Here is a 50,924-nt window from a genome sequence, read left to right as displayed (position 1 = left end):
GAAAGCCCATTGACTGAATGTGTTTTGCATTTGAGAACAGCTTAACACAAAGCCCATAACAAAATCCATCGGAGAAATCTTCTTTGCACTGCGCTGAAGAAAACCACTGCTCCGAGCTATAGTATCAATGGTTGATCCATTAAAAAAAATATCAAATCTTTTTTTTATTTTAGAGTTGAAAAAGCGGCTTGTAGACATTGTCAAATGTGTTTAGAACTACAAGTTGCTTTTTCCTTTTTAAATAATAATCACAGACTTTTCAACCTTTGTCAATATCATTAACTTGACGCTAATGCGAAAAGTTGGGACAGGCTGACGTTCCTCCTCGCAATGACGAATTAAACCCCTTAAAGTATTATACTTTCAACTGCTTTACCTAACGCCTCGTCTTTCAGGTTGGGCATACTTAGACCTTCGGCTCTGAAAACCGAAACATCTACCATACCCAAAAAGCCAAGTACCGATCTAAGGTAGGATTCGGTAAAGTCGTAAGCCTTCATCGGCCCCTCAGAATATACTCCGCCAGAAGAAATAGCCAGATAAACTTTTTTGTTCTTAACTAAACCTTCAGGTCCATTTTCTGAATAATTGAAAGTTTGTCCTGCACGCGCAATATGATCTATCCACGCCTTTAATGTAGAGTGAATACCAAAATTGTACATCGGAACGCCAATTACAATGGCATCTGCATTTTTAAGTTCGGTAATGGCTTCGTTAGAATGTTTTACTGCTTCTGCTAGTTCAGGCGTATAATTTTCGAGTGGCGTAAAGAAAGAATTAATATGCACCTCCTCCAAATGTGGAAATGGAGAATCGGTTAAGTTGTGCGTAACTAAACTACTGCCTGGATTAGCAGCCTGTAATTTTTCTACAATGGCTTTTCCCAATTTAATGCTGAAAGATGCTTCGCCCCTTGGGCTTGATATAAGATGTAATATTTTCATTTTTTGCCTTTTTATGTCTGGCAAAATTATAGATATGAAGTATCAAAAAGCTATTACTATACCATAGGATAGTGCTATCCTTTAGTATAGCAACTACTTCATCTTCATAAGAAAGTACAATCAAATAAACACTTCTAAGCCCGCAGATTTAAATGGTCCATGAAAATCAACCAGTGGAATTTACACCAATTTAATAAACCGCTTTAGTTAGCTGAAGTTATATACTGCTTTTGATTTAACAACAAGTTTTTTAATTGATTATAATTTACATCCTGAATATTGATTTTATGATCGATGGCCAAAGATGCAGCAGTAGCAGCTGATTCGCCCAGAATCATAAATACAGGCTCCATCCGAACAGATCCGTAAGCAATATGAGATGATGACAAACAAACCGGAACCAACAAATTGTTGCATTCGGTTTTCTTGGGTACGATAGCCTGATAGGAAATGCTGTAAGGTCTTGGTGCTTTAACGCCGATATCACCCTCATTTTGCACATAACCTTCGGGCGTAACATAACGTTGTACGTTATGAGAATCTAAGGCGTAAGACCCCATTCCTATTGGATTAGGAACTTCTTTTTTACCCAAAACTTCATTCTCCGTCATCACAAAATCTCCTATCATTCTCCTCGCCTCCCGTACATAAAGCTGATATGGCCAGTTTCCGTTATCCTTGAATTCATCTTTTGCCAAACCCCATTTTTTAACCTGCTGCTGAATTTTCTCGGGTATTCTTGGATCGTTGGCCATAAAGTACATTAATCCTTTTTGATAATTTTCGTGAGCTTCGATAATTTCTCTCCGTTTTGTGTAGTCTGCTTCGGGATAAGCATAATTCATTCCAATAAAATCGGTGCTAAACGGTCCGTGGTTATTGGTATCTGTTTTATGGTTCGGAATAGGATCGTATTTATTAAAAAGTTCATTCCAACCAGTGCTAAATACCCTTAACAGCAATTCGTAATCCATGGCATTGTAGCGGTCTGGTTTTGGAAATTCAATTTTGTTTTCTGGCTGATCAGTCAGGCACATCCGGTAACAATAGGCCTGCACTTTATGGTCTGCCGTTCCATTCGGCCCGGGTTGATCAGTAGAAATACCCGGTAACAGGCCGCTTGTTTTATCTCCGGGAATTTGATAAGGATCGATATTATTTTTAAAATAATGCCCATGCTGAAAAACCAGCGTCTGTACCCCATTCCACTTTTCGTTATAGGCATGGTTTGCTTCCCTGCCAATATGATAACTTACTTTAGCTGCAGCCATTAAATCGCCTTCATAAGTAGCATCGATATATATTTTTGCATTAAAAATTTTGCCAGATAAGGTTTTGATACTGATAATCTTACCATCTTTCATCTTTACTCCATGTTTTCGCTCCAGCCATTCATCACGGTAAATTTTTAATTGATTTTCTTTGACAAAATCTTCCATAACCTGTTCAGCAACATGAGGTTCAAAAATCCACATGGTACGGTCCGTTCCATCAATAGCAGGTGTCCCTTGTCCTTTGTTACCGTATTCTTCTTTTTTCTGCCATTTCCATGTGCTAGCTTGCTGATAATGCTGATAAACCTTCTGATAAAATGTTCTGGCGAGGCCTCCAATTACAGATTTATCTCCCGTATCGGTAAAGCCCAGCCCTGAAGATGATAAACCACCAAGATGGCGGTCGGGTGAAACTACAATAACGCTTTTACCCATTTTGGCAGCTTGTACGGCAGCAATTATACCGGCCGATGTTCCGCCATAGATTACGATATCTGCCTGATGGTGTTCTGCTCTTGGCTTAGCATAAACCGTAAAAAAGATTGAACTCAAGGCTAAAAAGCATACGAAAATTTTCTTGGTAGATATGAGGAGTGTCTGCAAAGAAAACCTACAACATTTACTATAATTTTTTACATATTGGGTTTCACTTTCTTGTTGTGAAAGGACGAAAAATCCTACATCTGAAAAACATTTTATTGGAAACATATATTGGTCAGGTTTAAACAAATATATTAATTATTTAAACTTACAAATCCAATAAATCGTTTTATAAGAATATAAAAGCAAGGTTACCATGCCAAATAACTTAAAGTTATTATTTAGCTAAGGCTTTAATCTGTTTTAAATGCTTTTGTAAAGTTGGTAAATATTTATTTGCATACGCTTTAACCTCAAGATCAGCAGACTGTGATGCTTTTTCGAATAAAAAAACCGCGTTTTGATGGTCAACAACCATCATTTCGACATAAGCTTTATCAAATGAAGCCCCGCTTAAATTATTTAATTTTTCAATCGCATTGGTCACGTCAGCTTCAGTAGCATCATTCGCGTTTTTTTTCGCCAGACCAGTATTACCTGCCTCACCTCCGGCATTTTTGGTTCGCGAGGTATCTTTCATATTTTCAGGTGATGAATCCACCCTGCCATCTGGTCGTAATTCACCTTCTGGCCTACTCATTGGCAAATTTACTTTTTTAAGTTTAGCCAATGACCTTAATTCTTCATTGGCCTTGGTATGATCATCAACCATCATCTGGCCAAATGCCTTTATCTTTTGATCTGTTGCTTTCTCTGCTGCAAGTTTCCCAGTCGATACCTCTTTCATTCCTGCAATAGCTGCCTGTTGCAAAAATTGCGCAGTGGTTAAGCTATCTTGTTGATTAATGTAATCAAATGATCCTGCGTAATGCCAGTCAGCTTTTGCAACAGCATTAAATGAAGTAGCTGAAATAATCATTCCCACTACTGCTATTTTCCTGGTATTGAAATGGTTTTTCATTATTAAGTAATTAAGGTAAATGCATTAATAAAACCCCGTTAACATTTAAAAAGTTTGAACAAATCATATCCATCTTTTAAAAACCTTACAACACCAGTGGTTTAAGATTTTAATTTTCTCTAAACTTAATCTGATTTGAATCTGTTCTACTATAAAAGACTTTTACTATGGAAAATCAAGAAAACAATCAACCTGAAGAAGAAATTCAGAATATCGAACAGTTCCAGATCAACCGTTCGGAAGGAAATGCAGCCGATGGTCATGCTGCTCCTGAGCCAACCGAAGATGAGGGATATACGCCGGACGAAGTACCTTTTGCGGATGGAGAGGGAACACAATTAAATGAAGAAATTGAAAGCCCGGAAGACGAAGAAGATGAGGATGACGAAACAGAAACAGATGACTATAACGAATCGGATATAGAAGAATTGAATAAAGATCCGAATGCATACGATGATGAAGACAGCGAAATGTTATAAGCCAATTTATTTCGGTTATAAAAATGCCAGATCAGCAATTATCTGGCATTTTTATTTAAACAAAGAAGAGCCACAATATTTGCAAAACAAGGCATCGTTATCATGCCCTTCCCTACTACAGCTCGGACAAGATTCTGGTAATTCTTTTTTCTGCCTGGCCGCAACAGCAATATCATGGGTAATGATCCCGGTGGGCACAGCAATAATAGCATAACCGATCAGCATCACTACAGAGGCCACAAACTTACCCAGTGGTGTGATGGGTGAAATATCGCCATAACCAACGGTTGTTATGGTAACGATGGCCCAATAAATACTTTCGGGGATATTCGAAAATCCATTTTCACGCTTTTCTACCAAATACATAATAGAGCCAAGAATTACGGTGATGGTTAAAACGGTTAACAGGAATATGCTGATTTTCCTCACACTATTTTTCAGTGCCTGGGTTAAAAAATTAATCTCTGTTAAAAAATGCCCGAGTTTGAATATCCTGAAAACACGAAGTAGCCTTAGTGCCCTAAAAACCAGTAAAGATTGTGCGCCAATAAAAAAGATACTCAGGTAAGAAGGTAACAATGCAATCAGATCAATAATACCTAATGGACTGATTACATAACTGATCGGTTTTCTGATACTCACCAATCTTAAAATGTATTCGACAGTGAAAAGCGCAGCGAAAATCCATTCCATAATATTAAACAGTTTGCCGTATTGCTGATGGATACCAACAACGCTATCAAGCATTACCACAATGATACTCGAAAATATGGCAATCAATAAACCAACATCAAATACTTTACCTGCAGGTGTATTCGATTCGTAAATAACTTCATGAAGCTTAAAACGCCAATCTTTAGGTGGATCTGATGCCATGGAAATGGTTTAAATTTCATTAAAGGTAAAGAAATTAACCGTTTACCACTTCTCCACCGTTTACATGGATTACCTGTCCGGTGATAAATGAAGCATCGTCTGATGCCAGAAATACATAAGATGGCCCAAGTTCTGAGGGTTGACCAGCCCTTTCCATGGCCGTTTCAGATCCAAATGACTTAATCTTTTTTTCATCAAAAGTAGATACAATAAGTGGTGTCCACACAGGTCCGGGTGCCACCGCATTTACACGAATCCCTGTTTTGGCTAAATTTGTAGCGAGCGAACGGGTAAAAGATGTTATTGCGCCTTTAGTTGAAGAATAATCGATCAGGTTTGGCGAAGAGCGATAAGCCGTTACCGAGGTGGTATTGATAATGGTATCACCTGCATGAAAATATTCCAATACCTCGTGCGCAAAGTAAAAATAGCCAAATATGTTGGTACGGAAGGTATCGTTTAACTGTTTATCGTCGATCTTTTTTGGATCTTTCTGCGGAACCTGCATGCCGGCATTATTTACCAAAATATTGATCTTTCCAAACTTTTTAACCGTTGTTTCGACAGCTTTTTTACAAAATGCAGGCTTTTTAACATCTCCTTTAATCAACAAACAATTTTTACCTTCAGCTTCAACCATTTTCTGGGTTTCTTTTGCATCAACATCTTCGTCCAGATAAACAATAGCTACGTTGGCACCTTCCCTTGCAAAATGAACCGCTACCGAACGCCCAATGCCACTATCCCCACCAGTAATCAGTGCAACCTTATCATTCAGTTTCCCTGCCCCCTTATAGTTTGCTTTAATTACTTCAGGTCTTGGATCCATCTTCGCCTCTATCCCTGGTTGTTTGTTCTGTTTAGCAGGTATTTTTTGAGTTTTCATCGTTTCTTTTGTCAAATTAAGTTTCACAACACTGCCAATTAAACAAGAATAGCATCTTCAAAGTTTTAAGAAACTCAACCTTCTCCGTTAAAACTTAAACCAATTTAACTTAATATTTTGCTCATATTCGACCATTTTACAAGGATATACCTCACTAAATTAGCCCATTATATACTAACCAAAAGAAACCGAAAAATGAGAAAAACAATTTTATCAGCTTTGTTCATACTGGGCTTAACCTTACCTGGCTTTGCTCAAAAAAGATTGGGCAATGAAACAGCTGCCCAAAAAACCAAAAGAATGGAATGGTGGACGGATGCCCGCTTCGGCATGTTTATCCATTGGGGCCTGTATGCATTACCAGCCCGTCATGAGTGGGTAAGAAATTACGAACACATTACCAACGAAAACTATCAGAAATACTTTGACCAGTTTAATCCTGATTTATTTAACCCAAAAAAATGGGCCAGAGAAGCTAAAGAAGCAGGTATGAAATATGCCGTATTAACCACCAAACACCATGAAGGCTTTACTTTATTTGATAGTAAATTCACTGATTATAAGGCAACCAATACACAAGCCAAAAGAGATTTGGTTAAAGAATTTGTTGAGGCTTTCCGTGCCGAGGGTATAAAAGTAGGCTTTTATTATTCGCTGATTGATTGGCACCACCCCGATTTTCCTGTTGACAAGCATCACCCCTTAAGGCCCAACAATGATAATGAAGATGAATATACAGCGCTGAACAAGAACCGGGATATAGCCAAATACCGCAAGTACCTATACGATCAGGTAACCGAATTACTTACTAAATACGGCAAAATCGACATTCTTTGGGCAGATTTCTCTTATCCGGGCAAACATGGTAAAGGTCGTGATGATTGGGGCTCGGTAGCACTACTTAAGCAGATCAGAAAACTGCAGCCACAAATTATTGTAGATAACCGTTTGGATCTTAATGATTACGAAGATGGTACAGATTTCGAAACACCTGAACAGGTTAGTCCAAAGGAATTAGAAAAATACCGTGGCAAAGTTTGGGAAACCTGCCAAACCTTTTCAGGCTCGTGGGGATATCACCGTGATGAAAACACCTGGAAAAGCAACAGGAAGTTATTAGATCTGTTGATTACTTCAGTAGCCAATGGAGGAAATTTATTGTTAAATGTTGGGCCCACTGCGCGTGGTGAGTTTGATAACAGAGCAAACATTGCTTTAGATAGCCTAGGCCTTTGGATGCACGCCAATTCGAAATCTATTTACCACTGTACTTTTGCGCCAACCGAATTTAAAGCGCCTGAGGGAGTAAAACTCACTTACAATAACGACACCAAAAAACTGTATGTGCATTTGTTTGAATATCCAAATACAGGCTACATTACGCTGGACGGATATAAAGACAAGGCAAAATATGCGCAGTTTTTACATGACAACTCTGAAATACAGATTGATGCTCAAAAATCGACTGGGAATAGTTTGGTATTAAAACTACCGAAGAAAAAACCCGACTTCGAAATCCCTGTAATCGAATTGACCTTAAATTAATCTACCCATATTAATTATTGGCCTGCAAGTTAAACCTTGCGGGCTATTTTATTGATAACATTCAGACAGTTAATCTATTTGGCTGACCATTAAGATTTAAGGGAGTTAAGATTTTAGTTATCGCGTATGCAATCAACCGTGAATCTATAAACTATTAATCAATGCAGTAATGATCAAGGACAAATGAACTAATGGACCCTTCTACGCTGATAAAAGTTCTCCTTGATTTAAATTCGCATAAGCTTTAGCCTGCACTACATTACCTATAATAATAATAGCAGGGTAAGTTAAGCCCGCTTGTTCAGCAGATTCCTGTAAATTTCGCACTGAACATACCACTTGTTTTTGATTGGGCAAGGTAGCATGCTGAATAACTGCCGCAGGCATATCACCTAAACCTGCATCACAATAAGCTTTAGAGATTTCGCCAACTTTTTTCATACCCATATATATAACAACTGTAGCCGAGCTTTTCATGGCACACTTTAAATCATTGGTTAAACTTCCGTCCTTCTTGGTTCCGGTAAGGATCCAAACACTTTCACTAATGCCACGGTGTGTTAAAGGAACATCAATAAAACCTGCGCCCTGCATACTACTTATACCTGGAATGTAATGACATTTGATGCCTCTAGCCTCCGCATAAATCAATTCTTCGAAGCCTCTGCCAAAAATAAAGGGATCTCCACCCTTTAAACGCACCACAACTTGATAATTTTGGGCATTTTCGACAATTAATTCGTTTATTTTCTCTTGTGGCGTGTATTTTCCATAAGGTTGCTTACCAACATAGATCATTTTACAATTTTTCGGCGCAATTTCTAGCAATTTTTCATTACTTAAGTTATCATATAAAATAACTTCTGCTCTTTTTAGCACATTAAAAGCTTTCATAGTGATCAATTCAGGATCTCCAGGACCTCCACCCATTATAAAAAGTCCAAAATCGTTAGTTTTTTGATTCATAATTTTAATGATTTAACTATTTAAACATAAAAGTGATGAAAATTTATTAAAAAATTAAATTTTTTATGATAAAAATCACACAACAACAACTTTTAATTGAATTATAACCTATATTTGAATATCAAAAATCATATAAATATTAAAACATGTATTTTTGAATCGATTATTACCAACAAAAAACAACAAAACAAATAATCCGAAACAAAAAACAACAAACAAAAACCAACAAAACATAAAATACCTTTAAGATTTATGAAAGAACCACAAATAATCGTAATAGGAAATGGAATGGTGGGATATAAATTCTGCGAAAAGCTAAGATCAAAAACCTCTTCTTTTAATCTTATCGTTTTTGGCGAAGAACCCCGCAGAGCATATGACCGTGTTCATTTAAGTGAATATTTTAACGGAAAAACTGCTGATGATCTTTCTCTTTCTACTGAAAACTGGTATCAAGAGCAAAATATTACCCTTTTCCTAAATAATCCAATCGTTAAAATAGATCGCGAACTTCAAAAAGTTTACACCGCCATTGGACTTGATTATCATTACGATATTCTTGTTTTTGCAACCGGCTCGGGCGCTTTCGTTCCCAATATCCCTGGCATCGAGAAAGAAGGTGTTTTTGTTTACCGTACCATTGAAGATCTTGACCTGATTAGCGGTTATGCCAAAAAAGCCAAAACAGCTTCGGTTATCGGCGGTGGCTTACTGGGATTGGAAGCCGCTAAGGCATTGATAGATCTGGGTATCGAAAGAACGAGCATTATCGAATTTGCACCGCGTTTAATGCCAAGACAAATTGATACTGCAGGTAGCGATATGCTTAAATCTAAACTCGCAGATCTTGGTTTACAGATCCACTTAAATAAAAACACTACAAGTATTGAAGGCGATGGCCGTATTACCGCATTAAAATTTAGCGATGATACGGCTTTAGATGTAGATATGCTGGTTATATCTGCTGGTATAAAACCACGTGATGAACTGGCAAAGGCCTGCGGTATCGAGGTTGGTCCGCGTGGCGGAATTGTTGTTGATCAAAAAATGCAGACCAACGATCCAGCTATTTTTGCCATCGGCGAATGCGCTTTGTACGATGGAATGATTTATGGATTAATTGCTCCTGGTTACGAAATGGCCGAAGTATTGGCTACAAACCTTTGCGAAGGTGATAAAACCTTCACAGGGTTTGATATGAGTACTAAACTGAAGCTGATCGGTATCGATGTGGCCAGTTTTGGTGATAATTTCATTACCGAACCCGATTGCCGCACCATCATCTTCGAAAACAAACACAAAGGCGTTTATAAAAGAATAAATGTTAGTAATGACGGGCAATACCTTTTAGGAGGTATATTAATTGGAGATGCAACAGCTTACAACCTGCTGTTGCAGACCTCTAATAACCGGATTGTATTACCAGAAAACCCCGAAGAACTTATTCTGGGTGCACGCGGAGGAAGCGAACCTGCTGGCGGAGCCGGAATTACAGGTTTACCAGACGGTGCATTGATCTGCAGCTGTGAGGGTGTTAGCAAGGGTGATATCTGTTCTGCAGTTGCTGATGGCTCTTGCGAAAACATCGACGATCTTAAAAAATGCACCAAAGCAGGCACAGGTTGCGGCGGCTGTTTACCAATGGTTAAAGACTTGATGACTTACACCTTAAAATCACAAGGTAAGTATATAAAAAATGTAATATGCGAACACTTTAACTATAGCAGACAAGAACTTTTTGACCTTATCCATATCCACGAACTAAAAAGTTATGATGAAGTATTGGATGCTTTAGGCAAAAATGACGGTTGTGAGGTATGTAAGCCATTAGTGTCATCACTCCTAGCTAGCCTTTGGAACGAAATGATCCTTAAAAAAGGAAATGATGTAGCCCAAGATAGTAACGACCGTTTTCTGGCCAACATTCAAAAAGGCGGCTCATACTCAGTGGTACCAAGGGTTCCGGGTGGCGAAATTACACCCGATAAATTGATAGTAATTGGCGAAGTAGCTAAAAAATATAACCTCTACACCAAAATTACCGGAGGTCAGCGTATTGATCTGTTTGGCGCACACCTTAACGACCTTCCTATTATCTGGGAGGAATTAATTGCGGCAGGTTTTGAAAGTGGACATGCATACGGAAAAGGATTAAGAACAGTTAAAAGCTGTGTAGGCAGTACCTGGTGCAGATTTGGCTTGCATGACAGTGTAAGTTTTGCTATCCGGATCGAAGAAAGATACAGAGGTATCCGCGCACCGCACAAGTTCAAATCAGCTGTAAGTGGCTGTATCAGAGAATGTGCAGAAGCACAGAGTAAAGACTTCGGCATTATTGCTACCGAAAAAGGCTGGAACCTGTATGTATGTGGTAATGGAGGTAGCAAACCGCAACATGCCCTTTTACTGGCAACAGACTTAGATAGTGAAACCTGTATTAAGTACATCGATAGATTTTTGATGTTTTACATCCGCACTGCCGATCCGCTTACCAGAACAGCAACCTGGCTGAACAAAATGGAAGGTGGAATAGATTACCTGCGGAATGTAATCATTAACGATAGTTTAGGAATGGCCGCCCAATGGGAAAACGAAATTGAAAACTTAATTGCCTCTTACAAATGTGAATGGAAGGAAGCTGTAGAAAATCCTGCGATCAGAAAACGTTTCTCTCATTTTGTAAATGCACCAGAAGACAAAGATCCAACTATAGAATTTGTTGAGATGCGCGGACAAAAAAGAACCGCCGAATGGAAAACAGTTTAATAAATAATCTTTACAAACCTTATAAAACCCAAAAATTATGACTGAACAATCAAATTGGCTAGCAGCCTGCCGAGTCGAGGATGCCATTGAGAACGGTGGCGTTTGCGTAAAACATGGTGAAGATCAGATTGCACTTTTCTATTTCACCAGAAGAAATGAGTGGTACGCCACACAAAATGAATGTCCGCATAAAAAGCAGATGGCATTAAGCCGTGGAATGATTGGATCTACTACCGATGAACCTAAGGTAGCCTGCCCTTTCCACAAAAAAACATTCTCATTGAGCACTGGCGAATGTTTAAGCGGCGATGAATGCGCAATAAAAACCTATCCTGTAAAGATAGAAAACGGAACTGTTTACATTGGTACAACGCCAAAATCTTAACCTGACCCAGTAAGATTTAAACTTTTTCTGATTAAAAAATTTAACCCAAACCAAACCGACATGAAGATTCCTAATTATGTAGCCGCAACAGGCTGCCTTGCACTTACCTTGTTCTTTTTTTCAGCTAAATCGCAAACTAAAGCCGTTTTATTCGATGGTACTATCGTTGCCGGATATGTTGATCATGGTGCTTTTATAAACTGCACAGGTCCTAGCATTAAATTCAGCAAAAAACCTTACACCGTTTTATTGGGATTGTTACCCAGTTTAAGAATCAAAGAAGATAAAGTTGCCGCCGGAGCGCCAAAAAATGCAGCCCTCACGCCTAACCTTGGTTTTGGCTTAACAACGGTATTTCGCCATGTAGCCCTACAGGTACCGCTATACTACAACCCTAAAACCGCAGTTAAAAATGGCGAGTGGAATGTTGGCGTAGGCTTAGGCTATAAATTTTAAAAGAACCATTTATTTATTTACGCTTAAACAGACCGTTATGACACTAAACTCCATTACTAAACCGCTAGATAAATTAAATATATTTTCGCTCAAAGGTGTTCAGATGAAAACCTTTCACATCACCTGGCTAACTTTCTTCTTTTGCTTTTTTGCCTGGTTCGGCATGGCCCCCTTAATGAAAATTGCAAGAGAGCAATTACACCTTACCAAAGATCAGGTGGGCAACATTCAGATTGCATCTGTATCAGCCACCATAATTGCCCGTTTACTGATCGGACGACTAATTGATAAATTTGGCCCCAAACTCATTTACACCTGGCTTTTGGTACTGTGTGCCATTCCCGTTTTATTGATCGGAACCAGTAATTCTTATACCTCCTTTTTGCTTTTCCGCTTAGCCATTGGCGTAATCGGAGCATCGTTTGTAATTACCCAATTCCACACCTCCATTATGTTTGCTCCGAACATTAAAGGAACCGCAAATGCAACAGCAGGTGGCTTTGGCAATGCAGGTGGTGGTGCGGCCAATTTATTTATGCCATTAATTGCCTCTGGCATTACCGCTCTGGGCTTTTGTAGCACTGAAGACAGCTGGCGTTACGCTATGATTTTCCCTGGTGTAATGCTTTTAGTATGTGCATTTTTATATCACCGTTATACTTTGGATAGCCCACAGGGAGATTTTAAGGATTTAAAAGACGAAAACATAAAAAGCACCAAAAACACATTTTTAATCGCCGCAAAGGATTACCGTACCTGGATTTTAACCATTGCCTACGCTGCCTGTTTTGGTGTAGAAATAACGGTTGATAACTTCGCACCGATCTTTTTTACCGATTCATTCGGCGCAACAATTGCCATAGCCGGAATGGTTGCAGGTATTTTTGGCTGGATCAATGTTTTTGCCAGACCATTGGGTGGAATTGTTGCTGATAAAATCGGCAAAACCTGGGGATTTGATGGCAAAACACTTTTACTTGCACTATTGCTTTTGATAGAAGGAATCGGCCTGATCTGGTTCGCAAAATCGGGAAATATCGGAATGGCCATTTTTATGATGTTCGTTTTCGGTTTAAGTTTAAAAATGGCCAACGGAGCAACGTACAGCCTTGTTCCTTTCATTAATCCACTTGCAGTTGGTAGTGTAGCAGGTATTGTAGGTGCTGGTGGAAATATCGGTGCCATGCTTATCGCATTTATGTTTAAAGCCAAAGCTGGTCATGCGACTAAAAATGTAATCGAAAATGGGCATACTATTCAAAAAGACCTGATCGATTATACCAGTGCATTTACTTTTCTCGGTTTTATTATTCTCGGAATTGGCATTGCTGTATTTATTTTCAGAACCATTATGGCACAGAAAAGTGCAGAAATAGAAGATCTTGTACTTACACCGAGCAAATAGTTACACCAAAAGTAAAAATCTACCTACAATACCGTTGATCATTTGAAAGAAGAAAAGAACATATCGCTAAATAATACAACAACATGCTGCTATTGCGGGGTGGGTTGTGGTATTGTGGTAAATAAAGATATCCATGAGCGGATAACAGTTGAAGGAGACAAAAACCACCCTGTAAACAAAGGTATGTTGTGCAGTAAAGGTATGAATCTTCATTACACGGCGAATGACAAAAGCGACAGGCTGCTTTACCCCGAAATGCGCTATAACAAAAACATGCCCCTCCAAAGGGTAAGCTGGGATACTGCACTAGAAAGAACAGCAGCCGTTTTTAAAGCACTGATTAAAAAACATGGCCCCGATAGCGTAGCTTTTTATGCAAGCGGACAGTGTTTAACGGAAGAATATTATGTAGTAAACAAATTGATTAAAGGTTTTATCGGTAGCAATAATATCGATACCAACAGCCGCTTATGTATGAGCAGTGCGGTTGTTGGTTATAAAATGAGCTTAGGTGAAGATACTGTGCCCATTAGTTACGATGATATTGAAATTGCCGATTGTATTTTTGTTGCGGGTGCAAATCCAGCATGGTGCCATCCTATCCTTTGGCGCCGTGTTGAAGCCGCAAGGCAAAAAAATCCAGACCTAAAGATCATTGTCAGTGATCCGCGAAAAACGCAGACCTGCTCGCTTGCCGATGTTCATCTACAGCTCAATCCAGGCACTGATATTACCCTTCACCACGCCATTGGCAGATGTTTAATTGAAAATGGAAAAATCGACGCTGATTTTATCATCAACAGCACCAACGGCTATGAAAAATACCAAGCTACCGTTTTCGAAACCTCACTGGCCGAAGCAGCAGTTATTTGCGGCATCAAAGAAAGTGATATCCGTTTGGCTGCATCTTACATCGGCAATGCAAAAGGTTTCATCAGCATGTGGACCATGGGGCTTAACCAAAGTGTGGTGGGTACCAACAAAAACCTTTCATTAATTAACCTAAACCTGATTACCGGCCATATTGGCAAACCCGGAAGCGGACCTTTTTCACTTACCGGGCAACCAAATGCCATGGGCGGACGAGAAGTTGGTGGTTTAAGCAATTTATTGCCAGCACATCGAGTTTTAGCCAACGAAAGTCACCGGAATGAGGTCGAAAAATTTTGGCAGATCCCATTGGGTACCATTCAATCCAAACCGGGCTTAACTGCAACCGAAATGTTCGATGAACTGAATACTGGAAAACTCAAAGCGGTATGGATTTTATGCACCAATCCATTGATCAGCCTGCCAGATGTTCGTGTAGCCGAAGAAGGATTAAAGAAAGCAAGATTTGTAGTTGTTCAGGACATTAGCAACAAAGTAGAAACTTTAAAATACGCTGATGTGGTTTTACCTGCAGCTGCCTGGGTAGAAAAAGAGGGCACCATGACCAATGCAGGCCGCTATATTTCTTATCTCAGTAAAGTAACCGAAGCACCTGGAGAAGCCTTAGCAGATTCGGAAATTATCTGCAGGTTTGCAAAAAAAATGGGCTATCACGGTTTTGATTTCAAAGGTGCTTCCGAAATATACAACGAGCATGCAGCACTTACCGAAGGTACCAACATTGATATCAGCGGACTTAATTATGAAATTTTAAAAGAAAAAAGAGCCGTTCAATGGCCTTATCCGAAGCAAGAAAAAGCATTTGGAACAGCCAGGTTATTTACCGATCACCAGTTTTACACACCAGATAAAAAAGCCAATATTTTATCATTTGATGATCAAAACCAATCGGAAGCTTTAACACCAGAACGTCCATTGATTTTAACCACCGGAAGAATCAGAGATCAATGGCATACCCGAAGCAAAACAGGCAAGGTAAATAAACTGAACCAACATATTAGTGAATCTTTTTTAGAGATCAACCCAATTGATGCTGAAGTTCGGAACATTAAAGACAATGATATTATCGAGATTTCCAGTTTACGTGGAAATGTTCGTGTAAAGGCAAAATTTTCGGAAGATATTAAACCCGGAGTGGTTTTTATGCCTATGCACTGGGGCAAAATCTTAAAAAGTGATCTAAACCGGGTGAATAACCTAACCAATAACCTGGTTGACCCACTAAGCAAAGAACCCGATTTTAAATTTAGTGCTGTAGAAGTAAAATTATATCAAAAAGCCCGACAAAAGATCATTGTTATTGGTGCGGGCGCTGGTGCCTGTGGTTTTGTTAAAAGTTACAGGGCTTTAAATACCGAAGATGATATTGAGATCTTTAGCAAAGAGAATTTCCCTTTTTACAACAGGGTACTTCTCCCCGATTATATTATTGGCACTTTACCATGGCATAACCTCATTAAAATGAGCGATAGTGAGGAAACCGATTATAGAATTAAGCTGCACCGTGGACTAGGTATCGAAAAGATCAACAAAGAAAATAAAACCGTTATCGATAGTAATGGAGAAACCCACCGTTACGATGTTCTGCTCCTGGCAACCGGAAGCAGGGCTTTTGTGCTTAAAGATATCCCGAAACTAAACGGTATATTTACCATGCGCAGCCGTAACGATGCCGACAGTTTTAAAAAACATGTGGATACTACAAATGGAAAAGTAGTGATTGTTGGCGGTGGTTTATTGGGAATCGAATTGGCTACATCTTTGGCCGAAACAGGATCAAAAGTGACCATTATCCAACGGATATCGAGATTAATGGGTCGCCAGTTGGATGCATTAGGCAGTCAATTACTACATGAAGAACTGATCAGCAAAGGCATTGAGGTTTTTTACAATGATGAAGTAGACCGGATTATCGGAGAAAAAAGCATTTCGGGCATCCGTTTAAAAAGTGGTTTATTGATCGATTGTGAATCTTTAGTAATTGCCATAGGTACTGTTCCGAATACTGAACTGATTAAAGAAGCAGGCATAGAATGTAAAAGAGGTGTTGTGGTTGATGAATACCTGAGAACCACCGAAAAACACATTTATGCCATTGGCGAAATTGCCGAATTTAAAGGTCAGATGTACGGCATTACCGCAGCAGCAGAGCAACAGGCCGAAATAGTGGCGAGATTTCTTTGCGGAGATATTGCTAAATTTTATCAGGGCAGCCTGCTCATGAATATCCTTAAAATGCACAGTTTAGAGCTCTGCTCTTTAGGCTTGGCCGAAATACCAAACAATGACCCCACTTACGAGGAAATTGTTTTTATTGATAAAGCCAAACGCTACTATAAAAAATGTATTGTACACAACGATAAATTGGTTGGGGCCATATTAATTGGCGATAAAAGTGAGTTTTTGGAGTTCCGCAACCTGATCGAAAATAAAATGGAGTTGAGTGAAAAACGGCTTCAATTGTTAAGGAGTGGCAAAATAGCAGAACCTATTATCGGCAAAACCGTATGTAGCTGCAACAATGTGGGCGAAGGCAACCTGATCAACAAAATTAAAGATGGCTGTAAAGATCATTTGCAGCTTTGCCAGTTAACTGGCGCTGGAATGGGTTGTGGCAGTTGCAGGCCCGAGGTAAAAGCCATATTAGATTCTTTTGTAAATGTATTAAAAACGGAACCTAAACCTGCTTTAGCAGAATAATGATAAGTTTTGGTGGTCAGGTCATCCTGAGAAATAAGTTTTGGAAAAACATTGGAGTTGAGGTGACAGGGTGTGGCTTATCGTCATTCCCAACTTGATTGGGAACCACGGAGTGCTCATGAATGCCTCTGAATAAAAGGAAAACTTATGAATAATCGTAATGCCTCGATAGGTTTTGTAGGTTGCATTAAGATTCCCGCCTGCGCGGGAATGACGACAGATTGCTAAGGAATATTTAAAATTAAACAAAGTGATGAAAGTAAAACTTGGTCCTTCAGAATTTAAAAACCTAAAAGGGATTGAATATTTTAAGTTCGAAGAAGATTTTATTGAAGAAAATGTGCGTTGCATCCCGATGATCGTACGTTTTAAGATGGATGCCGCAGGAATAAAACTAAAATTGGCAGAATGGAGCAAATTTCATCCATCAGAAAGAATCCAACTGGCCTTATTACCGGTTTCAACTCAGGAACAAACAGATAAGTACCATCAATTTCTGATTGGCTTAATTACAAAATATACCGGAAACCAAGCCACAACACTGGCTATTGATCCACTGCCCGACTGGGGAAACCTACATCAAATCCCAACGATGTTAAAAGAAAAGGCGACAGAATTAGCTTTACAGCTTTCCATAAACCAGTGGCGAAAACTCACTAATATCCAAAGGTTCGCGCTTTTAAAATTATGCAGACCAGGGCACGAAAACAAAAATTTCCCAAAGGCTGTAGTTGAATTTGGACTTCTAAATAGCTAAACCATGTATCAAACCATCATCATTAACTTTCCAGGCGGAATCATATCACCGGGCAACCTGTATAACATTCTGGTTGCGGCAACAAAAGCGCGGATCCAATATGTTCGTTTTGGCCTCCGCCAGCAGTTATTGATTGATACTACAACCTACAATATTGCCATATTTACGGGCGAAATGGATAAACTTGGGATCGATTATGAAGTAGACACCAATAATTTCCCGAATATTATCAGTTCTTATCCTGCTGAGGAGATTTTTATCCGCAAAACCTGGCTTACTGAAGGGGTGTACAAAGATGTTTTAGACGACATCGATTTTAAACCTTCAGTAAAGGTAAATATCTGCGATAGCGACCAAAGTTTTACCCCCATGTTAACGGGTAACATCAACTGGATTGCCTCTTCACAATCCGAACATTATTGGCATTTGATTATCCGCTTTCCAAAAACCAATGTAACTTATGAGTGGAATCAGCTTTGTTATACCAACCATATTGCGCAGGTTACCAAAGCGCTGGAGGGTATTATCAAAAACAATCAGTCACAGTTTGTAGATAATCCACAAGCCAATGGTGAAGCGCTCTTTGCACTTTTAGATCAGGACAATTTTATTCTTAAACAAGCAGAAAGCACCGTATCCCTATCTTCATTTAACCTACCTTATTACGAAGGCTTAAACCGGTATAACAACAAATATTGGTTGGGCATTTACAGGCGCGATGAATTGTTCAGCATTCCATTTTTAAAGAAACTCTGTCAGCTTTGTTTAGATACCAAACTCGGTCAGTTGTGCTGTACATCATGGAAAACAATTATTATAAAAGGAATTGATGAAAAAGACAAAAACCTCTGGAATGGCTTGCTCGAAGAATTTGAGATCAATATGCGGCATGCGGCCAACGAACTTAACTTTCAGGTAGAAGATAATTGTAACGAAGGTTTAGCATTAAAAAATTTCCTTGTTAAACATTTAAGCATTGATGATACCAGGACGTTTGGAATCTGCTTTGGCATTAAAACGCGTAAAAAAAGTGAAGTTTTTAGTAGTATCCTGATCCAAAAACGTCACCTCATTAATTTACTGGGCATAAAACTGTTACCCGTTTACGATATCCTTTGTGCTAAGGATTTTAATCCCAACGAGCGTACCGGCGAAATTTTTAGCAGGAGTAATCCTAGCTTTTTATTACCGGAACAAGTAAGACGTTCGATATTTAAATTTTACAAATACCGTTTAAATGCGATTAAAACAGGTAATCAAAAACAGAGCTTTCAAACTGAAGAAGCGATAAAAAAAGACGGCGAGTTTTTATACCAGTGCAACAATTGTTTAACAGTATATAACGAACGCATTGGCGAAATTGAAAACAACATTAACCCAGGTACGGCATTTAAAGATTTACCCGAAGGTTACTGTTGTGTGCTTTGTGAAGGAGAGAAAGAGAATTTTACTAAGATTGATCAATCAGTATTACAGCTTTTGTAAATCAATAGAAATCTATTATAGATCTCTCTTGAAAGTTCGCGACTATGCTTCAGGAAATGATGCTAATCACTTATAAGCCGTTTATTTCTGCATGGGAGTTAAAGTTACTGAAATAACGATAATCCTGGTCCTCAATGGCAATTTCGCAAACTCGCAAATTACTTAAAACGTACTTCATGCTGTGTTTGGCCAAACCATTGGTTTGAAGCAGGTGTACAATTTTTTTCAAACCTTCAACTTTATAAATACCGCACAATGGTTCTTGCTGACCATCTTTGGTAAAAATATAAGCCTCGAAAGCATCATCAGCTTTAACTGAATAAATTAGCTTTTCCAACAATCTGATTTCCATCAACAACATATCGCAAGCCAATAAAAACAAATCTTCTTCTGGATTTGATAAGTAAGCAGAAAGCACCCCCAATAATGGTCCTCTAACATCAAGTGAGGGATCGTCTACAATTAACTGTTTATTCCCAAAATAACCTGCATAGGTTTCTTGCTGCAATGGATTAACTGAAAACTTTACCTGGAGATTAAGCGAGTTTAACTTATCGAACGCTACCTGCGCCCATAGTTTATCCTGATGGCTGAGTAAGCCTTTATCGGTGCCCATACGCAAGCTCTGTCCACCACATAAAACGATTCCCAACATATAATTTTAATTTATTTGCTACTCAAGTCTGTTTATTTGCTACTCAAGTCTGTCAATCCAGCTTCGTTTAAAATACCAATTTGCTTTCCTTTTACAATTATTAACTTTTCTGCTAACAGCTCGTTCATGGTCCTAAAAACGGTTTCGTAAGTGGCACCGGTAAAAGCAGCCAGATCCTGACGGCTAAGTGCTAAATTTAAAAATCCTTCGTCATCTAATCCAAACTGATCTCTCAATCCTAAAATAGCCACGGCAAGCCTTCCTTTAACCGACATTAAAGCTAAATTACGCATTTTCTTTTCTGAAGCATGTAATTCATCGGCATAAAACATCAACAAACCATAGGCAAATTCCTGGTTTACTTTTATGGTGGTTTTAAAAAAATCGATATCTACAAAACAAAGTTTGGTGGTTTCTAAAGCAGTTGCAGATATTGGATAGGTAGAAATACTGCTGCTGATTCCCCTATGTCCAATTATGGCTCCATCGTTTGCAAAACGTAAAATCAACTCTTTGTCGCCCCATTGTTTATGTACTTTTACGTTACCCGAAGTAACAAAATAAACACCACTAACCTGATCGCCCTCTTTGATAATTACTTCCCCTTTTTTAGCGATAAAATTTCGTTTATGGCTCTCGATAGCTGGATGCCATTCTTTTAAAGTGAGCTGGCACATAAAACAGGTTTTAAGATCGCAATTATTATTTTTCTTCATATTTTATTGGGGATGTTGGGTAAAAATAGCAAATCATTGCACAATTATTGGGTATTGTAAACAAATTCGGTGATTCTTCACTATTGTTGAAAATTTTATAAGAATAAAACTCATTGAAAGAGAACACTTAGCATTTTTTACAGGCATTCTTATTGCAAAGAAGTTTAAAGATATGCCATCAAATCATAATTTTGTGTTATGGCAAATACAAACGTTAGAAAATCAATCCAGAATAAGATCGAATCATTAGGTAAGGAAATCGAAAGCTTACAGGCAGAACTTAAAAGATGGGAAAAAATTGCAGCTGATTATGAAACCAACTCAGAAAGTATTGATTTGATTTTATCGATACAATTACCTGAAAAACCAGAACCAAAAACTAAAAAGGTAAAATTGTAAGGTATTAAAATATGAAAACCCAGACAATGTCCGGGTTTTCAATTAATCATATCTTGAATATTAATCCTGTTCTATAACTTCCACTTTTTTTATTGGAATTTTAGCTCTTGGCTTAAAACCAGCAGGCTTATTATTACCTTCTGTTAAAATGGGCACTTTCTTAACGGCTTTTTTCTTGAATTTTCGACCATACCAGATCAGAAAGCCGGTTATAGGTAAACTTGCGCCTATTAGTGACGCCAAAAAAGCCATCACTTTACCTGGGAAACCCAAAATACTCCCCACATGGATATCGTAATTCATTTTGCGAAGTTTACCGCCAAAACCAGCTTCTTCGTAAGCAATAGCATAAACACCTTCGCGTTTAAATTCTTTTAAAGTATGCTGATCGAAGGTATAGCCCTGGTTATTGTAAAACTGACCTGTATTGGGATAAACTGTAATGTTGATCGTGGCCTTTGCTTTTGAAGTATCGGGAAAATTATAGTAAAAGCCCTGCGATTTTGGATGGCGGCTAATTACTTTTTGCCAGGCCAGATCCATTGCTTTTTGAGGCGTGTAGAATTTTCCAACAGCTAAAGAATCTGATTCCAGACGTTGGAAATCACCTAATTTATTACCTCCAGAAGTTACCCAATATAAACCTTCGCTGTACCATTTAATGCCATAAACCATTCCGGTTAAAGCAATAAAAAGCAAAAAAATTAAAGAATAAAAGCCAAGTACATTGTGAAAATCGAGGTTTACCCTTTTAAATGAGGCGCCCCATTTAATTTTGAAACTCTTATCGCGTGTAGATCTGTTCCATTTTTTTGGATACCACCATATTAATCCTGTAATTAACAAAACAACAAATATCATGGTTCCGTAGTTTACAATTGGTCTTCCGATGACATAAGGTAACCACAAGAAACGGTGACCGTTGAGGATAAACCTAAAAAAATCGACCTCTCCTTTTTTATGTACCACTTTGCTGATTACCTCTCCTGTATAAGGATTAATTTTTAAACTGGTTCCTCCTCCGCGTCGTCCTTCATCCTTTTTTCCCCTTAAATTTAAACTGATTGCCCTTCCCTGCTGGTATTGTGCATACGAAGGAATCTTTTCAGGGTAAAGCTTAAACGCAATGGCACTCAGTTGCGATGGTGTAATCACAGGTTTATCCTGCTTTTCAATTTTGGTTTCAGGTTCCAACAAACCTGTAATTTCTTCATTAAAAACCCAGATACAGCCCGTTATGCAAACGATAAGAACAATGACACCCGATATTAGGCCAAGCCAGAGGTGAAGCCATTTATTGATTCTGTTAAATAGCGAATCTTTATTTTTTTTCTTTGCTGGAATAGTTTTGTTTACCGTTGCCATTGTTCTGTTTTGCCTAGTTTTTGGAGTGAGAATTTTGTTGTTATTTTAAATGCTGAACAGCAGTAATTACTCCGCCTTCTACTTTTAAGCCTCTTGTAGCCGTTGCTGTAGCAGCATCAATTTTATACACATAGCTTGTACCATCACTTAAATTGAAGCCGAGGTAAGCCAACTTTCCATCTTTTGGCGTATAGTTATTGGTGGTGATGCTAGAGATAGCAGTTTCGGCAGGAAGCCCGGTAACTTTTTTGAAGGTTTTATCAACTACATTTAATACACCTATGGTTTTACCTACTGTGTAAGCGCCTTTGTTGGCTTTTAGTATTGCATTTACAATAAAATTATTACCACCGATATAAATCCAATTGGTAATTACATAGCCACCAGATACAGATTCAAAATCAAGAAAATAAGTTAAATCGAATTCTGTTGTGCCTGCTTTGATTTTGGTAATTGCTGAAGGTTTGGTAGAGGTTATTTTCGAATCTGTAAGCACGTCAGTAGTTTCAGTATTATCGTCAACAGCCACAGAGCTCGAAAATGCATAAACATCTCCATTTTCTACTACGCCCAATCCATCAGTAAAATATCTTCCTATAAAACTTGTGCGGTCATCTTTAATCACTTTCTCTAATTTCATCTCCGGATAAGAATAAACGGCTATCCAGGCGGTATTAGGGTATTTTGTCCAGAACCTGCTGCCGTTGATACAGAAAAACGGCGCATATACTTTATTTCCTACCTGTTTAATCCAGCTAAAGTGCGCGATTTCTCCATTGTTTGCAGGAGCTGTGGCATCTAATGTTCCTTCTCCAGAGATTAAAAGGCTATTGGTATTTACTTTATACCAGCTTGCTGTTGGAGCGGCTAGATTTCTTGGGATTTTAATCAATAACAGATCGTCGTTAACTGGCGCAAAAGCCTGAACGGTTTCAGTCTGAAAATTAGAAACCTTATTTAGTTTACCGGCTAAAATATTGTAGGTAGTTACCGCACCTGGATTTCCCTGCCCGTAAAGCATGCTGAAAAACTTATTGTTGTGCGTAACATAATAGCGGTAAGTTCCATCTTGTTCTACTCCGTTTCCAGCGGTAGAGATTGTGCCTTTATCCAGATCACTGGCAGTAAGCAAATAATCGGCAACACCTGTAGAAGCTACTGGTGTAACGGCGAGGATAAAGTTTCCTGGATTTTCCGGAACACTTTCGCCTTCTTCTTTTTTTGAACACGAGGTAAGTACTGCAGCGAATGCTAAAGCTATAAACGCTTTGGTAAAGTTTGTTTTCATATTACTTTTTTATGTATTAATTATTGATTTTAATTGATGAAATATCTCAGGTTTAGATAGAAAGCCCTACCTGGTTTTTGAAGGCTAAAATTATCGAAGAGGTCGGCATTGGTGATATTTTTGGCTTCCAATCCAATATTGTAGCGACCTTGCATTAAGCTGTACACTAAGTTTAAATCGTGGTTGAATTGTTGTGGAATCACTTTTTTATCGCCAACTGCGCCCTGACTCGGCCAGTACAGCCAAAATGCATGCACATATAACAAGTTGTAACCAATAGATAGATTATTGCCTTTACGGCCTACATCTTTTAAAGAAACCGAAACATCTCCATTGCCATACAGGTATGGAATGTTGGGCATCTGATCCAGGTACACATTGCTGACATTGGTGAATTTTTCGCCCGTACTTGGATTAACTTCGTATTTCTGAAGGTTTTTAAGGTTCTGGTAAGTAACTGTTGTACCAATACTTAACCAGTTTTTATATGAATACCTGATTTCGGCATCACCACCTATTGTTCTTACCCCATCGCGGTTATCGGCAACAAGTTTCGATTGATTTTGGTTCAATCTGTTATAGATAAAATTGGTTGCATTACGGTAAATACCATTAGCCGTAAAAGAGAAATTATGCTCCCTGTTTATAGAGAAACCGTAGCTAAGGCCTAAATTAAAATTGTCGCTTTTTTCGGGTTTTAAACTTGGGTTGGCATCCTGGTTTTCTACATCACCAAAAATCTCCTGAGCCTCAGGCATCCGGTTGGTAAGCTCGTAGGAAGCTTTTAACTGCGTGTTCCGGTTAATAAAATAAGTAGCTGCAGCGCCGTAGCCCAGCCTATCGATACTATTTTTACCAGCAGTGCTGCCACTTCCGTTAACATTGCCCTGATTGATATATTTCCCGAAAACTGTTGCGCTCCATCGATCTTTTACATCGAAATTATAACCTAGCCCAAGAACATTTTTATTGGTTTTCTTTGGCCTTTCGTAATCTGCATTGGTAGGATTTAATTCATCACTACCTTTTCTGTTAAAAGTAGTAAATACATTACTTACCGCTACCGATTGATTGTCGTCTATTTTGTAGTTCAACATGGTTGTTGCCAAGCCATTGTTGTTTTTGTATTTGTACAAACTCCTGGAGCGTTCACCATTTGTTCCATTCGGTTTACTGTTTCCGTACCAGTCGTACCTAACATTTAAAGTATCTATATTCTGCTCATTACCTAAATTGTAGTTGGCATTAATGGTTACATCTAAACCTTTGATCAGGTTTTCTTTCTTGTATTTTAAGCTAGGCATTAAGATGTTACCCCTTCGGTGCCAGCCTCCGAAAACCGAAACCATCCTGGCGCCGGTTTGTATTTCTTTATAATTCTGACCAACGGTAATCCCAAACAACAGTTTATCCGCATAACTTTTATCCACCACGCCCACATTAGCGATTAAAGTTTCGTTGTGATATTTATCGTTAAACCTCCTTAAAGATGCCATGGGCGCATAAGCTCCGGTATAAATATCAGAGGCTTCTACATTTACCTTATAATCGTTATCTGAATAATTCTGGAAGGCATTTAATTGAAAAGTTAAGCCGTTGGTTGAAGTAACTGCCGAGTTGATTACGCTTCTGTGTGTATTAAATGATCCAAATGAATAGGAAGCATCAACATAATTGCGGTAACGATCGCCGGTTACAATGTTAATGGCACCACCTAAAGCATCAGATCCCAACCACATCGGCACTACACCTTTATACACTTCGATTCTATCGGCAATATTGATGGGAATGTTGTTGATCTGGAAAGATGATCCAAAATTATCCATTGGGATACCATCAATAAAATACCTCACATGGTTACCAGAAAAACCATTTAGTGAAAGGTTAAAGTTTGATCCAGCCCCACCCGATTCTCTTACACGAATACCCGCTACCCGATCTAAAGCACCAGAAATATCGAGTGTAGTGTTATAAAGTTTTTTGGCATCAACAGAAGTTACGTTAAAAGCTTGCCGGTTAACTTCCTGATTGGCCGTTCTCCCAATTACATTAACGGTTTCCATCTGTTCAGAAGATTCTGACAAACTAAAATTGAAAGTACCGAACTGACCATCAGCTAAATCGATCTCTTTTTTCTGTGTTTTAAAACCAATTGCAGATACCTGTATGGTGTATTTACCCATAGGAATATTTGAGAGTTTAAAATTTCCACTTGGGTCTGTTAATGTACCGTAATTGGTTTTGTGGATTTTAATGGTAGCCCCGGGAAGTGGATTTCCATCATTGGATTTGATTTGTCCTGAGATGCTCGACAATCGATTTTGGGCAGAAGTAAAAATTACACAGGCACATAACATGCCCAATAGCAAAATTTTCTTAATTTGCATGGCTTTTAATGGAGATTAAAGGTGAGCCGGATTTCCGGTTTAGCCACACGGGTCCGAACCGTGTGGCATTTTTGTTTTCGGCAAATATAGCCTCTATTTAGATCAAGTCCAAATAAGAATTATTAAATTTTAAACCTTGTTCAGCACTTTTACTACAAAAATCAGCTTACTCAACTGAGCATCTGCCATTTACGGACATCAGATTATTTTAAAAGCTTAAAACCCTTTTAGTTTAAAACATGTTTATGTAGATACAACTAAAAACAAAGCATATGAAAAAGTTAATTTATGTATTCGCCATTTCTGCATTGGTATTTCAGGCCTGCAATGGGGGAAACAAGGATGCCAAAGAAAGTGCCGATAGTTTAAACGTGGCTAAAGACAGTTCAACCAATGCTGTTGCCACCGGAGGAATTGCAGTAGATGAAGCTGATGCGAAGTTTACTACACAGGCAGCGGTTGGTGGTATGGCTGAAGTAGAACTAGGAAAACTGGCCCTCGAAAAAAGCAGTAATCCGCAGGTTAAAGAATTTGCAACCATGATGGTAAAAGACCACGGCATGGCAAACACCGAATTAATGGCCATTGCGAAACAAAAAAACATTACACTGCCAAGCACTGTAGACGATGAGCACAAGAAAAAAATGGATGACCTGAGCAAAAAATCAGGTGCAGATTTTGACAAAGCTTATGTTGATGCCATGGTGAGTGGGCATAAATCTACACTAAAATTAATGGAAGATGAATTAAGGGATGCTAAAGATGCAGATCTTAAGGCATTTGCGACTAAAACCGCACCAATAGTTCAAAGCCATTTGGTGATGATCAACAAAATTAACGATAGCATGAAATAATGCGGTTTAGCGTATTAAATTTCTTAGATAAAGAGATTTAATACGCTACTTTTTTTAGTCACTTCTGACCTTATTCTTAATTACCGGATTTATTTTCTCGAAGGTTATGATTAAAGCTCCGGCGGGGTATGCCAATCGATAAAGGCTTTCCTACTTAACATTTTCAGGTATGGATAATTTCCATTTAATTGTTTACGCTGTTTTAGCTCATATAAAAAATGCCCGCCTAAGTCTACAATAATTTTTGCGGTAGCTAAATACCATACACTATGTGGCTGTTTCCAACAAAAAGAATAAAGGTTTGAGGTGAATTTAATGCCCTGAAGTTCAGGATGGTAAAAATTAAGTATTTTTGGATCGGGCAGCCCCTGCATCACCTCTGATTTCCTGACCATCGAAAGGTGATCGGAATGGCAAAACTCGTAATCCTTTAGCTTTGGGTCATCTACATCAGGCAAATGTTTCAATATTTTAAATCCTTTAAATTTTTTGCCATTCAGTACCCATATTAAATTTGGATAAAATGCCTCCCTGCTATTAAGCTCGGCCAATGCGATCGGAGAATTTTGAAACTCAATAGTATAGCCGGATGGGGTAAATACATCAGCGCGGTGAATATCTGTATTTGCTGCATCATAAAAAGCAACTTCTCTAAATGATGGCGGGAAAGCCAGTTTCCAATCTCGGTGCCATGCGGTCTCCTTTCGGCAATATTCTTTTTTAAGTGAAGAAATATCCTGAATCATATCTGAAGGGAGGATATCTTTTTTCATTTCACTATAGTTCATTCTCTTTCAATGTGATTAGAACACTAAAACAATTAATTAGGGAAAACAAATTTAAACTAAAATTTTTAGCACATACAATTTTTAAAAATAATTATGATTGAGCATTAGACAGATACCACCTGTCAAAAAAAATAATTCCATCTGCTCAAAATAGAATGATAACTTTGCAGTATGACCATCCAAGAAATACAGCAGCTAGAAGATTTTTTTACCCAGGCAGGAAAGCAAGAGGTTCCAATTTATCTGAATCAGGCTACCGTAATTACCGATTATGGCCATTTTCTGGAAAGTCATTTTATGCCTTTAAAGCTTAATCCTGATGCAAAAGTGAACCTACCACTTATACACAGGCTAAAAATGTTAAAGTTATTGATTGAATCAAATGCGTAACCACTATTCAGTTTAGTTGTTACAGCTCCAATATTGGTAAGAAGGGGCCAATTTGAATCGCAACACTGTTAAAGTTATTGATTGAATCAAATGCGTAACCACTATTCAGTTTAGTTGTTACAGCTCCAATATTGGTAAGAAGGGGCCAATTTGAATCGCAACACAAGTAATCGAAACACTTACTATCGATTAAACTGGTCTTTCGACAGGCTATCATTGACAGAATCCAATAGAATAGTCGTCATGCCCGCGCAGGCGGGAATCTTAAAGCGCTTGCATTTACGATTATTCATAAGTTTTCCTTTTTTCAGAGGCATTCATGAGCACTCCGTGGTTCCCAATCAAGTTGGGAATGACGAACCGCCAAAATAGGTTATCCAACTCCTTTGTTTTCGGTTAAATACTAACTATTTATGTTTATGACTGTTGGAATAGCTGACTCCGGTTTTTTAATCAGGCAATTAAAAACTTAACCTCTTTTAGTTTTTAAAATAGATATTTCCAACTATATTGGGCGTGATTGGTTATTTCTATACATTGATCCTTATTTATGACTAAAAATATATTCATTGCTTCGGCCGAGCCCTATACCGGAAAATCAGTAATTGCTTTCGGAATGATCAATATGTTATTGGCAAAAACGCAAAAAGTAGGTTATTTTAAACCCATTATTGCGCAAGACGATCAGAATAAAAAAGATGAACATGTAGAAGCCATGTTGGATTATTTCTCACTGCCTGTTAAATATGAGGATGCTTTTGCCTTTACCCGGCAAGAAATGCTGCATCAAGCAGAAGATAGTGGAGCAATTATCAATACCATTATCAGTAAATATAAAAAACTGGAAGATAATTACGATTTCACGGTAATTGAAGGCAGCGATTTTTTAGGCGAAGGCATGGCATTTGAGTTCGAATCGAATGCCTTAATGGCTAAAAACTTGGGAGCACCTGTTTTAATAGTGGTATCGGGAAAGAACAAAACAGCAAGTCAGCTTTTTAAATCGGCCATCAACATTTACCGTAACTTCCTGCTGCGAGATGTACAGGTATTAGGCGTAGTGGCCAATATGGTGAATCCAGAGGAGGCAGACCGCATTAAACAAGCTTTAACCAATCAATTGCCTGCCGAATTACTTATTGCCGTTATTCCAACTGAAACAGGCTTGCAAAGTCCAACAATGAAAGAAATTACATTGGCACTAGGTGGTGAGGTTCTTTTTGGATCTGAATTATTGGATAACCAGGTTGATAATTTTGTGACAGGCGCCATGATGCTTCCTAATTTTTTAAGGCACATAAAAGATAACCTGCTGATTGTTACCCCCGGCGATCGTGGCGATATTATTATTGGCGCACTTCAGGCCAACTTATCAGCCAATTACCCAAAAATTGCAGGCATTGTTTTAACCGCAGGCAGTTTACCAGACGAACCGATTATTAAATTGATTGAAGGTTTACAAACCATTATTCCAATAATAGCGGTTAAAAAGGGAACTTTCGAAACCACTACAACCATTGGTAGTATCCACTCCAAAATTACAATCGAAAACAAAAAGAAAATTGCAGTCGCAATAGAGCTTTTCGAAAAATATGTTGACATTAAAGCACTTGATGATAAAATCATCACATTCAGCTATCAGGGAATTACCCCGCACATGTTTCAGTACCAACTGGTTAAATGGGCCAAACGCGATAAAAAACATATTGTTTTACCAGAAGGAAACGACGAACGCATTTTAAAAGCAGTAGAGAAACTCATCACCCAGGACATTGTAGACATCACACTCTTGGGCGATCCGACCGAAATTACCAACACGATTAAAAGACTTGGATTAAATCTGGATCCCAACACTTTAAAAATACATAACCCAGGCCAATCGGCTCATTATAACGATTATGTAGACACTTTGCACGAACTACGCAAAGCCAAGAATGTAAATCTCGAAATGGCCAGGGATATGATGACCGATGTTTCTTATTTTGGAACCATGATGGTTTATAAAGGTGATGCCGATGGGATGGTTTCGGGTGCAGTTCATACCACTCAGCACACCATCAGGCCTGCTTTACAGTTTGTTAAAACCAAGCCGGGTGTATCGGTGGTTTCATCCATTTTCTTTATGTGCTTGCCAGAGCGTGTGGCCATATTTGGCGATTGCGCAGTTAACCCCAATCCTACTGCCCAGCAATTAGCGGAAATTGCAATTTCCTCTGCAGAAAGCAGTGCTAAATTTGGCATTGAGCCGCGCATTGCTATGTTATCTTATTCTTCTGGGACATCAGGAGAAGGTGAAGATGTAGAACGCGTAAGAGAAGCTACCGCAATAGTGAAAGCAAAACATCCGGAATTAAAAATAGAAGGGCCGATACAGTATGATGCCGCAGTAGACCCACTTGTAGGTAAACAAAAACTACCGGGATCTGAGGTGGCAGGTAGAGCAAGTGTATTGATCTTCCCCGATCTAAATACCGGAAATAACACCTATAAAGCGGTACAGCGCGAAACCGGTGCACTGGCTATCGGCCCAATGTTGCAGGGCTTAAATAAACCAATAAACGATTTAAGCCGTGGTTGTACTGTAGATGATATTTTTAATACCGTTGTAATTACAGCAATCCAATGTCAAGATATTTAACATGAACATTTTAGTAATCAACTCAGGAAGCAGTTCCTTAAAATACCAGCTTTTTAACATGCCAGAAAAAGCGCCAATTTGCAGTGGTCTGGTAGAGCGTATTGGCATTGAAGGCTCGTTTATTAAGCATACAGTTTATCGCAACAACGAAAAGTATAGCATTGAACAATCAGGTTTTATTGCTAACCACGGCGAAGGCTTAAAACAGGTTTTAGCTTTGCTAACTGAAGGAGAATACGCGGTAATAGCCAGTCCTGATGATATCGCAGCTGTTGGCCATAGAGTAGTGCATGGAGGTGAACATTTTGCAGGCGCAACCCTTATTACCGATGAGGTAAAACATCAGATCAATAAGCTGTTCTCACTTGCGCCGCTGCATAATCCGGTTAATTATAAATGTATTGAAGTAGCCGAACAGACTTTTGTAAACGCGAAACAAATTGCCGTATTCGATACGGCATTTCATCAAACCATACCAGAACAGGCCTATCGTTATGCCATTCCAGAATGGTATTACAAAGAACATGGCATCAGGGTATATGGATTTCATGGAACCAGCCATAAATATGTAAGTGAGCAGGCCAACAAATGGTTAAATAAAGTTGATACAAAAATTATAAGCATCCACTTGGGCAACGGTTGCAGTATTACGGCCATTAGAAATGGTAAATCGATAGATACCAGTATGGGATTTGGCCCATTAAGCGGTCTAATGATGGGCACACGCTCTGGAGACATCGATCCATCGGTTATTTTTCACTTAATGGAGCATTCTGGATATACTTTAGAGCAGTTGAGCACCCTGGTTAACAAGCAATCGGGACTGTTAGGTGTAGGTGGCTCGAGCGATATGCGCGACATTAGAAAAATGGTAAGCGAAGGCAATACAGCTGCAATTTTGGCGCTAAAACTGTATGCCTATAGGATCAAGAAATTTATTGGTGCTTATACAGCTATTTTAAATGGCATAGATGCACTAGTATTTACCGCTGGTGTAGGCGAAAACGACAGTAACATGCGTGAGGCTGTATGTTCGGAGCTGAATTATCTGGGTATTGAATTAGATCCAGCTCAAAATACAGCCTATATTGGAGAATTGAAAGAAATTAACAAGGCTGATTCAAAGGTTAAGATATTGGTTATCCCAACCAACGAAGAATATGAAATTGCCCACCAATGTTTTGAGCTTTTAAACTAATAGCAAGACTTCCGAAGTTTGCGCCAATGACACAATGCGCCTGGCTAACTTCGGAAGTCTAGCCAAGCCTAATCGATTTCCAAAATAGACAAAATATTGCCAGCAGGATCTCTAAACCAGGCAATGTTTGGTCCTCCGTTTCCCCGTGAGATGCCTTTACTATCCGTTTTGAAATATTCTTCATTGTAAATCTCGAACTTTATTCCCTTAGCAATAAGTTCGTCGGCCGCCTGATCTATATTTTCGACAGGAAAATTAAGTACCGTAAAAGTTGCCGGAACATGATTTGGCTTTGGATAAAGTAATACATTTGCAGATCCGGAAATAACCAATTCAATTACGCCCATTGGATTATCTTTTACTTCGATACCCAATAACCCTTGATAAAAGTCTTTTGCTTTCTCTACATCGTCTACAGAAAATGAGCTGAATGCTTTTGAGTTTTGTAACATAAATCTTTTTTTTAAATCAATTTTTACGAGAACGGACAGTTAAATTTAGTAGATTAAAAAATAGTAACAGGCTGCATAAGCGGCAAAGTACAGGTCCGAATAAGACAATTTCCTTTAGCTTTTCCAGGCGCCCAATAAACGCCTGATGACTACAATTTCGGCAATGTGGTAGGCATTATGATCGGCAATCTGCAAGGCTTCGCGTAATACACTTTGCCCATCCCCATGCGGAATTGGCTCATATAAATCTGAAGAATCTAATAAAGCAATAAATTCTTTCAGATCAGCATCAATCCGTTCTAGTGTATTGTTCCAGGCATTTTCATCTTTAGGCGCCAGTTCTTTAGGCCAATATTCGTCTGGCCATTTAGGCGATAGATGCGATCCGTCTTTACTAAATTCGAGCATATCCCACTGGGCAATTTTAATGTGTTCGGCCAATTGCCAAATGCTGTAAGGTAAGTTGTAAGGCTTTTCGCCCAAGAGATTAAAAGGCAAATTGGCAACAGCATCTTTAAACCCTACATGCGCTCCACCCCCATTTAATAATTTTTTAAGTTCCGTAACCAGTATTGATGTTTGATTTTCCATAATAACATTTAGTATTAACCTAACAAACGTGATTCTCATAGGTTTGTATAAAAATCAATTTCTGTGGCAACATCTATTTTTTTAACGCACAATTCTTTTAAATTTGGGCATGAACCTATCTTTTCCGATCCTCACAGCATATACCTATCTTAATACTGCTAATTCTGGCATTTTATCTACCAATCTGGCAGAATGGAGAACTAAACATGATCAAGACTTTATTGCTGGCGGAAGTATTTTCAGAACGGAAAACCTGCCCGTCATTACCGACCTCAGAAATAACATTGCTAAACTTTTCAGTTCAAAATCCGGGAATACCTATCTGGTTCAGAATTTTTCAGTAGGTTTCAATACTTTACTGAGTGGCTTGGACAAAAACCATCGTTTTCTGTTATTGGAAGAGGAATATCCATCTGTAAGTTATCCTGTAATCAGTATGGGTTTTGAATACCATAGCATAGCCATTGATGAAAAGTTAGAAGAAAACATTATCATTGCCATTGAAAAATTTAAGCCTACCGTGCTGGCATTTAGTATGGTACAATACATTAGTGGATTAAGGATGAATGATGAATTTATCCAGAATTTAAAAGCTACATATCCTGATCTTTTGTTGATTGGTGATGGCACTCAGTTTTTAGGTACAACAAATTTTAACTTTGAAAAATCAGGCCTGGATGCTTTAATCGGAAGTGGCTATAAATGGCTTTTGGCTGGATACGGAAACGGTTACGCATTCCTTTCCGATCGAATGAAAGATACCATTTACAATAAAAATAAACTAGCCGAATTGCCTACAGCACCCTTTTTAAAAGGCAAAGACCACCTATCTATGTGTTTCGAACCCGGGCATTTAGACACTTTAAATTTTGGTACATTAAACGAAAGCTTAAATGAGCTGGGCTTAATTGGTTTCGATTGGATTGAAAGAACCACACAGGAAATTTCCAACAAAGCCAGGTTATCACTAAATTCAAGGGGCTTAATTCCAGATTGGACATTGGAGCGAAAATATCAATCTACCATTATGAGCATGCCATTGGATCAAAAAACAGTTGACAAACTCGCTACAGGCAAAATCCTTTGCTCACCGCGAGGGGCAGGCACAAGGATTTCGTTTCACTATTATAATACAGAAGAGGATTTAAATCAACTGCTCCAGGTTTTGGACAACCACAGCTAGCCTACCCTCCAAATGGCATCTACAAAATATTGATGCTGATCGAAGAAACGCTGAAGCGGTTTAAATCCGGTTTTTTCTGCAAGCTGATCGATATCATTAAGCGAATACTTTTGTGATATCTCCATAAAAATATGCTCGTTCTCTTCAAAATGAATGGCATTTTGACCAATATTAACAATCTGTTTTTTTAAACTGATGAGGTAACTTTTACAGGCTCCAGATGCTGGATCGTAACTGGCATAATGCTCAAAATTGTTCAGGTCGAAATTACCCTCTAATTCTTTATTGATCCGATGAAGCAAATTGAGGTTGAATGATCTGGTAATTCCGCCTTTATCATTATACGCAGAAAGAATCTGCTTAGGATTTTTTTTCAGGTCGAATCCAATGATCAACAAATCCTTAGGAGAAAGCAGTTTTTTTAATGACGAGCAAAATTTTCCGGCATCAGCTATACTCATGTTTCCGATATTTGCCCCCATAAAAAGCACTACTTTTCTGCGGCCGGATAATTCTGTGGCGCTTTTGAGCATATCAAAATAATCACCATTTAAACCTTTCATATTCAGTCCGGGAAGTTTTTCAGGCAAACTTTCTTCCAGGTCCGAAATCACATGAGCAGAAATATCAATTGGAAAATAACTAAATTCCAACCGATTGTGTAACAATGATTTGAGCAGGTGAATGGATTTTGTTGCATCGCCAGCACCAAGTTCGATTAGATCAAAAGCACTCCCATCGGCCGATACCGCCTGAGAAATTTGGTTGGCCTGGTATTGCAGGATTTCCATTTCTGCATTGGTTAAATAATATTCCTCCATTTCCATAATCTGCTGAAAAATACGGTCACCAGTAGCATCGTAAAAGTACTTAGAACGCATAAATTTTGGCTCGGAGTGTAAACCTGCTAAGGTTTCCTGAAGGAACTGTGTTTTGTTGTCTGTTGTTGTTTCGATAGTGGAGGTGGTCATATCTATACTATTTTACTAATCGGATCCCTGTATATTGCCACCTTAAATGTGGGTGGAAGAAATTTCTATAAGTAATGCGCGAGTGATTTTTGGGCGTGGCGATTGATGCGCCGCGAAGCACTTTCTGGTTAACCATAAACTTTCCATTGTACTCGCCAATGGCACCTGGTGCTTTACTAAAACCAGGATAAGGCAAATAAGCACTTTCGGTCCACTCCCATCGTTCGCCCCAGTTAAAGTGTTCGGCTGCTATTTCCCATTCAAATTCAGTTGGTAAACGCATGCCTTTCCAGCTTGCCAAAGCATAAGCTTCATAATAACTGATGTGGCTTAACGGTGCGGTTAAATCAATAGGTAAAAGACCAGCTAAAGTATAATTAAACCATTTTCCGTCTATTAAGTGCCAGTACATAGGTGCACTAATGTTGTTACTTTTCACCCAATCCCATCCTTCGGCATGCCAGAAATTAAAATTTTCATAACCGCCCGCACGAATGAATTCGATAAATTCTGCATTACTCACCAATGTTTTACTGATTGAAAAATCGTGCAGGTAAACCTTATGCCTGTTTAATTCATTATCAAAGCTAAAACCTGCTCCATAGTAACCGATCTCATAAATACCTTCTAAAATTCTGATAAAGCCAGGCTCTATTTTACTTACGGTTAAAACTTCTTTTTGGTTCTTTGAATAAGTTGGAAAAAGTGGGTTGTTTCCTAAAATGTATTTAATATCGGTAAGCAAAAGTTCCTGGTGCTGCTGCTCATGGTTAAAACCCAAAATCAACAGTTCTTTTACTTCATCTGTTAGTGTCGCGGCCAGGAATTTCACCATGGCTTCATCTACATAAGCCCTGTACTGGTAAATCTCATTTACACTTGGTCGACTTAAATTACCACGATCTGTCCGGATTACCCGATTACCAACCGTTTCATAATAACTATTGAAAACGAAATTATATTCATCGTTATATACCTGATAATTAACAGACAATGGCTTTAATATAAAGGTTTCGTAGAACCATGTGGTATGTCCCAAATGCCACTTCGGGGGACTAACATCTACAATTGGTTGTACCACATAATCTTCTGTTTGCAAGGGTTCGCAAATTTGTTCGGAGTATTTCCTAATTTGCAAGTATTTTTCTACCAGTGTCATTAATTTTTATCCAGATAGTTTTTAAGATCCGTGATGGTATTAACATTCAGATCTTTTGATTGTTTTTGCCGCATCATTAAAGCATAAGAATTATTAAAACCTATAGGTTTAAGCCATTTGATTTTAAACTTTTTCTCAAATTCGGTGGAGACATAATCATAGGTTTTATCTTTATCGTGCGCCATTTCTTTCGCAATTTTTGGATCCGGTTGCAACAAAACCAATAAACCTGTACCGGTATATTCGGGATAAAAATCGATCTGATCATTCATCAGTGCATCAAAACAGATTTTTGTTCCACCAAGTCCTGTTTTGGTAGATACCTCATAATCTGTATTCCCTTTAATCAGCATGCTGTACATTTCGGCCAAAATATATTGCTCACCAAAAATTTTTGAGCCTATCCTCACTACACCGTTATGTCCATTTTTAGGCGCTTTGTATAAACCAATACTGATGAGGAAATCTTTTGCTACGCGTTCTGGAGTTTGATGCAGGTAATCTGTTCGATAATTTAGATCGGTCATAACTGAATCAGTTATTTTGCGTGCCAACAGATTTAGTGTTTCTTCCAGCTTTGGAAATTGTTTCAAGGCTTCATTTCTGACTATCGGCGCAGCGTAATACGGCGGAAAAATGCTTTTATCGTCTTTTAAAATCTTTAGATCAAAGGCTTTCAAACGACCATCGGTAGAGTAACCACTAATTACATCCAGTTCTTTTGAAAAAGCGGCCTTGTACATCACCGCATCGCTGATTACAATGGTATGGATTTTTAAGCCGTAGGTAGATTTCAATCCAAGATCGCCGTCTTGCCTGCCCATAAATTCAGGGGTAAATCCGGCGGTTAAGGTAGAACCATAAGCCGATGGAAGTGCATAAAAGCCACCTAAAATTAAAATCACAACAGGCAAAATGTACAATGCTTTTCTCAGCTTTTTAAAATTCATTTTCTGAACCAGAGAAAGCAAGGCATCAAGAATAATGGCCAACAAAGCTGCAGGAATAGCCCCAGCTAAAATCATGTTGGTATTGTTGAGCGAAATGCCGCCAAAAATAAACTCTCCTAATCCACCCGCAGCAATAAAAGAGGCCAATGTGGCCACGCCAACATTAATTACCGTTGCTGTACGGATACCCGCCAATATAACTGGCATAGCCAATGGCAACTCAACCTTCAGCAAAATCTGGCTTTTGCTCATGCCCATTGCCCTGGCGGCTTCTTTAACATGTTGATCGATGCCAATAATGCCTGTATAGGTATTGCGGATAATCGGTAACAAGGCATAAATCAGCAGCGCTACAATTGCAGGTTTTGCACCAATCCCTAAAACCGGGATCATAAATCCCAATAAGGCAATGCTCGGAACCGTTTGCAATACGCCGGCAATCCCTAAAATTGTTCCTGATAGTTTTCTTTTTCTGGCAATCAATATACCCAGTGGTAAACCAATGGCGATGGCAAAAAGTAATGAAATAAAGGTTAAACCAACGTGTTGCAGGGTCTGATTAAACAATTTATCAGCTTGCTCATGCATAAACTGCCATAAAGTTTGCTGATGCTCATTCATGTACCTGCTCGTTTTGAAATTGGTTAAATCCTTTGGTTAACTGTTCGAAATTAATGGCTTTGCTTTCTTTATTGGCACCAGAAACAAGAAGTTCACTCCGATCAGAACTCCGCAACAATTCCATCGCATCCCATACATTCAAATCAGCAGATAGGCTTTTTCCATCTTGTAGTGTTACTTTAGGTAAATAAGGCCAAATATCCTGCATTTTAACTACTTTAAATTCAAGGGCTAATCTTTGTCCGGCTAAAAATTTCCTTGCAAAATCATTTATCGGTTGATAAAGCAATTCTTTGGGTGTTCCAATCTGGATGATTTTCCCCTTATCCATTAAGCAGATGCGATCTGCCAATTCAAAAGCTTCCTGAACATCGTGTGTAACCATTACAATGGTTTTCCTTTTCAATTCTTCTAATCCCTTAAATTCTTTTTGTATACTGGTTCGGGTAACGTTGTCTAAAGCGCCTAAAGGTTCGTCCATTAACAATACAGAAGGGTCTGTAACCAAAGCACGGGCAAGGCCTACACGCTGCTGTTGCCCTCCACTTAGCTCATGTGGAAACATCGAAAGACTATTTTCAGGAAGATGAAGTTTTTTGATAAGCTCCTGCGTTCGGGCTTTAATTTTTTCCTTATCCCATTTTAAAAGTTTCGGTACAACTGCAATATTTTCTGCAATTGTATAGTGTGGAAAAAGCCCAATATTCTGCATTACATAACCAATTCCTGTTCGTAAAATATCAGGATCTTGATTGTTTATATCTTTACCATTGATAAAAACCTCACCTGCATCTGGCTCAATTAACCGGTTGATCATTTTTAGCGTGGTGGTTTTACCACAGCCGCTTGTACCCAACAATACCAGCGTTTCCTTTTCGTCTACTTTAAAAGAGACCTGATTTACCGCTTGGGTATCACCAAATTTCTTACTTATGCCTTTTAATTCGATCATATTTAGCTATCGATTTTCATAAATAGATTATTTAACGATTCGGAATAAGTAGGGTGTGCAAATACACAATATCTGATCCTATCGTAAGTAATTCCCCCTTCCATCGCCATTTGAAGAACAGACATGATTTCTCCACCTTCTGAAGCTAAAATAGCGGCACCTAGTATCTTTTTACTATCAGCATCTACAATTGCTTTCATCAGCCCTAAAGTTTCGTTTGTTTCAATACCGCGCGCAACATTCGACATTGGCAAAACGGCAACTTTGTAATTCAATTTCTTTTCTTTTGCTTCTTTTTCAGTAATACCTATCCGCCCAAGTTGAGGGTCGGTAAACATGCAATATGGCACCGGCCGATCATGAATAGAATAATTTGTGCCCTCCATTAAGTTTCGGTAAACGATGGTATAATCATTATAAGCAATATGAGTAAATGAAGGGCCGCCTTTTACATCACCGAGTGCATAAATCCCTTTAATATTGGTTTCGAGTTTTTCATTAACCAGAATATGCCCTTTGTCATCCAGTTTTACGCCACATTTTCCAAGATCTAAATCTACAGTCTGAGGAGTACGGCCTGCGGCTACCAGCACATGGCTCGCAGTTATTTCTTTTTTGATTTTCCCAGACTCCAGCATAATGTTAATCTGTTTTTTATCCTGCACTATTTTCTTGATTTTAACATCATTGATCAGTTCGATGTTTTCGTCGGTTAAAATTTCAGTAAGTGCTGATGAGATATCCTGATCTTCTCTAGCTAATATGCCTGATGACTTTTCCAAAATAATTACTTTACTGCCAAATCGATTGAACATTTGCCCAAACTCAAGCCCGATGTAATTTCCGCCAATAACCACTAGGTGTTCTGGAACAGTTTTAAGATCTAAAATTGTTGTCGATGTAAGATAATTAATTTCATTTAATCCTTCAATATCCGGTATGGTGGTTTTTGCACCAGTATTGATAAAAATCCATTCTGCAGTTACTTTTTCTTCGCCGCCACCGTTGAGGGCAATAGCCAGTTCTTTTTCACCACTAAATCTGGCTGTTCCAAATATAAGCTCAAGTCCTTTGGTATTTTTAAGAGCTTTTTCAGATGATGACCTGAACTGGTTTACGATATCGTCTTTCCTTTGCTTTATCTTTTTAAAATCAATTTTGATCGCTCCAACTTCTACGCCCAGTTCAATTGCTTTTCTCGCTTGATAAACTGCCCTTGCAGAAGCGATCATTGCTTTTGTTGGTGTACAACCATCATTGATACACGTACCGCCAACATATCTTTTTTCTATAATCGCTGTTTTTTTGCCTGCTTCGGCAAGTCTTTTGGCCAGAGGCGTTCCTGCCTGTCCTGCACCTATAATTATTGCATCGTAGTGTTTCATCGATTTCCAGATTAATAGAATTTGTTCTGTTCTGAAAGATATAACCTAAATACCAGCCCAATGTTTGGTCAATATTAATTTATACTATGCCCAATTGAGACATTACACAAGTTCGAATAAAAAAGTTACAAACTATATTCAAAAATCGACGTTAGATAATTGTAGACATTAATTGAAAAATATAAACCGGAGCCTTATATGCAAACTCAAACAACAGAAAACACGAACCTAACCGTTTTTATTCAGGATGATGCTTCAATTGAAGATAAAAGAGAAATTTTATTGAATGGTTTATTGGATAATCTGAATAACGAAACCGAATCTTTTAATTAATCACCATTATTTCTTACTTTTTATGTTAAATACTGACCATTAAGAAGTTAAGAAGGTTAAGGTTAATTTTGGACTTATAAGGTGATGTGAAATTTAAACATTATCAGTATTTCTTAATGCCCTTAATATTTTAATGGTAAATAAGGTTCTTAGCTTTAAATTCGAAAAAAGAAAAGGGCAAACAAATTCATGTTTACCCCTTTCAATCTAAATTAACGCTCTCGCGACAAAAGTATAAATTCTTCTTAAACCCCTATGTAACAAACTTATTTACATTAGGTGCTAATGCATAATGATCTGTGCCCGGCGAAGATTATCTGTAGTCTGCAAAATTTTATCCTTTAATTTCGGATTGTAAGCAGGATGTGATTTTAAGAAATCCTGTACAACTGCATTTGCTTCTTTATCGTTATAACTCGAAAATATGGCCACCAACCACGATTGCGGAAAAAATATATCCCCTGTTTTCTGTATTTCTAATAACAAATCTAAGCTTTCTTTAAGATAATGAATAGATGTTTTTTGTCTAATGGGGTGATGTAAATAAGATAATGCTGTAGTTACCCAGGCCTCTTTCTGGCGGTTTTTCCGGTCTTTTAAACCGTTAAAAAAAATATCTCTTTCCTTAACATTTAAAGATAAGGCAGGCATTAAATAAATCAACCGGTTTTTACGATCTTCGTTTTTGGTCCGTGCCAACTGATCTTTCAAGATCGTGTTAGCAGTATCTGTTTTAAGTGCCAAAGTTAGAGCTAACGCGCTATAATCATCTTCTAATAATTTAATTCCATTTGGTGCGGTTTGTTTGAGCCAGATATTATACATGCGTTTTCCGGCATCCGTACTCAGATATACATTTTGATAAGCATTGAACAAAATCTTCTTGTTATTTTGTGTTTGCTGTTGCTCAATTGCATCCCATATTGTTTTCTCCATGCTTTCATACGTCGCATTCCGTGCTTCAGCAGTAAGAAAAGTCCAGTAAATATTGGTTAGGTATCCCGTAATTAACCTGAGGTTCATTTCATTTTTCTCAACAGTTAATCCTTTTAAAAATACCGCTAAAAGTTCATCAGGTTTATTGCTTTTGCCCGAAAGCATATTTTCGTAGGCATTGATATAGGCCGATGCCCGTTCTAACGGGTCTGCATGTCCATAAAGATTAGCCATCATTTCTTTATCAATCGGGAAAAGACCATAGCCTGCACCGTTTGCGTTAAATAAAATATACTTTGGTTTTGGAAGGCCTTTTGCTTCAATTAAATCCGTCTTAGCAAGCTTAGCATTTACAACCAAAATCTTACTCTCTGTTGGGTAAACCAGCTTAACCGTAAAAGATTGCGGCCATACCTGTTGCTGCCCCATCTCACCGCTTTGATTTAAGCTTAAATTGCTTATTTTATGCCCATTGTATTTAATATCGTAACTAAAAACCGGTCTGCCAGGTTTATTTACCCAAACTTTGTTCCAACTATGGAGATCACTTTTGCTATATTTACTTAAAATGGCAATCAAATCATTCCATGTAGCATTGCTGTAACTGTATTTTTTCAGATACTCCCTTATACCCTGCTGAAAATTCTGCTTTCCCATCAATAATTCCAATTGACGCATCATAATTGGTGCTTTATGGTAGATTATATTTCCATACATTGATCCTGCTTCTTGTAAATTATCCAATTGCTGGCGAATGGGATTAGCGCCCAGTGTTCTATCTACCCCATAAGCTGCCGGATAATGATCTTGTAAAAACTTAAGGTCGAAAGTACGCTTGCCCATTAATTTTTCGGTTACCTTATCGGCCATAAAATTGGCAAAAACTTCTTTCATCCAAACATCGTTAAACCATTTCATGGTTACCAGATCGCCAAACCACATGTGTGCTGTTTCGTGTGAAATCAAGTTAGAACGCGAAATGAACTGATCTTTGGTTGCACCCTGATCTAAAAACAATGCCGATGCTTTATATTGTACCTCCCCAGGATGTTCCATACCGCCAAACTGAAAATCTGGAATACTAACAAAACCCACTTTTTGAAAAGGATATTTTATCGATGTCCAGTCTTCCAAAAAATCGATGGCATCGCGATGTGCTACAAAAACAGAATCTACACTGAGCTTAATTTTGGCTGAATCAGTTTCACGGTGCAGAAATTCCATTTTATTATTTTTCATTTCACTATTTACCAGGGTGTATTTGCCTGCAGTAAAGGAAAATAAATAAGTGGGTAGTTTATCCGAATTATTGAAATGATAGGTGGTAGAACTCCCTTGCACAAATGAATCTTTTTTAACCGCATTAGCCATTACTTTCCAATCAGTTGGAACGGTTAACGAAAGTAAAAAATTAGCTTTTAACTCGGGTTGATCAAAGCACGGGAATACCGTTCTGGCATGATCAGGAACAAAAAGCGCATACAAAAAGTCTTTGTTTCGGTTTAATGATTCGTTACCCGCAATAAATCCGATCTCGATATGGTTATCACCTACTTTTAAATGCTCCTGCTTTACTAAGATATGTTCGGCTTTAAAATCGATAGGTATGCTTTTTCCATTAACCGATATTCGTTTTATATGATCTGCATCCTGCTTAAAGTCGATTTGCAGATGAATTAACTTATTTAATTTAAAATCAATATCTTCCGTTGATTGAATTGGTACCGTTTGTTCTGCTGGAATGGTAAAATGAAGCTTATATTGAATATTGCTTATTGCTGCACTTCTGGAACTTGCCAATGCAAGAGAAACTCCAGGTTCAACGGTTATGGGATTAGTAACCTGTTGTGCAAAACAGCTAGCGCTTAATAGTAAGAAAAGGCAAAGATATTTCGTAATTGTAGTCATGTAATAAAGATTTATTCTCCGTTAATCATCTGTAAAATGGTTCCGTAACTCATCCAAACCATGGTTAATACCACAGCTAAGCCTGTTAGCGTTAACCAAAGTGGCTGTTTATAATTTGCAATAATTTTGGTTTTATAAGCAGCAATAAGCATAATACCTAGTGCAATAGGTAAAATAAAACCATTTATAGCACCAACAGTAAGCAATATTTTTACGGGTTTACCGATCAGGATAAAAATAATGCATGAGATGGATATAAAGGCAATGATAATCTCCCTGTTAAACTTTAATATCAATGGGTGAAAACTTTTGATAAATGAAATGGAGGTGTACGCAGAGCCCACAACAGAAGAAATACCCGCAGCCCATATTACTACACCAAAAATCTTATACCCAATTTCGCCGCTGGCCAATTTAAAAACCGAAGCAGCTGGATTGGATGGGTCTAAAGTAAATCCTTTGCTTACCACCCCCAAAGCAGCAATAAACAACAATAAGCGCATAATAGATGCCAGTCCGATGGCACTTAATGCACCTTTATTTACAGCACCTAAATTCTGGACCCCAGTTTGTCTGGCATCCAATAAACGGTGAGCGCCTGAAAAGGTGATATAACCACCCACTGTTCCACCAACTATGGTTAATACTGCCGTAAAACTAAACTGCGTAGGGTTTACTGCCCTTAATGCGGCTTCCGCCAATGGTGGCGAACTGGTGTAGGCGATAATTAAGGCGAGTACAATTTTAATCAGCCCCATGGTTTTGGCAAAAATATCCATTGCCTTGCCAGCTTCTTTGTAAATAAAGATACCTATTGCCATAATTGCGCTTATTACAGCACCCTGTCCTACACTAATGCCAAATAATACATTGAGTCCTAAGCCAGCGCCAGCAATATTACCAATGTTAAAAGCCAAACCACCTAAAAAAACCAGGAAAGAAATAAAGTATCCCAAACCCGGAAACACCTTATTGGCTATATCTTGAGCAGGTTTATCGGCAACAGCAATAATCCGCCAGATGTTTAACTGTGCAATGGCATCTAATATGATGGATAACAATATCACAAACGCAAAACTTGCGCCTAACTGTTGGGTAAAAACTGCTGTTTGTGTTAAAAACCCTGGACCAATGGCTGATGAAGCCATTAAAAAAGCCGCCCCTAAAAGTACACTCCAATTGTATTTTGGCTTCATATTGCTGGGGCTTTAATTACGATACCTTCTTTTTGTAACCGTTCAGCTATTAATTTAGCAAAAGCAACAGCGTGTTCGCCATCTCCATGCAAACAAACAGTTTCAGCTTTAACCGCAATGCGATTTCCATTTATACTATCTACTTCCTGGTTTAAAGCAAATCCCAATACCTGATTGATGGCATCTTCTTCATTGGTAATTAAAGCATTGTCTGCTGACCGAGGGGTAAGTAAACCATCGTCCTGATAACTACGATCGGCAAAAACTTCTGATGCGGTTACAATCCCCTTTTTTTCAGCTTCATCAATCATCTTACTTCCTGCTAAAGCATATAAGATCAGACCAGGGTCGAAATCGTAAACGGCCTGTACAATGGCTTTTGCTAAAACAGTATCCTTTGCAGCCATATTATATAATGCACCGTGTGTTTTAACATGATGTAATTTACTACCTGCAGCTTTGACAAAACCGCTTAATGCACCAATCTGATATAAAGTAAGCTGATAAGCCTCATTTGGGGTAATCTTCATGTCTCTACGACCAAAGCCCTGCAGATCGGGCAAACCAGGGTGCGCACCAATGGCTACTCCTTTTTTTAAGGCTAAAGCTACAGTTTGCTGCATTACAGCCGGATCGCCGGCATGGAAACCGCAGGCAATATTTGCCGATGAAATATAATCCATCAGTTTTTCATCATTGGGCATGGTATAATTCCCAAATGCTTCTCCCATGTCGCAATTAAGATCTATCATTTTCATGTTTTAATATATTTAAGGCCTATTGCAGTGGTAATTAATGATAAATCGTGTTCACGTTCAAGGTAAAGCGCTTCTGCCTCATCTCTCGAAATTTCAGAAAAATGAATAGTATCGCCAGGTTTTAACTGGGCACATAAAGGTAAATCGACCGCTGCAACGTGCGCGATACGCGGATAACCCCCTGTTGTTTGGCAGTCGGCCATGAGTATCGCTAAATCGCCACTTCCGGTTACCTGGATAACGCCAGGTGTTACTGCCGTGCTGAGCAATTCCTTTTTAACTTTCCTCACCAATGGCTTTCCCAACAAATGATAGCCCATACGATTACTCCTTCTATCAATGGTATAAGAATTGGTTAAAAATGAAATAATGGATGTCGCGTCAAACCAGCTGATTTCATTGGCAAGTACAACTCTAATGGCTTGCCTGTTCTCTGGCAGTAAGCTTTCGCGTGAAATGCGCCAATTTGGATAGGTTAATGAATTTTCAATCAAATGATTCAATATTCCATTTGATACTTCGCTAAGTAAAGTACCGCTAACCAAAACATCTGCCTTTTGCAATGCCCTCCCCTTAAAGCCCCCAAAAGCAGCAGTAAGATAGGTACTTTTACTTTCCATTACATCAGGCACGTCCCATCCACCAGCAATAGCCAAATAGGTACGCACCCCAATTGCATTATGGATCAGCTTTATAACGGAACCTGCCGGAAAAAACAATGGCTTTTCTGCAGGCATTAATTCATTATTGTAAACTAAAAATGCACCATCGCCAGAATAAGAAATTAGAACAGGCGTTTCAGTTTTAAATGAAGCATCGGCATAGGTAAACTCAATAGTAGCATTATTATCATCGTTACCAACTGCTTTATTCGCTAACCGATGGGCCAGCTCATCCATGGCACCCGAAACCGGTACAGCTTGCGAAAGGTATCGGTATCGCCCCATATCTTGAATGGTGCTTAATAAACCCGGCTTAATAATGCTGATTTTCATACTCATATTTCAGCATAAGCATTAAATTCCTTTACACCAATGGCTTTAAAAGTAACTATATCACCTCCCTTTAACAGTGATGGCTGCGAACGGTTTACATCAAACATCTTTAATGGTGTTCTTCCAATAATCTGCCATCCGCCAGGTGTTTCCATGGGATAAATACCAGTCTGATTGCCTGCGATCCCCACAGATCCGGTGGGTATTTTAGCATCAGGAACCTCTTTTCTAGGGGTTGATAATCTGATATCCATTCCGCCCATATAGGCGAAACCTGGCACAAAACCGATCATGAAAACAATATATTGCCCGACAGTATGTATATCAATTACCTCAGTTTCGCTAAGCTTATTTGTGCGGGCTACCGTTGAAAGATCCTGTCCGAAATCGCCGCCATAACATACAGGAATAATCAGTTTAGATGCTATTTTACTTGTTTTTTCTCTTTTGGTTTGAGCAATTTTATTTAAATGTGCTGATACCTTTTCGAAACATACTTCACCAGGAAGATCTGATAACATCACACTTACCGGATCAAAAAAAACAGTTAATGTAGTATAAGCCGGAACTGTGGTAATTAAACCAGAAAAAGGATTTTGCAACAACAATTGATTAAAATAAGTAATCAGGCCCAGCAAATCGTTATCGATTGCCGTTCCGAATGTTATTGTCACCGATTTTTCACTCAACCCGTAAATTTTTAAGGGAATGTCTGCTTCAAAATACCCTACCTGCTCATTCATACAAAAACAGTAAGATTTAATAATAAGTGATCTTCATAAAACGGGCCCAACAACTAAACTGCTGCATAAAAATGACTATATAATATCAAAATCGCAAAGATTTATGAATAATCATGACTAACCAAGGCAAAAAAACATTAAAGAAGGTATTTTTTAAAAGGCGATACGAATATTATTCATGTTCATCAAAGCCTTTTATCAATTGCAATAGCTCATCCTGTTCTTCGGCCTCCAACTCGATCATGCCATTGAACATTTCAAAAATCTCATCACGCAGGTTAGAGCGCATTAAAAGATCCATCAAGCGCACAAAAGTTTTCTTCTGATCGGTATTTAAACTACTAAACAATTTAGGTTCTACTTCATATAACGCCTTAATTAAATTAACCAACTCTGGCTTCCTTAATTCTTTTTCTTTTTCGGTAGCATAAACCGGAAATATTTCATCCTGTTCATAAGTTTCAACCAGGCGAATGGCATATTCTTTTAAAAATGGTTTACGTTTACTTTTAAGGTATTCTGTTAACGCTTTAATTAGGAATCGGTACTCTGCGGAAGATTTAGCCGCTCCAAATATGACCACCTGTCCTTCATTTTCGAAACTCTTAAAATCGAAATCACGAAAAAAATCACTATCGATATAAACACTATGAAAATAATCGTCGCTCTTTTTATTTAGGGTGGTGTAATCTTTATAAATTTCTTCACCACCAGCCAAAAAATAATATTTAGACAGTTCCTTATGCAGGTTTTCTTTCCAATGAACATATTTAATCTTAAAAGTAACTGCTGTATCGGGGTAAAAAAGATTAAACTCTTCTAAAGTTTTAATATTACTACTAAAATCCAATGTTTTGCCATTTACAATAATCGAATAGTTTTTATGCCTGTTCAATTCAATAAACCAACAGAATTCATTTATCAGAAAAGGAAGTACCGTTTCTTCTACATCTTGCTGACAGATCCTCAGATTAGTAAATGAAACAGTTGTTCCAGTTTCACCAGAACTGCTTGGAGCGGCAGTAAAATCGTGACTATAGCTATTTAAACCACCAGTACTAATCTGTATTTCGCCATAACGAAACCCTTGTTCTGATTGATAAGTGGTGTGCCAAATGGCATTATGCGCAAAAGTAAAAAAAGTAAGCCTCCCTACTCCATTACGGCCATGCATTTTCGAGGTATGCTTTGGCGCTACAATCTGAATGGATTTTTCAGATTCAAAAAATGGATCAAATTTTTGCTGTAAACGATCGAAATTAATTCCATAACCATTATCAGCAATAGTTAACTGCTCCAAAAGGCCAAGCGAATTGGCTACATAATCTACCCGTATGGTGTTCGCATTGGCGTCAAAACCATTCCAAATGTACTCCGCAATGGCCTGTTTTTCATTATAATTTTTAAGAACCTTTTGTATTCCCTTTGAAGTAATATTAACCTTTACCGACATACTTACTAAATTAATTAGCAAATATATAATTATATTTTAATCATTGCAGTTGCTGATATTGCAAGTTTTACACACAAAATCAACTAGCCAGTTTTAGTAAGTTACAAGAGTATTTATATATCACGATGACCAAAATGCCTGGGAGGTTTTTCCTCTTCCAGATCAGCAGCTCTAATTGTTCTCTAATCAGCTCATCATTAATCTGCTCTTTTTTATTTAGTCCTTTCAATAGAATATGCTGTTCAACTATAATATCTTCAAGTGCGATGCGATAGTCATGATAAAAGCCGTCAGACCTTGAAATGTTTTCTTCTTTTTCCCTAATATAGAATTCCTAAAAAACGGCGAAAAGATGGCGAAACGATATGCACGCCTGGCTGTTAGACCTCATCAAATTGTCCTGAATAATATACAAAAATAGATAACTTTTTCTTTTCCCTTATTTCAATAATAAATTATCAAAACCATTTAACTTTCTTTATTACAGCAACTTGAATATCTGTGCACAGAAATGCGTATTACAAAAACAACCTGCCGCACCCTCTTTGCATATAACTCTTAGAGTGCACGAGGTGCGATACCGTTTTTTAATCAAATAGGCTTAAATGCCTTTTATCTGGATTGTACTCATATTTTAACCATGTCGACAGAAACGGTCTTTTCCGGGATGATTTGTTACACGCCTGGCGGCATGGTCTATTTAAAACGCTAATTCGTCAAAAACTATATATAATGAACCGAATAACAATTACATTTTATTTTACTATCTGAAATCCAAACATTTAAAATTGGTGCGTATTACGGCGTAGATAAAATTTTTGATGATCTTTAAACGCTCTATTTCTTTGTCCCTATCCATAAATGAAAAATTTTAAAATATTGCTGTGCCGCAGGAGGTCTAGACGGGGGACGGTTTAGGCTTCTGCACAAACAGCATCTGAAACTAACTATGAAACCGAATAACACCCCTGCCAGAATTATCGAGAGCATCCAAGAATTTTACAACGGCAGAGATCCCGAAGAAATTTATAACGCATTAGAAATTGATAAAAACTGTTTTGACAGCTGGATTAGAGATTTTGGGAGTATAGCCAATGAGCTTTTAGAGCTGAGAGATGAAAACGATAACCTGAGAACGATGTTTACCAATTTAAGTCTGGTAAACCAGAGCCTGCGTAACTCTCTTGATAGCCTCACCAGAACAGACTCGAAAATATTTGAGTTATTGCTTAAAAAGCGAGGTACTGGTAATCTTAGCTTTCCTTAATTAGTGACACAAAAAAATGTTCTCTTATCTCAACCAAAAATATTAATTATTGAAGATCACCGTGCAACACTTGATGCCATAAAGATGATCTTCGAATTTGAAGGATATATGACGATGAATCTTTCCAACGCGATTGATTTACACATCAAGGTTGCTGCTTTCCAACCCGATATCATTTTGATCGATATTTTATTAGGCATGACCGACGGACTGGCCATATGTACAGAATTAAAGTTATCGGCACATGGTTCCATCCCTTCCCTACTCATGTCATAGAGAAATGGCATCCATAATAACACTTATTACAAAACGCATTATGATGATTGCATAGAAAAACCCTTCGAAATGGATGCCATCACTCAAAGGGTTCGCATGCTTTTATCAAAATAACCAATAAGATTAGTGATTTACACTCAACCAAAAAGATCGCTGCTTAAGTAGCGGTCTCCCCGATCGCAGGCGATAAACACAATTGTTCCTTTATCTAGTTCACCAGCTAGTTTCAAAGCAGCTGCGCAGGCACCGCCCGAGCTCATACCTGCAAATAAACCTTCTTCTTTAGCCATTCTTCTCGACATTAAGGTTGCTTCTTCCTGTGCAATATCCATTACCCGATCTACCCTTAGCGGATCGAATATTTTTGGCAAATATTCTTCAGGCCAACGCCTGATACCTGGAATAGAAGACCCTTCAGTAGGTTGACAGCCTACAATCTGAATATCATTATTTTTTTCCTTAAAATATCTCGAACAGCCCATAATGGTCCCCGTTGTTCCCATGGAGCTTACAAAATGCGTAATTTCTCCTTCAGTATCTCTCCATATTTCTGGCCCGGTTGTTTTATAATGCGCCAGGTAGTTATCAGGGTTTGCAAATTGATTTAATAAAAAGTATCCCTTTGAAACGCCTTTTTCTTCCGCATAATCCCTGCATTCTTCTATACTTTCTAATAGGGTTACTTTTGCACCAAAGGCCTCCATAGTTACTTTACGTTCGCGTGTAGAATTGGCTGGCATAACCAGTTCAATTTCTAAGTTATATAAACTTGCAATCATAGCCAATGCAATTCCGGTATTA

The 50,924-nt window shown here is 38.3% G+C and carries 45 protein-coding genes (1 of these 45 only partly in view); 18 read left to right on the top strand and 27 right to left on the bottom strand.

Features of this window, described 5'->3' with window-relative positions:
- The 4 genes from EYS08_RS26050 to EYS08_RS13380 all read right to left on the bottom strand — a co-directional run.
- On the bottom strand, window positions 1–198 hold a 198-nt coding region (locus tag EYS08_RS26050), incomplete at its 3' end, for a hypothetical protein (RefSeq protein ID WP_208745855.1).
- 149 nt (window positions 199–347) lie between these two features.
- Window positions 348–944: an FMN-dependent NADH-azoreductase gene (locus tag EYS08_RS13390; RefSeq protein ID WP_131030520.1), complete on the bottom strand. Its 597-nt coding sequence runs from the start codon at window positions 942–944 to the stop codon at window positions 348–350.
- Window positions 945–1,147: 203 nt separating this feature from the next.
- Complete coding sequence (locus EYS08_RS13385) at window positions 1,148–2,770, bottom strand: FAD-dependent oxidoreductase (protein WP_244215952.1); 1,623 nt, start codon at window positions 2,768–2,770, stop codon at window positions 1,148–1,150.
- Between the two features lie 265 nt (window positions 2,771–3,035).
- Window positions 3,036–3,719: a DUF4142 domain-containing protein gene (locus EYS08_RS13380; RefSeq protein ID WP_131030518.1), complete on the bottom strand. Its 684-nt coding sequence runs from the start codon at window positions 3,717–3,719 to the stop codon at window positions 3,036–3,038.
- Between the two features lie 167 nt (window positions 3,720–3,886).
- On the opposite strand from EYS08_RS13380, the gene EYS08_RS13375 reads away from it, so the two are divergent.
- Window positions 3,887–4,198: a hypothetical protein gene (locus EYS08_RS13375; RefSeq protein ID WP_131030517.1), complete on the top strand. Its 312-nt coding sequence runs from the start codon at window positions 3,887–3,889 to the stop codon at window positions 4,196–4,198.
- Between the two features lie 51 nt (window positions 4,199–4,249).
- On the opposite strand, the gene EYS08_RS13370 is transcribed toward EYS08_RS13375, so the two are convergent.
- On the bottom strand, window positions 4,250–5,074 hold the full coding sequence (locus EYS08_RS13370) for an ion transporter (RefSeq protein WP_131030516.1): 825 nt from the start codon (window positions 5,072–5,074) through the stop codon (window positions 4,250–4,252).
- Window positions 5,075–5,108: 34 nt separating this feature from the next.
- A complete protein-coding gene (locus tag EYS08_RS13365; RefSeq protein ID WP_131030515.1) occupies window positions 5,109–5,960 on the bottom strand; it encodes an SDR family oxidoreductase in 852 nt (283 codons plus the stop codon).
- A gap of 195 nt (window positions 5,961–6,155) precedes the next feature.
- Between EYS08_RS13365 and EYS08_RS13360 the strand changes: the two genes are divergently transcribed.
- Window positions 6,156–7,505 (top strand): alpha-L-fucosidase, encoded by a 1,350-nt coding sequence (locus EYS08_RS13360; protein WP_131030514.1) that lies wholly within the window; start codon window positions 6,156–6,158, stop codon window positions 7,503–7,505.
- A gap of 201 nt (window positions 7,506–7,706) precedes the next feature.
- On the opposite strand, the gene cobA is transcribed toward EYS08_RS13360, so the two are convergent.
- Window positions 7,707–8,471, bottom strand: a complete 765-nt coding sequence (cobA, locus tag EYS08_RS13355) for a uroporphyrinogen-III C-methyltransferase (RefSeq protein WP_131030513.1) — start codon at window positions 8,469–8,471, stop codon at window positions 7,707–7,709.
- Window positions 8,472–8,723: 252 nt separating this feature from the next.
- Here cobA and nirB point away from each other — a divergent pair, with 252 nt between their 5' ends.
- The 7 genes from nirB to EYS08_RS13320 all read left to right on the top strand — a co-directional run bounded on the left by nirB (window position 8,724) and on the right by EYS08_RS13320 (window position 19,316).
- Entirely contained in the window at window positions 8,724–11,237 is a 2,514-nt protein-coding gene (gene nirB / locus EYS08_RS13350) for a nitrite reductase large subunit NirB (protein WP_131030512.1), read from the top strand.
- Window positions 11,238–11,274: 37 nt separating this feature from the next.
- Window positions 11,275–11,622, top strand: a complete 348-nt coding sequence (gene nirD / locus EYS08_RS13345) for a nitrite reductase small subunit NirD (protein WP_131030511.1) — start codon at window positions 11,275–11,277, stop codon at window positions 11,620–11,622.
- 60 nt (window positions 11,623–11,682) lie between these two features.
- The gene (locus EYS08_RS13340) at window positions 11,683–12,078 is read left to right on the top strand and encodes a hypothetical protein (RefSeq protein ID WP_244215951.1); all 396 of its coding nucleotides are present in this window, start codon (window positions 11,683–11,685) and stop codon (window positions 12,076–12,078) included.
- A 37-nt stretch (window positions 12,079–12,115) separates the two neighbouring features.
- On the top strand, window positions 12,116–13,483 hold the full coding sequence (locus EYS08_RS13335; RefSeq protein WP_131030510.1) for an MFS transporter: 1,368 nt from the start codon (window positions 12,116–12,118) through the stop codon (window positions 13,481–13,483).
- Window positions 13,484–13,525: 42 nt separating this feature from the next.
- Complete coding sequence (locus EYS08_RS13330; RefSeq protein WP_131030509.1) at window positions 13,526–17,074, top strand: nitrate reductase; 3,549 nt, start codon at window positions 13,526–13,528, stop codon at window positions 17,072–17,074.
- A gap of 253 nt (window positions 17,075–17,327) precedes the next feature.
- The gene (locus EYS08_RS13325) at window positions 17,328–17,831 is read left to right on the top strand and encodes a nitrate reductase associated protein (protein ID WP_208745854.1); all 504 of its coding nucleotides are present in this window, start codon (window positions 17,328–17,330) and stop codon (window positions 17,829–17,831) included.
- A 3-nt stretch (window positions 17,832–17,834) separates the two neighbouring features.
- Entirely contained in the window at window positions 17,835–19,316 is a 1,482-nt protein-coding gene (locus EYS08_RS13320) for a rubredoxin (protein WP_131030508.1), read from the top strand.
- Between the two features lie 70 nt (window positions 19,317–19,386).
- On the opposite strand, the gene EYS08_RS13315 is transcribed toward EYS08_RS13320, so the two are convergent.
- Both EYS08_RS13315 and EYS08_RS13310 read right to left on the bottom strand, forming a co-directional pair.
- Window positions 19,387–19,971 carry a molybdenum cofactor guanylyltransferase gene (locus EYS08_RS13315; RefSeq protein WP_131030507.1) on the bottom strand — a complete coding sequence of 195 codons (585 nt, stop codon included), beginning with the start codon at window positions 19,969–19,971 and terminating at the stop codon, window positions 19,387–19,389.
- Between the two features lie 32 nt (window positions 19,972–20,003).
- Complete coding sequence (locus EYS08_RS13310) at window positions 20,004–20,687, bottom strand: Crp/Fnr family transcriptional regulator (RefSeq protein WP_131030506.1); 684 nt, start codon at window positions 20,685–20,687, stop codon at window positions 20,004–20,006.
- Window positions 20,688–20,885: 198 nt separating this feature from the next.
- Here EYS08_RS13310 and EYS08_RS13305 point away from each other — a divergent pair, with 198 nt between their 5' ends.
- On the top strand, window positions 20,886–21,086 hold the full coding sequence (locus EYS08_RS13305) for a hypothetical protein (protein WP_029276036.1): 201 nt from the start codon (window positions 20,886–20,888) through the stop codon (window positions 21,084–21,086).
- A 60-nt stretch (window positions 21,087–21,146) separates the two neighbouring features.
- On the opposite strand, the gene EYS08_RS13300 is transcribed toward EYS08_RS13305, so the two are convergent.
- From EYS08_RS13300 to EYS08_RS13290, 3 genes are read right to left on the bottom strand one after another with little or no spacing between them, the layout of a single operon-like run.
- Complete coding sequence (locus EYS08_RS13300; protein ID WP_131030505.1) at window positions 21,147–22,451, bottom strand: PepSY-associated TM helix domain-containing protein; 1,305 nt, start codon at window positions 22,449–22,451, stop codon at window positions 21,147–21,149.
- 40 nt (window positions 22,452–22,491) lie between these two features.
- On the bottom strand, window positions 22,492–23,739 hold the full coding sequence (locus EYS08_RS13295) for a DUF4374 domain-containing protein (RefSeq protein ID WP_131030504.1): 1,248 nt from the start codon (window positions 23,737–23,739) through the stop codon (window positions 22,492–22,494).
- 29 nt (window positions 23,740–23,768) lie between these two features.
- Complete coding sequence (locus EYS08_RS13290) at window positions 23,769–26,126, bottom strand: TonB-dependent receptor (RefSeq protein WP_131030503.1); 2,358 nt, start codon at window positions 26,124–26,126, stop codon at window positions 23,769–23,771.
- Between the two features lie 272 nt (window positions 26,127–26,398).
- Between EYS08_RS13290 and EYS08_RS13285 the strand changes: the two genes are divergently transcribed.
- Entirely contained in the window at window positions 26,399–26,980 is a 582-nt protein-coding gene (locus EYS08_RS13285) for a DUF4142 domain-containing protein (protein WP_131030502.1), read from the top strand.
- 110 nt (window positions 26,981–27,090) lie between these two features.
- On the opposite strand, the gene EYS08_RS13280 is transcribed toward EYS08_RS13285, so the two are convergent.
- A complete protein-coding gene (locus EYS08_RS13280; RefSeq protein WP_244215950.1) occupies window positions 27,091–27,768 on the bottom strand; it encodes a competence protein CoiA family protein in 678 nt (225 codons plus the stop codon).
- 171 nt (window positions 27,769–27,939) lie between these two features.
- On the opposite strand from EYS08_RS13280, the gene EYS08_RS13275 reads away from it, so the two are divergent.
- From EYS08_RS13275 to EYS08_RS13265, 3 genes are all read left to right on the top strand, one after another.
- A complete protein-coding gene (locus EYS08_RS13275; RefSeq protein ID WP_131030501.1) occupies window positions 27,940–28,158 on the top strand; it encodes a DUF6965 family protein in 219 nt (72 codons plus the stop codon).
- 550 nt (window positions 28,159–28,708) lie between these two features.
- Window positions 28,709–30,796, top strand: a complete 2,088-nt coding sequence (pta, locus tag EYS08_RS13270) for a phosphate acetyltransferase (RefSeq protein ID WP_131030500.1) — start codon at window positions 28,709–28,711, stop codon at window positions 30,794–30,796.
- A 1-nt stretch (window position 30,797) separates the two neighbouring features.
- Window positions 30,798–31,994 (top strand): acetate/propionate family kinase, encoded by a 1,197-nt coding sequence (locus EYS08_RS13265; protein WP_131030499.1) that lies wholly within the window; start codon window positions 30,798–30,800, stop codon window positions 31,992–31,994.
- A gap of 68 nt (window positions 31,995–32,062) precedes the next feature.
- Here EYS08_RS13265 and EYS08_RS13260 read toward each other — a convergent pair whose 3' ends face one another.
- Both EYS08_RS13260 and EYS08_RS13255 read right to left on the bottom strand, forming a co-directional pair.
- The gene (locus tag EYS08_RS13260; RefSeq protein ID WP_131030498.1) at window positions 32,063–32,446 is read right to left on the bottom strand and encodes a VOC family protein; all 384 of its coding nucleotides are present in this window, start codon (window positions 32,444–32,446) and stop codon (window positions 32,063–32,065) included.
- 114 nt (window positions 32,447–32,560) lie between these two features.
- On the bottom strand, window positions 32,561–33,037 hold the full coding sequence (locus EYS08_RS13255) for a DinB family protein (RefSeq protein ID WP_131030497.1): 477 nt from the start codon (window positions 33,035–33,037) through the stop codon (window positions 32,561–32,563).
- A gap of 109 nt (window positions 33,038–33,146) precedes the next feature.
- Here EYS08_RS13255 and EYS08_RS13250 point away from each other — a divergent pair, with 109 nt between their 5' ends.
- Window positions 33,147–34,220: an aminotransferase class V-fold PLP-dependent enzyme gene (locus EYS08_RS13250; protein WP_131030496.1), complete on the top strand. Its 1,074-nt coding sequence runs from the start codon at window positions 33,147–33,149 to the stop codon at window positions 34,218–34,220.
- Here the strand turns inward: EYS08_RS13250 and EYS08_RS13245 are convergent.
- The 5 genes from EYS08_RS13245 to EYS08_RS13225 are packed head-to-tail and all read right to left on the bottom strand — an operon-like array spanning window position 34,217 to window position 40,258.
- Window positions 34,217–35,191: an L-histidine N(alpha)-methyltransferase gene (locus EYS08_RS13245; RefSeq protein WP_131030495.1), complete on the bottom strand. Its 975-nt coding sequence runs from the start codon at window positions 35,189–35,191 to the stop codon at window positions 34,217–34,219. The genes EYS08_RS13250 and EYS08_RS13245 overlap by 4 nt on opposite strands.
- Window positions 35,192–35,198: 7 nt before the next feature.
- Window positions 35,199–36,350, bottom strand: coding sequence for an ergothioneine biosynthesis protein EgtB (gene egtB / locus EYS08_RS13240; protein ID WP_131030494.1), 1,152 nt, complete (start codon window positions 36,348–36,350; stop codon window positions 35,199–35,201).
- Window positions 36,350–37,921, bottom strand: a complete 1,572-nt coding sequence (locus tag EYS08_RS13235) for an ABC transporter permease/substrate-binding protein (RefSeq protein ID WP_131030493.1) — start codon at window positions 37,919–37,921, stop codon at window positions 36,350–36,352. Before EYS08_RS13235 ends, egtB begins: the two co-directional genes overlap by 1 nt.
- Complete coding sequence (locus tag EYS08_RS13230) at window positions 37,914–38,873, bottom strand: ABC transporter ATP-binding protein (protein WP_131030492.1); 960 nt, start codon at window positions 38,871–38,873, stop codon at window positions 37,914–37,916. The genes EYS08_RS13235 and EYS08_RS13230 overlap by 8 nt, the downstream gene beginning before the upstream one ends.
- 2 nt (window positions 38,874–38,875) lie before the next feature.
- Window positions 38,876–40,258 carry a mercuric reductase gene (locus EYS08_RS13225; protein WP_131030491.1) on the bottom strand — a complete coding sequence of 461 codons (1,383 nt, stop codon included), beginning with the start codon at window positions 40,256–40,258 and terminating at the stop codon, window positions 38,876–38,878.
- Between the two features lie 198 nt (window positions 40,259–40,456).
- Here EYS08_RS13225 and EYS08_RS26465 point away from each other — a divergent pair, with 198 nt between their 5' ends.
- Window positions 40,457–40,591, top strand: a complete 135-nt coding sequence (locus EYS08_RS26465) for a hypothetical protein (RefSeq protein ID WP_262711732.1) — start codon at window positions 40,457–40,459, stop codon at window positions 40,589–40,591.
- A 282-nt stretch (window positions 40,592–40,873) separates the two neighbouring features.
- On the opposite strand, the gene EYS08_RS13220 is transcribed toward EYS08_RS26465, so the two are convergent.
- The 6 genes from EYS08_RS13220 to EYS08_RS13195 all read right to left on the bottom strand — a co-directional run bounded on the left by EYS08_RS13220 (window position 40,874) and on the right by EYS08_RS13195 (window position 48,580).
- Complete coding sequence (locus tag EYS08_RS13220) at window positions 40,874–43,435, bottom strand: M1 family aminopeptidase (RefSeq protein WP_131030490.1); 2,562 nt, start codon at window positions 43,433–43,435, stop codon at window positions 40,874–40,876.
- An 11-nt stretch (window positions 43,436–43,446) separates the two neighbouring features.
- Window positions 43,447–44,631: an NRAMP family divalent metal transporter gene (locus EYS08_RS13215; protein ID WP_131030489.1), complete on the bottom strand. Its 1,185-nt coding sequence runs from the start codon at window positions 44,629–44,631 to the stop codon at window positions 43,447–43,449.
- Complete coding sequence (locus EYS08_RS13210) at window positions 44,628–45,389, bottom strand: 5-oxoprolinase subunit PxpA (RefSeq protein ID WP_131030488.1); 762 nt, start codon at window positions 45,387–45,389, stop codon at window positions 44,628–44,630. Before EYS08_RS13210 ends, EYS08_RS13215 begins: the two co-directional genes overlap by 4 nt.
- A complete protein-coding gene (locus tag EYS08_RS13205; RefSeq protein WP_244215949.1) occupies window positions 45,386–46,390 on the bottom strand; it encodes a 5-oxoprolinase subunit C family protein in 1,005 nt (334 codons plus the stop codon). The genes EYS08_RS13210 and EYS08_RS13205 overlap by 4 nt, the downstream gene beginning before the upstream one ends.
- Window positions 46,387–47,127, bottom strand: coding sequence for a 5-oxoprolinase subunit PxpB (pxpB, locus tag EYS08_RS13200; protein WP_131030487.1), 741 nt, complete (start codon window positions 47,125–47,127; stop codon window positions 46,387–46,389). The genes EYS08_RS13205 and pxpB overlap by 4 nt, the downstream gene beginning before the upstream one ends.
- 172 nt (window positions 47,128–47,299) lie before the next feature.
- Complete coding sequence (locus EYS08_RS13195) at window positions 47,300–48,580, bottom strand: ATP-binding protein (RefSeq protein WP_131030486.1); 1,281 nt, start codon at window positions 48,578–48,580, stop codon at window positions 47,300–47,302.
- Window positions 48,581–49,529: 949 nt separating this feature from the next.
- On the opposite strand from EYS08_RS13195, the gene EYS08_RS13190 reads away from it, so the two are divergent.
- Window positions 49,530–49,847 (top strand): hypothetical protein, encoded by a 318-nt coding sequence (locus EYS08_RS13190; RefSeq protein WP_131030485.1) that lies wholly within the window; start codon window positions 49,530–49,532, stop codon window positions 49,845–49,847.
- A 3-nt stretch (window positions 49,848–49,850) separates the two neighbouring features.
- Entirely contained in the window at window positions 49,851–50,123 is a 273-nt protein-coding gene (locus EYS08_RS13185) for a response regulator (protein ID WP_131030484.1), read from the top strand.
- A 137-nt stretch (window positions 50,124–50,260) separates the two neighbouring features.
- Here EYS08_RS13185 and cysM read toward each other — a convergent pair whose 3' ends face one another.
- Window positions 50,261–50,924: the 3' portion of a cysteine synthase CysM gene (gene cysM, locus EYS08_RS13180; RefSeq protein WP_131030483.1), read on the bottom strand. The gene runs 209 nt beyond the window's last position; the window shows 664 of its 873 coding nt (coding positions 210–873); its start codon lies beyond the right edge, outside the window — the gene reads right to left on this strand; its stop codon occupies window positions 50,261–50,263.

The sequence above is a fragment of the Pedobacter kyonggii genome, assembly GCF_004310665.1.
Taxonomy (GTDB): domain Bacteria; phylum Bacteroidota; class Bacteroidia; order Sphingobacteriales; family Sphingobacteriaceae; genus Pedobacter; species Pedobacter kyonggii.
Note: the sequence above shows the minus strand (reverse complement) of the source record. Positions and strands in the feature narration are given on the sequence as shown.

What these genes read in the sequence shown, in the direction of transcription:
- EYS08_RS13390 (WP_131030520.1), bottom strand. Translation starts at nt 944, where the DNA reads ATGAAAATATTACATCTTATATCAAGCCCAAGGGGCGAAGCATCTTTC.
- EYS08_RS13380 (WP_131030518.1), bottom strand. Translation starts at nt 3,719, where the DNA reads ATGAAAAACCATTTCAATACCAGGAAAATAGCAGTAGTGGGAATGATT.
- EYS08_RS13375 (WP_131030517.1), top strand. Translation starts at nt 3,887, where the DNA reads ATGGAAAATCAAGAAAACAATCAACCTGAAGAAGAAATTCAGAATATC.
- EYS08_RS13370 (WP_131030516.1), bottom strand. Translation starts at nt 5,074, where the DNA reads ATGGCATCAGATCCACCTAAAGATTGGCGTTTTAAGCTTCATGAAGTT.
- EYS08_RS13365 (WP_131030515.1), bottom strand. Translation starts at nt 5,960, where the DNA reads ATGAAAACTCAAAAAATACCTGCTAAACAGAACAAACAACCAGGGATA.
- EYS08_RS13360 (WP_131030514.1), top strand. Translation starts at nt 6,156, where the DNA reads ATGAGAAAAACAATTTTATCAGCTTTGTTCATACTGGGCTTAACCTTA.
- cobA (WP_131030513.1), bottom strand. Translation starts at nt 8,471, where the DNA reads ATGAATCAAAAAACTAACGATTTTGGACTTTTTATAATGGGTGGAGGT.
- nirB (WP_131030512.1), top strand. Translation starts at nt 8,724, where the DNA reads ATGAAAGAACCACAAATAATCGTAATAGGAAATGGAATGGTGGGATAT.
- nirD (WP_131030511.1), top strand. Translation starts at nt 11,275, where the DNA reads ATGACTGAACAATCAAATTGGCTAGCAGCCTGCCGAGTCGAGGATGCC.
- EYS08_RS13340 (WP_244215951.1), top strand. Translation starts at nt 11,683, where the DNA reads ATGAAGATTCCTAATTATGTAGCCGCAACAGGCTGCCTTGCACTTACC.
- EYS08_RS13335 (WP_131030510.1), top strand. Translation starts at nt 12,116, where the DNA reads ATGACACTAAACTCCATTACTAAACCGCTAGATAAATTAAATATATTT.
- EYS08_RS13325 (WP_208745854.1), top strand. Translation starts at nt 17,328, where the DNA reads ATGAAAGTAAAACTTGGTCCTTCAGAATTTAAAAACCTAAAAGGGATT.
- EYS08_RS13320 (WP_131030508.1), top strand. Translation starts at nt 17,835, where the DNA reads ATGTATCAAACCATCATCATTAACTTTCCAGGCGGAATCATATCACCG.
- EYS08_RS13315 (WP_131030507.1), bottom strand. Translation starts at nt 19,971, where the DNA reads ATGTTGGGAATCGTTTTATGTGGTGGACAGAGCTTGCGTATGGGCACC.
- EYS08_RS13310 (WP_131030506.1), bottom strand. Translation starts at nt 20,687, where the DNA reads ATGAAGAAAAATAATAATTGCGATCTTAAAACCTGTTTTATGTGCCAG.
- EYS08_RS13305 (WP_029276036.1), top strand. Translation starts at nt 20,886, where the DNA reads ATGGCAAATACAAACGTTAGAAAATCAATCCAGAATAAGATCGAATCA.
- EYS08_RS13300 (WP_131030505.1), bottom strand. Translation starts at nt 22,451, where the DNA reads ATGGCAACGGTAAACAAAACTATTCCAGCAAAGAAAAAAAATAAAGAT.
- EYS08_RS13295 (WP_131030504.1), bottom strand. Translation starts at nt 23,739, where the DNA reads ATGAAAACAAACTTTACCAAAGCGTTTATAGCTTTAGCATTCGCTGCA.
- EYS08_RS13290 (WP_131030503.1), bottom strand. Translation starts at nt 26,126, where the DNA reads ATGCAAATTAAGAAAATTTTGCTATTGGGCATGTTATGTGCCTGTGTA.
- EYS08_RS13285 (WP_131030502.1), top strand. Translation starts at nt 26,399, where the DNA reads ATGAAAAAGTTAATTTATGTATTCGCCATTTCTGCATTGGTATTTCAG.
- EYS08_RS13280 (WP_244215950.1), bottom strand. Translation starts at nt 27,768, where the DNA reads ATGAACTATAGTGAAATGAAAAAAGATATCCTCCCTTCAGATATGATT.
- EYS08_RS13275 (WP_131030501.1), top strand. Translation starts at nt 27,940, where the DNA reads ATGACCATCCAAGAAATACAGCAGCTAGAAGATTTTTTTACCCAGGCA.
- pta (WP_131030500.1), top strand. Translation starts at nt 28,709, where the DNA reads ATGACTAAAAATATATTCATTGCTTCGGCCGAGCCCTATACCGGAAAA.
- EYS08_RS13265 (WP_131030499.1), top strand. Translation starts at nt 30,798, where the DNA reads ATGAACATTTTAGTAATCAACTCAGGAAGCAGTTCCTTAAAATACCAG.
- EYS08_RS13260 (WP_131030498.1), bottom strand. Translation starts at nt 32,446, where the DNA reads ATGTTACAAAACTCAAAAGCATTCAGCTCATTTTCTGTAGACGATGTA.
- EYS08_RS13255 (WP_131030497.1), bottom strand. Translation starts at nt 33,037, where the DNA reads ATGGAAAATCAAACATCAATACTGGTTACGGAACTTAAAAAATTATTA.
- EYS08_RS13250 (WP_131030496.1), top strand. Translation starts at nt 33,147, where the DNA reads ATGAACCTATCTTTTCCGATCCTCACAGCATATACCTATCTTAATACT.
- EYS08_RS13245 (WP_131030495.1), bottom strand. Translation starts at nt 35,191, where the DNA reads ATGACCACCTCCACTATCGAAACAACAACAGACAACAAAACACAGTTC.
- egtB (WP_131030494.1), bottom strand. Translation starts at nt 36,350, where the DNA reads ATGACACTGGTAGAAAAATACTTGCAAATTAGGAAATACTCCGAACAA.
- EYS08_RS13235 (WP_131030493.1), bottom strand. Translation starts at nt 37,921, where the DNA reads ATGAATGAGCATCAGCAAACTTTATGGCAGTTTATGCATGAGCAAGCT.
- EYS08_RS13230 (WP_131030492.1), bottom strand. Translation starts at nt 38,873, where the DNA reads ATGATCGAATTAAAAGGCATAAGTAAGAAATTTGGTGATACCCAAGCG.
- EYS08_RS13225 (WP_131030491.1), bottom strand. Translation starts at nt 40,258, where the DNA reads ATGAAACACTACGATGCAATAATTATAGGTGCAGGACAGGCAGGAACG.
- EYS08_RS26465 (WP_262711732.1), top strand. Translation starts at nt 40,457, where the DNA reads ATGCAAACTCAAACAACAGAAAACACGAACCTAACCGTTTTTATTCAG.
- EYS08_RS13220 (WP_131030490.1), bottom strand. Translation starts at nt 43,435, where the DNA reads ATGACTACAATTACGAAATATCTTTGCCTTTTCTTACTATTAAGCGCT.
- EYS08_RS13215 (WP_131030489.1), bottom strand. Translation starts at nt 44,631, where the DNA reads ATGAAGCCAAAATACAATTGGAGTGTACTTTTAGGGGCGGCTTTTTTA.
- EYS08_RS13210 (WP_131030488.1), bottom strand. Translation starts at nt 45,389, where the DNA reads ATGAAAATGATAGATCTTAATTGCGACATGGGAGAAGCATTTGGGAAT.
- EYS08_RS13205 (WP_244215949.1), bottom strand. Translation starts at nt 46,390, where the DNA reads ATGAGTATGAAAATCAGCATTATTAAGCCGGGTTTATTAAGCACCATT.
- pxpB (WP_131030487.1), bottom strand. Translation starts at nt 47,127, where the DNA reads ATGAATGAGCAGGTAGGGTATTTTGAAGCAGACATTCCCTTAAAAATT.
- EYS08_RS13195 (WP_131030486.1), bottom strand. Translation starts at nt 48,580, where the DNA reads ATGTCGGTAAAGGTTAATATTACTTCAAAGGGAATACAAAAGGTTCTT.
- EYS08_RS13190 (WP_131030485.1), top strand. Translation starts at nt 49,530, where the DNA reads ATGAAACCGAATAACACCCCTGCCAGAATTATCGAGAGCATCCAAGAA.